The organism is Paenibacillus jamilae, assembly GCF_050482105.1.
GTDB lineage: Bacteria > Bacillota > Bacilli > Paenibacillales > Paenibacillaceae > Paenibacillus > Paenibacillus jamilae_B.
In genome coordinates this window covers 1-57,671 of record NZ_JBCNHI010000005.1, presented here as the reverse complement: position 1 = coordinate 57,671, position 57,671 = coordinate 1, and the positions used below count along the sequence as shown (strand labels likewise).

Genomic DNA, 57,671 nt, shown 5'->3' with positions numbered 1-57,671 from the left:
ATGTCTTCCACAGTCAGTATATCTGGACCCGACACCCCGATGAACACGTCAGCTCCCACAATCACCTCGGATAAACTTCCACTTAGATTGTGCGGGTTAGTCATATTCGCATACTCTGTCCAATGCGGATTACTGTATTCCACATCACGGTGAATGGCTCCTTGCCGATCCACCCCAATCAGATTGCGTACCCCTGCCTTGAGCAGCATGCGGGAGCAGGCCATACCTGCTGCACCGATACCGGCAAATACTACTTTGACATCTTCCATTTTTTTGCCGCACACCTTTAGGGCATTAACCAAACCCGCTAATACCACAACTGCCGTACCATGCTGATCATCATGAAATACTGGAATGTCGAGTTCTTGCTTCAACCGTCTCTCGATCTCAAAACAGCGCGGTGAGGAAATGTCCTCCAAGTTAATGCCGCCAAATGCAGGGGCGATCATTTTGACAATTTGAACAATCTCATCTGGGTCCTTCGTATTGAGACAAATCGGGAATGCATCGACACCTGCAAATTGTTTAAACAGCACTGCTTTACCTTCCATGACAGGCATAGCAGCCTCCGGTCCGATATCCCCTAATCCAAGTACCGCTGTCCCATCTGATACGACCGCTACTGTATTTTTTTTGATCGTTAATTGGAACGCTTTGGCTGGGTCATTGGCAATTTCCATGCAAATTTGGGCCACACCCGGCGTATAAACTTTGGACAGCCCCTCCATCGTTTCAATTCGCTGCTTGGGTAAGGTCTCCATTTTGCCGCCTTCGTGTAATTCTCGAATTTCATCTATTAAACTGCTCATATTTTTCTCCATCCTTTCAGGACTGTATTTAAATATGGATTTTATAGCTTGGTTTGAAAATCGTTAGCTCCATAATTGCAGTAACAAGGTTGCTAAAATGACCGTGCCTGCTCCACCAATCCGTGTTGCAATTTGGGCGAAAGGCATTAGCTCCATCCGATTGGATGCAGACAGAATGGCTACATCACCCGTGCCCCCCAATCCGCCGCGACAACTGGTCACCAAAGCAGCCTCTACAGGATACATATGAATCCATTTTCCAGTGAAATATCCAGTAACAATTAACGCAACCACTACAGATGCACAGGTGAGCGCATACGGAACCGTTAGAATCCCAACTACACTATCTAATGGCACATACAAAATACCTAACCCCACCATCAAGGGCCACGTTAGACTAGCCGTTATACATTTGTACAAATGAAAAGCTCCCTGTTCCAATGTGTTCGGCATGATCTGAATACACTTTATTAATGCCGCCGCCAGAATCATGAGAATCGGCCCTGGAATATGAAGATACGGCTCCAGCAGCTTACCTACAATAAAGAAAGTACAGGCCAACAGCAGACCTCCTCCCATTAATGGAAAAGAAACAGATGGTCCTAAGTCTACCGGTGCTGATTTGCCTTCGTCTTTTTCGAGTTTTAACAACTTACCGTTACCAGAAGTTTTTGGTTTTTTCTCCGCTAATCTCTTCAAGACGCCTGCACCTATAATTGCAACAATGTTACCGATAATTGCAGCCGGGATAAACTGAGATACGAATACCGTGGAATCCTTGCCCAGTACCATTCCATACGAAATGGACAACGGTAAAATTCCTTCTCCAATTCCACCGGAAATAATCGGAATGATGATGAAAAAAAATGTATGATAAGCACTATAGCCAAAAGCCATGCCTACCACCATACCGACGGCAACAGCAGCAATAGATCCTATGATAATGGGAGCAAAAATTTTGACAATTCCATTCATCAGCATTTTTCGATCCATGCCAAGAATGCTTCCCGTTACTAGACATGCGATGTAGAAATAAAGAAAATTCGAGGTTTTCATCAGTGTGTGCACAGCCCCCATTGCAGATGGACTGAACATATTCCAAAATACCATTAACGATGGGACCATAAGGGATAGAATGGCTGGCCCGCCTATATGTTTGAGTAATGGAAGCTTGGCGCCCAGATCACTGAGCAGTATACCTAAAATCATGATAACGGCAAACCCGCCCAACAGATCGTTCGGAAGTCTTTGTGTAATTGCAGCCGCATAAACAATCAGCGCGATCACTACATACAGCGGAAGCGGAATAACTCCCACCTTTACCCTGCCCAGCATCCTAAACCCATCTACAGTATTTTTACTCCATCTTTGCACCTTCTGCATGACAGGCTGGTTCGTAGCATTTTCCATAAATCTCCCTCCATAAAGTGAAGAATGATGATCATGTTCCCATTCTACACCTTAGAAAACGCTTTATTTGGTTTTAAAACTAAGAACTAACTTTTGTAACTAAAGTAATCAGAAGCAAGGTTAAATATAACTATTCATGATACCTTCCGCCTGCGGCAAAACCTGGTATTGGTAAACAGGACGTCCAATAGTACCATAAATGGTTTCCATAGAAAGCACTTCAATCTCCGTCATAAAAGCCAGATACTTGCGCATAGACACCCTGGAGATTCCTGCACTTTCTGCAATATCCTCGGTGGAAAATAGAGCCTTATGATGCTGCTGGATACAATTCCATATCATAGCCAGCGTGGACTTCGTTATCCCCTTGGGCAACCGCGTCAAGTCTTTAGTCAAGCTTTTGTGGTAAATCAGTCGGTCCAGCTCCTCCTGCGACAGCAGGCTGCACTCACGCACAATACTAATGTGCTCTCGATACCCGTTAAGGGCCTCTAGAAAACGGTTAAAGTGGAAAGGCTTGATCAAATAATCCACCGCGCCGAAATTCATCGCTTTTTTGACACTATTCATGTCACTTGCAGCTGAGATGACAATCACATCCACATTCACTCCAGCCTCCCGTATGAATGACAGTAAATCAAGGCCATTGCTTTCTTGCATATACACATCCAGCAATATCAGATCAATGGCTTGTTCAGCTAAATATTTCTTAGCCTCTTCCACCGAAGAAGCCCAACCACCACATTGGAACCCCTCTACCTGCTCCATATATTTGCGATTGAATTCCGCAACCATCGGATCATCTTCTACAATTAGGACATTAATCATATTTATCATTCCCCGTTATATTGTATGGAATTGTAATCTGAAAGCAGCACCCTTGCTCGGCCGGGATTAACTTTACGCTGCCTTGTAGCCTCTTTACGCTTTGCGCCACCAGGTAAAGTCCCATCCCTCGTGACTCTCCCTTGGTCGAAAACCCTTTTTCAAAAATAGCCTCACCAAGGCCTTCCGGTATACCCGGACCATTGTCGCACATCATACAGGTCAGACAGCCATTCTGTTCGTTTTCTTCATAATGAAGCGAAAGGGTAATCCGTTTGTGCTCCAGAGATTCCATCGCCTCCACTGCATTATCAAACAGATTGCCAAGAATAGTAATCAATTCGTGAGTCGTTTGAGTTTGACTGGATTCGGGCAAGTGACTCCCCGGTGTCAGTTCAAAATTCACCCCTGCCTCTCTGGCCCGGCTTAATTTTCCTAACACAAATCCCGCCATAACCGGGTCCTTGAGCTGCCGTGTGATGGAACCAATCTCTACTTGATGATGCTCGACGGCATCCATAATATAGTGTTCCAGTTTATCATACATTCGCAAATGTACCATCCCCATAATGACATGCAGCTTGTTCATAAATTCATGGGCCTGTGCGCGTAGTGCTTCCGTGTACAGAGAAACTCCTGTCAAACGTTCCGCAAGCTGGTTCATCTCTGTCTTATCCCGAAAGGTTACAATGGCTCCGACAATCTCCCCTTTGACCCGTATCGGAACACTGGTGGTCAGCAAGGTGATCCCACCCAGCTCCATTTCCTCATCCATCAGAGGAGTGCTCACTTCCAAAACCTCTTGCAATCGGAAAGCAGATAAATATACAGTAATTTCCTGTCCAGTGAATGAAAAATCTTCAATTCCCGCTTGCCTGAGTAGACGGATCGCTTCTGCATTCATCAGCATAATATGACCGCATTCATCCACCGCAATAACTCCTTCCTTGATGGACTGCAGCATTGCGCTGCGTTCCTCCAGCAAACGTGCGATTTCCGGCGGTTCCAGACCGACCAGCATATTTTTGATTTTGCGAGCCAGCACAACAGCTCCTCCTGTGCCAATCAACATTCCGATACCAAGGGCAATAGCTATAAGACGAGTGTTGCCTTCCTGGGCCCTCTGTACATCTTGCATGGATATACCGACTACAATCGCCCCTACCTGTGTTCCCGTTACACTGAATATGGGGGAAAAAGCCCGCATGGACATGCCCAATGTCCCCTTAGCAACGGATACGCTCTCCTGACCATGCAGTGATGTATACTCATCTCCTCCAACAAAGGCTTTGCCTATCTTCCTAACATCCGGGTGCGTTTTTCGAATTCCCTTCATATCCATAACCACGACAAATTGGATATGATTCGCCGTTGAGACCTTCTTCACATATTCCTGCATGGAAGGAGAATAATCTGTCTGTTGCAATTGCTCAATAATAAGCGGTGTATGGGCGAGTGTACGTGCAATGGACATTGCTTTGTCCTCAAGTCCCTTCTCCGTTTCTTGCTCAACTCTCTCCGCAAATAATAAGGTTACTGGTAGAAGCACAAGTGCCATAACGAGGCAGACTAACAGTGTTATTAGGCCTCTGAGTTTTAATAGCGGCTTTCCCCGATGCAATCTTGTCCGTATTTTTGTGATGGAACTCACCCCTTTTCTACTTGCTCAAAGCTCATAGTTCAACTTGCTTATACAGAAATGGTTATGTATGTGTTTACGTGAATATAAAAAAGGGAACTATCCCGCACTGCGGAATAGTTCCCTCGGATTCATGAATGAAGCTCCGCGCTTTCGACCTTGGCTTAGTCGCCTCGGAAGGCGCGCTTCACACGGTCAAAAAAGGACTGCTCATTCTCATGTGTCTGCTCTCCACTAAGCGAAGAGAACTGACGCAGCAAATCCTTCTGTTCCTCACTCAGCTTGCTAGGCGTTACCACAACTACCTTAATATGCTGGTCACCTTGCCCTACGCCACGCAGTTTTGGCACACCTTTTCCTTTAAGACGGAAATAAGTGCCTGTTTGTGTGCCTGCTGGAACTTTCAGCTTCACTTTCTCGGTCAACGTTGGGATCTCAACTTCATCTCCCAAGGCTGCCTGTGAGAACGTCAGCGGAATTTCACAGTAGATATCGTCTCCCTCGCGCTCAAAGAAGTCGTGCGACTTCACACGGAACACGACGTACAAGTCACCTGCCGGTCCGCCGTTGACACCGCCTTCGCCTTCACCGTTGATACGCATTTGTGCGCCGTCGTCCACACCCGCCGGAATACGGATATGAATTTTACGTTTCTTGCGGACACGACCTGATCCGCTACAAGTCGTACATTTTTCTTTGATGATTTTACCGGAACCGCCGCAGTTGGAGCAGGCGCGTCGGTTAACCATGCGACCAAACGGTGTATTCTGTACCACTTCTTCCTGTCCACTACCGTGGCAGACGGAACAGGTTTGTGGTTGAGTACCCGCTTTGGCCCCCGTACCATGACACGTATCGCATGTTTCCGTACGTTCAATTTGAATGTCAGTCTCTTTACCGAACACTGCTTCTTTGAATTCAATTGTCATCGTATACTGAAGATCGTTCCCTCGTTGCGGCGCATTCGGATCACGGCGACCGTTGCCGCCGCCACCAAAGAACATATCAAAGATATCACCAAAGCCACCACCGAAGCCGCCTCCCATGCCCTGATTCGGATCTACATGACCGTACTGATCATATCTTGCCCGCTTCTGGCCATCGCTGAGAACATCGTAAGCTTCTTTAACTTCTTTAAATTTTGCTTCAGCGTCCGCAGCCTTGTTCACATCCGGATGATACTGACGCGCAAGCTTACGGTAAGCCTTTTTGACTTCTTCATCCGAAGCGCCTTTTGCGACACCCAGCACCTCATAATAATCACGCTTATCAGCCAATGTTCCACCCCCATGCCTACAACGTGTCTGCACTACATATAAAAGGAAAGCCAAAGGCACGGGATGACCCGGCTTTGACCTTCCCATCTTTCAAGGCAGTACAACCCGCAATATGCTTATTTATCTTGGAAATAACGGTTACCCTTGGGCTAATTGTTATTTATCAAGGCAGCTACGCTGCTAATTACTATTCAGTATATCATAACGCACCGGTATACCGTAAAGTTGCCACTACCCGATCCGTTGCTTAGTCTTTCTTCTGATCTTCGTCAACAACTTCGTAGTCCGCATCAACTACATTGTCACGGCCTTTGTTGTCTGCTGCTCCTTCTTGAGCTTGTGCTGCTTGAGCAGCTTGCTCATACAATTTCACAGACAATTGCTGAACGATTTCAGTCAGCTCTTCAGTAGCTTTTTTGATGTCTTCCAGGTTGTCAGTTTCCAGTGCTTTTTGCAGATTTTCTTTAGCTGCATTTGCTTTTTCGACTTCACCTGCATCTGCTTTTTCGCCCAGATCTTTAATCGTTTTGTCTACGGAGTAGATCAGTTGGTCTGCAGCGTTTTTCGCTTCTACCAGCTCTTTACGTTTCTTATCTTCTTCTGCATGCAACTCGGCATCCTTCATCATACGTTCTACTTCCTCGTCACTCAAGCCGCTGGAAGAAGTGATCGTAATTTTTTGGCTTTTGCCTGTGCCTTTATCTGTAGCAGATACGTTTACGATACCGTTCGCATCCAGATCGAAGGTAACTTCGATTTGCGGCACACCACGTGGTGCTGGAGGGATGTCTCCCAGTTGGAAACGGCCCAGTGTTTTGTTGCCTGCTGCCATTTCGCGCTCACCTTGCAGCACATGAATTTCCACGCTTGGCTGATTGTCGGCATATGTCGAGAAAACCTGCGATTTGCTCGTAGGGATTGTCGTGTTGCGTTCAATCATTTTAGTGAATACGCCACCTGCAGTTTCAATACCGAGGGACAGTGGAGTTACGTCGAGAAGAACGACGTCTTTCACATCACCTGTCAGTACACCTGCTTGAACTGCCGCACCCAAAGCTACTACTTCATCAGGGTTTACGCCTTTGTGAGGCTCTTTACCTGTCAGTTTTTTGATTGCTTCTTGTACAGCTGGAATACGTGTGGAGCCGCCGACCAGAACGATTTTATCGATATCGCTAGCACTCATGCCTGCATCTTTCATCGCTTGACGAGTAGGTCCCAGAGTACGTTCTACCAGGCCTGCGGACAATTCTTCAAATTTCGCACGAGTCAGATTCAACTCCAAGTGCTGTGGAACGCCGTCAGCTACTGTGATGAACGGCAAGGAAATTGTCGTTGTCAGTACGCCGGACAGTTCTTTTTTCGCTTTTTCTGCTGCGTCTTTCAGACGTTGTACAGCTGCTTTATCTTTGCTCAGATCAATACCTTGATCTTTTTTGAACTCATTTACGAGGTAATCAATAATCACTTGGTCAAAGTCATCGCCACCCAGCTTGTTGTCGCCGCTTGTTGCTTTAACTTCGAAGAAACCATCGCCCAGTTCCAAAATGGATACGTCGAATGTACCGCCACCCAAGTCATATACGAGGATGGTTTGGTCTTCGGATTTTTCCATACCATATGCCAATGCAGCTGCTGTTGGCTCATTGACAATCCGCAGAACTTCCAGACCAGCAATTTTACCTGCGTCCTTAGTTGCTTGACGTTGACCGTCATTGAAGTAAGCAGGCACAGTGATAACCGCTTGAGAAACCGTTTGGCCCAGGTAAGCTTCAGCATCGGCTTTCAGCTTTTGCAAAATCATAGCAGAGATTTCCGGTGCGGAATATTCCTTACCGTCAATGTTTTCTTTATGACTTGTACCCATGTGGCGCTTGATGGACATGATTGTACGATCCGGGTTCGTGATTGCTTGGCGTTTTGCCGTTTCCCCTACAGTACGCTCTCCATCTTTTTTGAAACCAACAACGGAAGGGGTTGTGCGCGCGCCTTCCGGATTTGGAATAACGACAGCTTCGCCGCCCTCCATAACAGCCACACAAGAGTTGGTTGTACCTAAGTCAATACCGATTACTTTGCTCATCGAACAATTCCTCCTTCTGTATATACGAGGCCCTCAGGCCAGAATGTTTGAATTCAAAATGAAGCAATTCTAATGTATATAGAAAAAGCTACATGCTAACTTTTACCATCGCAGGACGAAGTACCTTGTCCTTCAGCATGTATCCTTTTTGTACCTCTTCAACGACGATGCCTTCTTCATGCTCTTCGCTCTCTACCTGCATAATAGCCTGATGGAAATCAGGGTTAAACGGTTGTCCCACTGCATTCATGGCCGTTACTCCCTCTGCCTGAAGCACACTCTCAAACTGACGGAAAATCATTTCCACCCCTTTGGTGAATGACTCAGACTCCGCTCCTTGCGATGCTGTTGCCAGCGCACGCTCGAAGTTATCCAGAACAGGCACCAACTCGGTAACAAGCTTCATAGACGCATATTTAGCAAGGTCTTCCTTTTCTTTCAGCGTACGGCGGCGAAAATTATCAAAATCCGCCTGTGCGCGCAAAAACCGCTGCTGATGCTCCTCAGCCTCTGCACGGAGTTTTGCCACCTCTGTGTCTTCCTCGGCTTCCAGGGCTGCCGATTCATTCACCGGCTCTTCCTGCTGGCTCGTTTCAGCGGCTTCCTCTGTGCTTACATTTTGTTGTTTTTCATCTTGGAACGCTTGTTCTTCCTTCAAAATGTTTCACCTCCTTCAAGTTGTAACTCCCCTTACAAAAGCACGCAACAATGACCCGCACAGGATACAAACCGTATCCCTGCGCGGAGCATGTAGGACCGCAACCTATGCGATCTTATTTTATTTAAACCGTTGCGTTAGCATTGCGGTCAAATCCTTAGACAGGATACCCAAAATATTAATAACTCTCGCATATTCCATCCGCGTCGGACCCAATATACCTATCGTTCCCAACGCTTCTCCGTCTACTGCATATGTAGCAGTAATCAAGCTACAATTAGCAAACGCCTCATGATCATTTTCTGTGCCGATGCGGACTTGAATTTCAGGTGCTCCAGCTACAGGGGTCATCAGTTTAAGCAGCGTCGGTGTTTCCTCCAACAGATCAAGAATATGTTTAACCTTTTCAACATCTTTAAATTCAGGCTGATTCAGCATGTTCGTCGCACCGCTTAAATACAGGCGCTGATCTGATTCATTATCGAGTGCTTTATCCAGCACCTTCATAGCGTCCTCAAAATGAGATACATGCTTCTCCATTTCCTGACCAAGCGCAGTGTATAGGCGTGATTTAAGCTGATATATCGGTACACCGACCAGCTTGCTGTTCAGTAAATTCACAACCTTTTCCATTTCGGAAATTGAAATTCCTGGTGGAATATCGACTGTTTTATTTTCCACCTGACCGGTATTGGTCACAATAATCGCTACTGCCGTCGTATCGTTGAGCGGCAACAGCTGAAAATGACGCAACGAAGTATGAAAAACCTCCGGCCCAAGCAGGATGGAAGTATAATTGGTCATATGGGACAAAATGCCTGATGCATGCTGGATCACTTGTTCCATCACATTCAGCTTTTCGGCGTAAAAGGCTTTTAATTCCCGCATTTCCACAGGCTTCAGTGTATTAAGCGGCACCAAATGATCCACATAATAACGGTAGCCTTTATGAGACGGGATGCGTCCCGCAGAAGTATGGGGTTGCTCCAGATAGCCCTGTTCCTCCAAATCCGACATTTCATTACGGATCGTGGCTGGGCTGAATCCGACATCCTGCCTTTTGGATATGCTGCGGGAACCCACTGGCTCAGCCGAACGAATGTAGTCATCAATAATCGCGTTCAAAATGAGTCTCTGACGTTCGGTTAACAAGCGAATCCCCCCTTATCGTTTATCCATAATAGCATGATTGTTAAATGGAATCATTAGCACTCGTTCGCGATGAGTGCTAACTGATAATACAAAAATACCAAACCGACCTGATCATTGTCAAGTCAGATCAGTATTTTCAATAAACGATATTTATTATATCCATTTTAATTACTACGGCAAAACAGAGGGTTTGCACTTTTTCACGGAAAACCTCATGATTTACCATATCCAAACCGTATTTATGTATAGGATGCAGAAACAGAAATGAGACTGTGTCTCCAAGCTGCTGTAAATTCATTGCCCTGAAGGAGGAATAAAAATCTGAGAAGTCAGCAACGCAACCTTTTATACGCATTAATCTCACTTTTGCCTACAATTTGCATGTTTTACATTTTAATCGAATTGTTTCCGTACACAGGACTAGGCAGAATCGTTGCTTTGCCACTAACTTTTATTCTGAACGCTGCCCTTATTATTTCCGTAATCCATCTAATTCGTAAATTAAGAACTCTATGGTGTGTCTTTATCCTGGTCCCTACCATTCTGTTAAGCATGTGGAATACCATTTTATTTTACCCGCAAGAATTTAGTCCAAGTATTCCCAAGCAAATCAAATATAGTGTGACAGCGATATTACATTATGATGATATAACACCAGCCAATTGGGAAGGGTACACATATCATCCAAGCCGAGCCGGAGAGTCTGAGAAATATGTTATCGCCTTGTATAAATACAGGCATCAAGTTCCGTTAGACGGCACTACATACTTCTATAATGACACAGATTATCATAAGGACCATCCGATAAGAAGCCTGAGTGAAATACCTTCGGAGTTGGAGCCTCATCATCAATTCATTTGGTGGTTACTCCAAACATTTGAGAAATGAACAGGGGCACAATCACGAAAGCTATAACACATACACATGGCTATATCCTAATAAAAAACTGAACTGACCTTATTAACAAGGTCAGTTCAGTTTTTTCAACACTGCGATTTCATCACAATTATTTTGCTTACTACAGTGAATGCAGTCGGTCCACACCTTTTCAGGAAAAATCTCTTTGCTAACTACATCAAAACCGTTTTTTATAAAAAAGGATACCTCGTAGGTCAATGCCATAATTTTAGGAATACGTTGCCGCCGTGCTTCTATAATAAGGCCCTCTACAAGCTTGGAGCCAATTCCCAATCCTTTATGCCCCTCAGATATGCCAAGGGAGCGAATCTCTACTAAGTCAGCCCCCAACTTGCATAAAGAACCACAACCAACGACCTGACCGTCCACCTCTGCAACAATAAACAGCTCCAGTTGGCGCGTAAGCACTTCCCTTGAACGTGGCAGCATAATCCCCCGCTCTGCATAGCCGCTAATCATTTGATATAAAGGCTCCACATCTTCAGGAACCGCACTTCTGCACAATACATCTTTACACACTGAAGCCATCTTGCTCTCCTCCTGCCGCTTGCCGCATATAATGAATAAATATACAACATCACGCATAGAATCGCAATACTCCATTTACCCTGCTGTGGCAGAATAGTGTAAAAAATGCTAGCCCAGCTTACGAGATCACAACGTGTTGTATGCCAGCTACAACTTATGAATTTACCGTGATCGAACCGATAAACTCTGCAAATACATCGTTTCCGAATAAAATCCCGCGTTCGCTCAAACGATATCCGTCCTCGATCGATTCGATTAATCCTGCATTCAGCATTTTTCCAAGAGGAACTGTAAACGTGTCTTCCAACGCCTGACCGAATTGAGCTTTAAAACGGGATTTGGATACACCCTCCAGCATTCTCAAACCGACCATGAGGAAATCCTCCATCGCTTCCGCTGCGGGCACTTCAAAGCTATCTAGACGCGGTAGACCATTCCGAGTAGCCTCCACATAAGGGTTAATGCCCTTAATGTTCATATGACGTTCTCTGCCAACATAACCATGTGCTCCAGCGCCGAGGCCGTAATAGTCCTCATTGCGCCAATAAGTCATATTATGCTTACTTCCCAAACCTGGTTTGGCGAAATTGCTAATTTCATACTGCTCATAACCGGCTTCTTTCATGCGACGCATGAGCAGTAAATACATTTCCAGTTCATCATCTTCATGTGGAAGCGGCAACTGATTTTTCTGATACAACGTGTGGAAGAGCGTGTTTTCTTCAACCTTCAAACTGTAGATAGAGTAATGTGGAAGCTCCAGCTCCAGCGCTCTACTGACGCTTTCATCCAGCATGTCGACCGTTTGGTTCGGCAAACCGAACATCAGGTCAATCGACAGATTGTCCAAGCCAACCTTGCGCGCGTTCTCCAAACTACGATAGACGTCATCTGTACTATGAATACGACCTATGCCTGTAAGTAACTCATTCTGGAAAGCCTGCACACCAAAGCTGAGGCGATTGACGCCGCCTTCTTTCATTACGGAAAGTTTTTCAAAATCAGTTGTGCCCGGATTGGCTTCCATGGAAAACTCAATATCTTCCGCCCAGTTTGGAAAATAGGTACGAACACTTTTGAGGAAATATTCCATTTCCTTCGGATTGAGGGTTGTTGGTGTTCCGCCCCCGACAAAAATGGTTTTTATCTGTCCTGGCGGGTGAAGTTTGACCGTATGTTCCATCTCCCGTTCCAAGGCATACAGATATTCCATAACAGGCTGATCCTTGAGCACATAAGAGTTAAAGTCACAGTAAAAGCATTTATTCGTGCAAAAAGGTATATGCAGATAAACCGCTTGAGGCGCGGATGAATGTTCATGTTTCTGTATGGATGCGGTCATACCGATCCTCCTTGTCGATTCAGGGTGTGGTGACGAAAAATGGGCTGATGAGGGGGAGCTCGCTCCATGGATGGATCATTCCTCCGATCGCTTCTTCTGAACGATTCCATCCACTCCGCTGCTGCCCACCACGAGTCGGCCATTTTTGTGGTGTAGGTATTGCAGTAAACGAAAAACATTTTAGACATACTCTAAAAATTTAAAGATATAGGTGCCATATTACTCTAAAATCAGAATTTTGCACGAGCGCTCTGTCCTGAATAGCTTGCTCAAATAAAGAACGTCCATTCTCCACGCATGGCAAATGCCTCATGGAAGAATGGACGAATACTTCAAACAGCCTTACTCATTTATCTTCAGTACCGCCATAAATGCTTCCTGTGGTACTTCTACGTTACCGACCTGCTTCATACGCTTCTTGCCCTCTTTTTGCTTCTCAAGCAGCTTCCGTTTACGGGAAATATCGCCGCCGTAACATTTGGCCAAGACGTTTTTACGCATAGCCTTAACGGTTTCACGCGCAACAACCTTTGTTCCTACAGATGCCTGGATTGGCACCTCAAACATTTGACGCGGGATCAGCTCGCGCAGCTTCTCACAAATAATACGTCCGCGATGGTAAGCTCGATCTCTATGCACGATGAATGACAAAGCATCGACCTGCTCTCCATTCAACAGAATATCCATTTTCACCAGATTAGACTGGCGATAGCCTGAAATCTCATAGTCAAAGGAAGCATAGCCTTTGGTACTGGATTTAAGCTGATCAAAGAAATCATACACGATTTCAGACAAAGGAATCTGGTACGTAATCGTTACCCGTGTTGTATCCAGGTACTCCATGTTCACGTACTCACCACGCTTGTTTTGACAAAGCTCCATAACCGTACCCACATAATCATTTGGCACGATGATGCCCGCCTTAACATATGGCTCTTGTACATGTTCAATACGCCCTACTTCCGGGTAGTTGGACGGGTTATCGATTTCAATCGTTTCCCCATTAGTCAATTGTACACGGTAAATTACGCTTGGTGCCGTTGTAATCAACGGAATGTTGAATTCACGTTCAATACGTTCCTGAATAACGTCCATATGCAGCAGACCAAGGAAACCGCAACGGAAACCGAAGCCCAGCGCGCTGGATGTTTCCGGTTCAAAGCTGAGCGAAGCATCGTTCAGCTGCAGCTTTTCAAGCGCCTCACGTAGATCGTTGTATTCCGAGGTTTCAATCGGATACAGACCGCAGTACACCATCGGATTAATTTTCCGATAGCCTGGCATCGGTTCTGGTGTTGGATTTTTGGCATCCGTCACCGTATCCCCGACACGCGTGTCACCCACATGCTTGATTCCGGCCACGATAAAACCAACATCACCGACATTAAGCTCATCCACAATCGTCATACGTGGCATGAATGCTCCGACCTCGATAACCTCAAACGTTTTATCAGTCGCCATCATTTTAATTTTCGAGCCCGCACGGATACTGCCATCCACAACACGTACATATACGATTACGCCTTTATAAGGATCATAATGCGAATCGAAAATAAGCGCCTTAAGCGGATTATCCGGATTTCCTTCCGGAGCAGGCACACTTCTGACCACCTGTTCCAAAATTTCTTTGATACCGATTCCAGCTTTGGCTGAAGCATGTACAGTTTCGCTCGTGTCCAACCCGATAACATCTTCGATTTCCTGCTTTACCCGTTCCGGATCAGCACTCGGCAAATCAATTTTGTTAAGCACTGGCAAAATCTCCAGATTGTTGTCGAGCGCCAAATAAACGTTAGCCAAGGTCTGCGCTTCAATCCCCTGCGCTGCATCTACTACCAGTAGAGCACCTTCGCAGGCTGCCAAGCTACGAGATACCTCATAGGTAAAATCGACGTGTCCTGGTGTATCAATCAAATTTAAAATGTACTCTTCGCCGTCATCGGCCTTATAAGTGAGTCGCACTGCCTGGAGCTTAATCGTAATCCCGCGCTCCCGCTCCAGTTCCATCTGGTCAAGTACTTGCTCCTGCATTTCACGGGAGGTAAGTGCACCGGTATACTCCAAAATCCGGTCAGCCAGCGTAGATTTACCATGGTCTATATGTGCAATGATACTAAAGTTCCGAATTTTACGTTGTCTTGCCAAAATATCAGTCATGCCTAACCCCCACACAATGCCTAGTATCAATCAGCTTATTATAGCAGTTGTAAGGGGGGTCAGCAATATTTCTATTCTGTTACTCCGTCAAATACAGATACAACCCAGCGAATGCCCTTTCTTGACAGGTTTTGAAGTAGTCCAGCCGTTTTGTCCGCCATAGTATCCACTGATGCCTGCTGCCCCTTGGCAGCTAGCAGTTCACGAGGTGTCTCTAGGTCCTGCTGAGTATTGTCATCCTGTGGAGTCTTCGTATCCCATTCATGTGTCCAATTTGCAGTCTGCTCCTCGCTTCGTTCGTTTGTATTCCCTTCTTTCATGTCCGTTTGTGGCCGAAACTCGACCTTTCCACCTGTATTATACGTATGATTATACGCTCGGGTATTAGCTGCCGGGGTATCCTCAATCACTGTCTGCTCGTATTCAACTTTCTGTTGCTTCACCGAAGAAACTGGATTATCATCCCATTCCGGGCCATAGACCGAGCGCAGGCCAGAGCCTGCCAGCTGCATGCCAAGTAACACGCCTGCCCCGATCAGAAGCACAAATCCAAGCGCTTTTTTACGAAAATATCCAGACATTATATTTCCCCCTTTCTGCTATTCATTTAATTGCCGCTCTTTTGGGTGTCAGTTACGTTAGTACCTGCTTTCTGTGCTTTCTGATCCTCCCAGTACACTTCACTGATCATGTCCGCCAAAATATCAGAAGTTCGTTTTAGCTCCTCCTCGGTGTTGTCAATTCCTCCGATTTCGATCAAAATGCTATGGGAAGACAAGCTTTGATTGTATTCACCATTGTTTCCTTTACCGCCATCTTTTCCCCATACACCACGCGAAACCCCGTGATATGATTTTTCCAGCTTTTCATGGATACGAGCAGCAAAAGCTTCATTTTTGCGCCAATTTTTGTTGTCATGCCCGATAATAAAATACACTTTGGCATAAGAAAGTCCATTAATGGTGGCTGTTGTTTTTTCATGACGTTGAGAATCACGATGAATATCAAGCAGATAAGTTAAGCCTTTATTTTGAGCCAATGCTTCCTTGACTGTTTGGCGTGAATATTTATAAGAGTAGTTCCAATTGTAATTTTGAACGGTGGTGGCATAATCCTTGTTTACATGCAGCGTAGATACTCCTTGTTTTTCCAGTCTCTTTTTTACAAAGTCCCCTACCCTAGATACATTGGCTGATTTAGAACCTGAATTGGGGTTAGAGCTGGTTTTGCTTAGTAGTGGGTTATAGGCTTCTCTAGGATGAGAGTGGTAGATTAATATACGCTTCTCCCCTTTGACGGCATCACCTGGATTATCCTCATGCGCCGGGTCTGTTTCCGGTGTTGTCGGAATATCCGGCGTAGTAGATGGCGGATTCTCGGCTGTATCCGAGCCTCCAGGGGTATCCGCTGTTCCCTGATCGGGCTGATAATCCGTAGGACCCTCCACTTTGATGTTACCCGAACCCTTACGCAGCAAGACAGGCGCTCCCGCAGCCATGCCAGGAATTTCACGAGAAATGAGACTTTTGGGATCTTGCGGATTAATACCTGTAAGCATCTGAAAAACAAATGGCGACCATTGTTCACCCGACAACGAAGAATGCTGTTTCTTTTGTGCCAAATGAGGTACCTCCATCCCTAGCATATCCGCGAAAAAACCGCTGGACACCGAGCCTGCTAATCCTTTCATCGAAGAAACAGGAGAGGTTTGCAAACGATTTTCTGCCAGCCCTCCTAGTCCCAAAACGACAAATAAAAGCGCCGAGCCCATGATGAGCAGCACAAGCGTATGTCCCATTGCTAAAATTTCGATACCTTTTCTTCTCCATCTTCCGACGTTCCAGGTCTGAATTTTTTTCATGTGAGCCTTGTCCTCCTTCGTCCCGTCGAAACCCGCTTTTTACATTTAGAACACAGGGTTCCTATCAGTTGCGGAAATCTCTTATACTTCAACTCTATGAACGGAGAACGATTACTAGAACACAAAAATCTCTATCAACAGGTCAATCCCATCCCTTTTCGAAAGAGATAGGCTACCTGTTAAATAGAGATTTTTGTGTCTTTGTATTATTGTTTTGCTAACCGTTCATTAGTGCGTATAAGCGGCGACATTGTCGGGATCAACAGCTTCATGCAGAGCAGCGTTCAAGCCGGTCGCAATGATATTTGCGATATCTTCAATAAACTCATCGATCTCTTTGGGAGTCACAATCAAATCATGCCCCAACGGTTGAAGTACCTCTCTCACTAGCCCAAGTCTCTCAGGTTCTGAAATATCGTCCAACATTCCCAGAATTACTTTGGTAGAAGCCTTTTCTTTGGTAAAATGCGTTTTCATCAGTTCGATTACATTATTAACGATAGTCGAAGCGTAGCATACCGTGGGAACGCCGATAGCAATACACGGAACCCCCATAATATCCTTGGTGATACCGCGCCGCTTGTTGCCAATACCTGAACCTGGATGTATTCCGATGTCCGCCACCTGGATGGTCGTATTAACACGCTCCAGTGAACGTGACGCCAGGGCATCAATGGCAATAATCAGTTCTGGTTTTGTGCGATCCACAATCCCTTGAACAATCTCACTGGATTCGATTCCCGTGATACCCAGAACCCCCGGCGCAATCGCACTCACATCCCGATATCCCGGGTTAATCTGATCAGGTGTCAGTTCAAAATATTGACGGGTCACCATTAAATTTTCAACGACAAGCGGACCCAGCGAATCAGGAGTAACGTTCCAATTTCCCAGCCCTACCACCAGCACTCTTGCCGTCTTGGAAATCCCTATCTTTTGTATAAAATGCTCCATTTCTTTTGCAAAGGTAATAGCGACCCGCTGCTGGAGTCCAGTGTCACCTTCGCGCAAGCCAGGTACTTCGAGCGTAACGTAATGCCCTTGTACCCGGCCAATGCGGTTGGCTCCTTCTTCATTTAATACATCCAACCGTGTAATTTTAATACCGTTATCTTCCTCCACATTCTCATTTATACCCGCCAGCGGTACAGGCTGACTCCGTTCTGCCAGTTCTCTTGCCTCTAATGCCAAATCCGTGCGTACTGCATACTTCTGCAAATCCAGATCCATCTCTTACCCCTCCTTATATACCATCACTGGCTATAGTGTGCGAGCCACCCAACAGGTTTATACACATCCATTTTCATCCTGTAAAATGCATCGTCTCATAATGTTTTGTTATTGCAATTTGAGGTACGGCATGCTAAAATATTTTAAGTTGTGAAACGTTTGTGTTCATAAGTAATGCCTTTACAGGAGGTGAATGTAATGCCAAACATCAAATCCGCTATTAAACGCGTTAAAACTAGCGACAAACGCCGTGCGTTGAACGCTTCCCAAAAATCCGCGCTTCGTACAGCAGTTAAAGCTGCCGATACAGCGTTGGTAAATAACGAAGCTGAAACTGCTGCTGCTGCTTTCAAAGTGGCTTCCCAAAAGCTGGACAAGGCTGTAACTAAAGGCTTGATCCACAAAAATGCAGCTGCTCGCAAGAAATCCCGCTTGGCGAAAAAACTTAACGCTCTTACAGCTCAAGCGTAAGCAAGAGCTACTTTCATACGTTAATGAAAAAATCCTGACCAGCCTTGGCTGATCAGGATTTTTTAGTTTATAACTTTATGGGATTAGATTGAAGCACCCGCTCCCATTTTCATCAAAAATAGTTCCAGCCCCAATACCTTGTCAACGACACCTGTCTTCATATGATAGTCCAGCTCGCCCAGTTCATAGAGAAGCTGGCGCAGTTGCTCAGGACGGAAACGCCTTGCTTGCTCTCCTGCAACTTTCACCCCAAAAGGATGCAAGCTGAGCTGACTCGCAATTTGTTGCTGTGAGTAGCTTTGACCTGCCAGCTCTTTGACCTGCAGCATAATGCGAAACTGCCGTGTGATTAAAGCTGCAATCTTGATGGGCTCCTCTTTTTGCTTAAGCAATTCATAAAAAATACTGAGTGCCTTGTCCAGTCGCAAATTAGCCAGATCCTCAACCATCGCAAATACATTCTGCTCTGTATTACGAGGCACGAGGGATTCAATATCAGCGGAAGAGATCGTTCCCTGTGCTCCTGCGTACAAGCATAGCTTATCGATCTCAGCAGCCAAAGATTGAAGCCCAGTACCCGTGTATTGAATGAGTCTCTCAGCCGCTCCTGCTGCCAACTGCACTTCTGTTTCTGCTGCACGCTTGTGCACCCAAGCCACTAGATCATCTCCACTCATAGGAGCGAAGACAATCACTGATGCATCACTTTTTAGTTTTTTGACGATCTTTTTCCGTTCGTCCAACTTTTCGGCCTGAACGGTAAAAACAATGACGCTATAGTCAGTTGGGTTGTCCATATAAGTCAACAGCGTCTCAAGACGGTGCTCTACCTTGCCACTATCTTTGCCCGCTGCAAATACACTGGTATCCCGTACAATAATTAGCTTCTTTGGCACCAGAAAAGGCGCTGTTTCCGCCTCCTCCACCACCATCTCAATTGGCGTTTCGGCTAAATCATAAGGAATAATGGCGAAGTCACGATGCTCTTCCTCCACCACCTTTTCTTTTAGCATCTCAACAAACTGCTTCATTTGATACTTTTCACTGCCATATAGCAGATATACTGGCGAGATATCGCCTTTACGAATAGCCTTAGAGGCTGTTTTTACATCCATTTTCCGTTCCCCCCACCCACTGATCGTACCTGACATCCGACCGGAAGGCAAGTCATGACACAAACAAAGGGACCCCGCCTATAGGCAGAATCCCTTCACCACCATCTATATCAACACGGCAGCAGAAAGCTCTAGAAACTTTCGGCCGTCGGGATACGACGTCGGTTCATATAGTTTATTCTCTGTTTCTAAAAGTGTGCCAACTTACGGAAACTATTTTCCAGTGCTGCGCGGGACGGTGTACGTATATTTACTTGCAGTCCCATCCTGCTCTGTCTCGTACATAAAGGTCTGGCTGTCATCCGACCAGCTTCCTTTGACCCAGGCCCCCTTCAGAGTACGGACTTCCAGTGTTGTTCGGTCTACACCGTTATCGGAGAGCTTATATACTTTCAGCTTTTTGCCCTCAATAGCCACCGCATAACTCCCATCAGGCGAGTTGAGCTGATCTGTAGATGCGGACTGGGAACTATAGGTGGAAGCATTATTGCTGTCTGGAGAGACCAGCGAATTGGATACAAAGCCTTCTCTTCGAACCGGGTCTTGTGACACGGATGATTGCTGATCTTTAGAAGCTGTATCGCTACTATCCGCTTTTAAGGAGTCCCCTGCATCCTTGGTGACACTTTGGGAAGTCGTGTCTTGCGATGTTTCATTTGAAGCAATCCGACTTTGTACCTTCAATTCCTGACTAAGCGATGAAGATGCATCATTTGTACTTGTATTATTGCTATTATCGCCCTGATCGGAACCCGTACCCGCTAGAGGCGCCTTTTCCATTTTCGGTTCCAACTGTTCATCAGGAGCCATCGTGGATTGAGCAGATTTTTCTGGAGCTAACTGTTGATCATCTGATTTAGAAGCATCTTTAGACGATTTTTCCTTTGTCATCTGACGATCGGCGCTTGGTTGTCCCTGCTTCTCATCCTGACGTGAAGAATGTTTAGTTGGCGCAGACTTTGTTGAAGGTTCCTCGCCGGCTTGCTGATCGTCAAGCTTCCCAGCATCCTGTTTGGAAGGATTCTTCTCGTCTGCGCTGTTTGCTCCCGGTTTGCCCAAGCCAGGTTCTTGGTCCGCAGGTGTCTGATACGAATCCACGCCTTGTCCCTGTTCAGACGGTTGATTAGTCGAATCTGGTCCAATAGCTGCATCACGCCCTACACTCCCATTGGTCGTACCCGGAATTTCCGTCTGCTCCTGCTGGTTCATCACCTCGGGCGATTGGGATGTAAGTATGCCTTCCGCATCCTGTACTGTTTTAGGCTCAAAATTAAATACTACGATTCCCAGTACAACGGCAGCGGCAGCCACGCCCATGGCAGCACGTCCTCCCATCCGGTTCCACCAAGGCACAGGCTGTGTACGTTGTCTAGGCCCTGTTCCAGACTCAGGCTCAACAGTTACAGGTTGCATTTCCTGAAGCGCGCTTCCCTGCTCTTCACGTGCGCGGTCAATGGCATCAAGCTGAGGCATGATGGAATCCACCAGGCTGAACGCCGGGGAAACCGCAGGCAATTCCTCCAGCTCGCGAGAGAGTGTCTGAAGAATATGAAATTTTTCCGCACAGTCCGGGCAAGTCGCAATATGGTTCATTAATTGGGATGTCTCTTCTTCGCCCAGTTCATGATCCACATAACGCTGCATCCAATCCATCACCTCTTCTCCACACTTCATCCTGATACACCACCTTTCTGATATTCCTGAAGTAGCCCTTGCAATTGCTGTCTTGCACGATACAAATATGACTTGACCGTATTTAGCGGCAAATCCAGAGAATCGGCAATCTCGTTGTAAGAGAAATCCTGCAAATATCTCAAAACAATTACCGTCCGATGGTGTTCCGGAAGCCGTTGTATAGCCTCACGAACATCCTGTGCCATGTAAGAGGTTAACACCTCGACCTCCACGTTTTGGGGGTCGTTAAATACCATGTCATGCTCGTCAATGGAAACCGAAGGCTTTGTTCTTCTGAATTTGTCGATGCATATGTTCGTTACAATGCGTTGGACCCAGGTTTTAAACTGCGCTTTTTCCTCATAAGAATTAATTTTGGAATATATTCGTATGAGGGCTTCTTGTGAAGCATCCATGGCGTCCTGCTCATTATTTAGAATGTAATATGCTGTACGGTACACATGTTGTTCTATCTCTCTTAATAGGGTAATGAGAGCGTCGCGATCGCCCGATTGAGCGGCTCGGATGAGTCCCTGCTCTACCACAAAGGATCCCCCTCTCCCTGCAATATTACAGACGTATCCCTTTTGCAAATTGTTGCAGGATAGACGTCTGACGCTAATTTTATTTTTTTAATTAAAAAATTTACAACAAAATGCCCAGAATCCCCATTGTATCCTCCCTTAGAATAACAGAAAAAGGGAAGGTAGTCACCTTCCCTCAGCCCCATACATCTCAATACTTTACCTATTGATTTGTATTAAGCTTTTCATTCCTTCTTGTTCAAAAAAATATGATTTGAATTCTAACTGATAAGAACAGAACAATCGGAAATTGAAAATAACAATCGTCGGTTGAGGATTGATATGCCTTATCTGTTCATCAGCAGGGAGATTCTTGACTGTTATAATGCCTGCTTTTTCTGTGTTTGAAGATGATTTTATACAAAATCATTGTCAATCCGTCTATTCACGTCTGCGTTGGTACCGCACACTCAGTTTCCCTTGCTGCGCACGAATCTGTACCTCCCCCATTGTGTCTGTTCGATATATGGCAGAACCAACTTCCGCCAAACGTTCCAATACCGCTTTGTTTGGATGTCCATAAGTGTTGCTTGCTCCAACTGAAATGACGGATATTTTCGGTTGCCAGTAGGACAACCACTCTTCCGAGGTGGAATACTTGCTGCCATGATGCGCCACCTTCATAACATCTACAGCTTTCCTTGCAGACCCTGTTCCCCCCTGAGCTTTCACACGGGATGAAGAAAGGGTTAATTCAGAAAGCAACAGCGACTCTGCGGCATCATCCATATCTCCTGTGAACAAAAATGAGGCCCCCTCCATCTCCAAAATCATAGCAACGGAATAATGATTCTGCTCCTTTATAACAGGCAACTGCTCAGATGCGTTCTTCTGTAGCTTAAATGGATAGAGAAAGCGAATTTTCGTATCCCGGTCTGGTTCCCACTCCATGCTATGATGTGCACCGTACAGCTTAATCTTCTTGGCCAAAGCCGTGTTCAACAACTTCCGGAACGGGTCTTTATCTGTCAGGGTACCGTTAAAAAACAAGGTGGATACGGGAATCTGGTCAAGTACGGCCTGTAGTCCTCCGGCATGATCATGATCTCCATGCGTTAAAATGACAGCGTCCAGCCGATGCACCCCACGTTGCTTTAGCAAGGGCACAATCGTATCCTCACCTACCTCGTAGGGATCTGTACGCTTGCGCCAAGCGTTTTTCCCTGTTGCAAAGTCCATTGTACCCCCGCCATCCACCAAAATATGCTTCCCTCCCGGCGTTGTAATTAAAATGCTATCGCCTTGGCCCACATCCAGATATTGAACTACTCCCGTGTTTCTTTCACTGGGAGATTGGTATCCTATACCTAGTATGCCGAGCCAAGCAATGCCACTTAAAGCCAGTGCCAGATAGCGATATCCGTTCCACTGTCGACGCGCAAATTTCCCTGCCCCCCCAGGCTCATGAGCTGTTTGCAAAACAGCAGCCCACTCAGCAGAGGCCGCTAGTCCTGTTTGTATGGGTGATGTTGTAGGGTTAGAGCTTACAACGGAAATGTCGTCCGTCTGCCTTCGGGACGTGAACCATGTTTTGAGCCAGTACAGAACACTGTACAGAGCTGCATAATAAGCCATAACCCACAGGATAGAAGAAGACGGCCAAATACTCACATAAGCATCATCCACATTCAGCCATTTCACAAGCGAAAAGGTTAGATCATTCAATTGCTCTGCTGGCCACGCAAGGATACGAGCTCCATCTTCCCATACAAAAGCTATTCCCATTGCCACCGTACCTATCGGAAGCACGATATATGTAATTAGAGGTACAAGTACAAAATTAGCTGCAAATGATAATAACGAAAATTGATTAAAGTAGAACACCGTCATTGGAAATGAAACAAGCTGCGCCGTGATTGTAATCGCAACTTCACCACCAATCAGGAGGGGCCATTTGGCGAAAAACGGCTTCATAAGCGGCATATAAATGAGCAATCCACCTGTCACCAAAAAGGAAAGCTGAAAACTGACGCTAAGCAGATAGTAAGGGTTCCATAGCAGCATAAGCAACGCAGATATACTCAAAATATTAAGTCCGTCTTTGAGCAATCCTCGTCGGGCTGCAAACAAGCCGATCATCGCCATAATTCCCGCTCTTACAACAGAGGGAGAAGCACCTGTCAGCAGGACATAAGCCGGAATGAGCACCATCACAACCGTAAGGGAGGTTTCGCGGCTAACTCGCAACAGCTTGAGCAAATATAATAATGTGGCTGCATATACCGCCACATGCATACCTGATATCGCCAAGATATGCGTTAAACCAAGCTGCGTAAATTCGTTATACGTTGCTGGGTCCAGCTCATCTGTAACCCCAAGTACCAGACCTTTCATATATCCTGCGTGAAGAAGTGATGTAAATGCAGATTCCATTTTTTGACCTAGCTGCTCTCTAAGCTGATCATTCCATCTCAATAAAGTGTAGCGATTCCACAAGGAAGACTCCTGCCTTTGTAAGGAGGCGGCTCCAGACCCTTTGAAAATCCAGTGAATTTCCTGTGTATGCAGGTACTCACTAAAATCAAAGCTACCAAAATTCCCCGCTTTGACTGGTGCCTTCAAGCTTCCACGCAACAGGATTGCATCTCCACGCTGCCATACTGCTGCAAGTTGCTGTTCCTGCTTTACCGCCAGCTTGATATGAACAATGACCTGTTCAGAAATAGATCCACGATTTTCGCCCTTGCTCAAATGGCTTCCAAAATGATGGATTGAAGTAACTCTCATCTCAAACTGCGCACGATCCCCATCAATTTCGACTTTTGAAGCAATAAATCCGGCTGCTTGAACAGGCATGTCTTCTATGACAGAGGATGATACATGAAGAGCATCAGGAATCCTGCTCACATTATGTGTATCATGCCAAAACCAATGAAATCCACCACTGCTTAATGCAATCCATAACAATACCGTTTGTCGGATAGGGATTTTCATCACTATGGCTATAAACGGAAAGATCAGGGTAACTCCCGCCCAAAGCAACAAAAGCATACGGCCCGAATACAGGCAAGCACCTGCACTGCCTATAATCCAACAAACTGTGAGGCTTAATATAGGCCTAGTAGATACAAGTTGAGCTTGAATACAATCACCTTCCATTAGCAAACATTGCTTTCTATCCAAAACACAAAACAAAAGAAGAACCCCTGACAATAGCGTTGTCAGAGGTTCTTCCTCGTTTATTATTTAATTCTTTACATCCATCAGCGTTTCCTGCGGTGGATGATAAGTCTCCAGCATGCGAAAGGCGATTCCCTTTTCCTCCATCATAGCACGAACCTTATCGGCATCTTTTGGATAAGGTCGGTGATATACAATCTCCACAATGCCGCTGTTCGCCAACATATTAGCACACGTCCAGCATGGCTGATCGGTGACATATACTGAAGAGCCTTCACGGTCAATCCGGTCAGTAAACAGCAACAGGTTCTGTTCCGCATGAATAGTGCGAATACAACGCTGCTTCTTAACCATCTCCTCCCGTCCGTCACGGTGAACGACCTCATATTCCTCCGAGATCATACAGCCTGCCTCAGAACAGTCAGGCACCCCCGATGGTGCGCCGTTATATGCCGTCCCCAGTAGCTTTTTACCTTGTACAAGTACGGCTCCAACATGACGCCGCGCGCAGCGCGAACGGGTAGATACCATATAAGCGATATCCATGAAATAGGTGTCCCAGTCTTTGCGCACCTCTGCACTCATTTCCATCTCTCCCGTATAAAGAAGTTAAACGTACAACATATCCGTTACAGCCACTCTCAAAGCCTGTACCGTAAACTTATATAGTTATAAGCTGACATACGGCTTCATTTTCGCTAACATTTTAGCTCCGATTCCCTTTACATGATCCAGATCGTTCACACGCTTAAACAGCCCGTGCTGATTACGGTAGTTCAAAATAGCCTCAGCCTTTTTAGCCCCAACCCCCGGCAGCTCCATTAACTCGGCAGCATTCGCCGTGTTAATGTTTATCTTTTTTTCACCAGAGACGGATGGAATAACTGAATCACTACTCCCCGTATTAGTCCTACTTGTTGTTGCAACATTCGAACTGGCAACAGCTGTGTCTGGTTTCGAATCCACAACATCTGACTGCTTCACGGTACTCGAGTCTCCTGCCATGGAGCTTTCGCTCCCAGCAGTAGATACACCAGTAGGATTCTGCTTAGCATCAAGCTTCACATTGTCAACAGCTCCGACATTTGTATTGCGTTCAGCTTGGTCTGAAATCTCTTTTACAGCCTGTATTCCTCGGTCACGCTCACTGTTGCGCTGCGATTCTATTGGCTCCGACTTTATCGCTAAGGACTGCTCCGCCTTATGGTTTAGCAAACTCCATTCTTCTTGCGGCTCTGAGCGCTGTCCTCCGGCAAATAAAATAAGTCCACTCCCGATTACAGCAAGCGTTATTGCCGTTCCTGTCCATACGCGTTTCATTTTCCGTATCGTCCCCTACTCCACATGAATTTCGGGAATTAGAGTCGATGAACACACCGTCTCCATCAAACAGAGTAAATCTGTTCAATTCCCGTCAAATCGGAGGTTGTAGATATTGTAAATACCTCCACACGGTCTCGCTGGGAGCATTTATAGAAAAAGTGGTACGACCCCCGGCAAGATCTAACATGCTCAGACATAAAATTCGTCATGTCGGCCAAGACCAAGTGCATACACTTAGAAGAATGACAGCACAGCGTCTATACCGCAAAGTATGAAAGGAGGACGTTGAACAATGAAAGTTGGATTTATCGGGACTGGCAGCATGGGAAGTCTGCTAATTGAATCCTTTATTCATTCGGACGCACTCAAACCCCAGCAAATCTTAGCAAGCAACCGAACGTATTCCAAGGTAGCCGAGCTAGCCCGTCGTTATCCAGGTTTGCATGCAGCCCAAAGCAACCGTGAGACGGCAGCGGAAAGCGACATCCTGTTTATCTGCGTAAAGCCGCTGGAATCAAAAACCGTAACGGATGAAATACGCAACGTCATTACAGAAGAGCACATTGTCGTTTCTATCACAAGTCCAGTGCAGATCCGTATATTGGAGCATGCACTGAAAGCCAAAGTGTCCAAAATTATTCCGAGTGTCACTCACCAGATCGGAAGCGGAGCCTCACTATGCATCCATGGAAGCCGGATTACAGAGGAGGATCGCTCCCTTCTGGAAGAGCTTATGTCTCACATCAGTAGGCCGATTCGAGTTAAAGAGTCTCATACACGAATCACATCGGATTTTTCAAGTTGTGGTCCTGCATTCTTGGCCTTTTTTATGGACCAGTGGATCCAAGCCGCAGTTCAAGCTACGGGCATAGACCGCACGGAACTATGTGCTCTGGCCGGTGAAATGATCATTGGCACTGGAAAGTTGCTTACGGAAGGCGGGATGACACCAGCCGAGTTACAAGCAAGAGTAGCGGTACCCGGAGGGATAACCGCCGAAGCCCTTGCATTATTGGACATCAGTCTGCATAGTGTCTTCCCTGAGCTAATAAGGGCCACGCACAATAAGTACGAAGAGGACATGCAAAAGATAGATGTCTCTTTTGGCCTAAAGCCGATTAACCGGCAACAATATTAACCAGCTTGGCTGGAACAGCGATTACCTTGCGGACTGTTTTACCAGCCAGCGACTCCTGAACGCTGTCCAGCGACAGAGCAAAGTTTTCCATTGCTTTGGCATCAAGATCTTTGGCAATCGTTGCACGTTGTACAATTTTTCCATTCACCTGGATGACAATTTCCACTTCCGCATCCACCGTCCATGCTTCATCATAGGCAGGCCAAGCCGCGTAGGTAATGCTCTCGTCGTGCCCCAGCAGCTGCCACAGTTCCTCGGCCAGATGCGGCGCAAGTGGCGACAGCATTTGCACGAAGTTTTCCATCGCTGCACGCGGCAGAAGATCTACTTTGTATGCATCATTGGTGAAGATCATCAGCTGGCTGATCGCTGTATTAAAGCGCAATGCGTCCAGGTCCTCGGTTACTTTTTTCAGCGTTTTATGCCAGGTCCGCTTGAACTCGTCGCTACCGCCGTCATTTTTAATTTTTTCGTTCAGGCTACCATCCTCGGAAACAAACAGGCGCCATACGCGGGACAGAAAACGATGCGCTCCCTCTACCCCATTCTCATTCCATGGCTTGGTCGCTTCCAGCGGCCCCATAAACATCTCATAAATACGCAGCGTATCGGCGCCAAACGTATTAACAATATCATCTGGATTGATGACATTACCGCGTGATTTACTCATTTTTTCATTGTTATTGCCCAAAATCATACCCTGGTTGACCAGCTTATAAAAAGGCTCTTTCGTTTCCACTACGCCGATATCATACAGTACCTTGTGCCAGAAACGGGCATACAGCAAGTGAAGAACCGCATGTTCTGCTCCGCCAATATACAGATCAACAGGCATCCATTCGCGCTGTTTCTCTTTGGACACGAGCTCTTTATCATTTTTCGGATCAATAAAGCGCAGGTAGTACCAGCAGCTTCCTGCCCATTGCGGCATCGTATTTGTCTCGCGACGTGCTTTCATACCTGTCTCAGGATCAATGGTTTCTACCCAGTCTGTCGCATTCGCCAGCGGGGATTCACCTGTTCCTGAAGGCTTGATATTGTCCATCTCCGGCAGTACGAGCGGCAGTTGATCCTCAGGAACCGTTTTGATCGTTCCATCTTCTAGATGAATTACTGGAATCGGCTCGCCCCAATAGCGTTGGCGGCTGAACAGCCAGTCACGCAGACGGTAGGTTACTTTCCCCTGTCCTTTACCCTCAGCTTCGAGCCATTCGATCATTTTTGGAATAGCTTGCTCATTAGTAAGTCCATTCAGCAGGCCTGAATTGACATGCGGACCATCCTCGGTGTATGGCTCTTTGTCCACGTCTCCACCTTGAACGACCTCAGTGATTTTCAATCCGAACTTCTTGGCAAATTCCCAGTCACGTGTATCATGACCTGGTACTGCCATAATTGCACCTGTTCCGTAGCCTGCCAGTACATAGTCTGCAATCCAAATCGGCAACTTTTCGCCATTCACCGGATTCACTGCATAAGCTCCTGTGAATACGCCTGTTTTATCTTTGGCCAGATCTGTACGTTCCAGGTCGCTTTTACGAGCAGCTTGTTCACGATACTGTTGTACAGCGTCCTTTTGCTCAGGTGTAGTGATCATATCCACCAATTCCTGCTCTGGGGCCAGCACACAGTAGCTTGCGCCGAACAGCGTATCTGGACGGGTTGTAAATACTGTGAGTTGTTCGTCATAGCCTTCAATTGGGAAATGAACCTCTGCCCCGGTAGACTTACCAATCCAGTTCCGTTGCATATCCTTAATGCTTTCGGACCAGTCCAGTTCCTCCAGATCGTCAAGCAGACGATCTGCGTATTCCGTAATTTTCAGCATCCATTGACGCATCGGTTTGCGGATAACTGGATGACCGCCACGCTCACTCTTACCATCAATTACTTCTTCATTCGCCAGCACTGTGCCCAGTGCTGGACACCAGTTCACAGGCACTTCAGCTACATAAGCGAGACCGCGCTTGTACAGCTGGATGAAAATCCACTGTGTCCACTTGTAATAATCAGGATCAGTTGTGCTAATCTCACGATCCCAGTCATATGAAAAACCAAGTGATTTGATTTGACGGCGGAAGTTGTTTACGTTCTTCACCGTAATTTCGCGTGGGTGCTCACCTGTATCCAGCGCATGCTGCTCGGCAGGCAGACCGAAGGCGTCCCAACCCATCGGATGCAGTACGTTGTAGCCGCGCATTCTTTTATAACGTGAAACAATATCTGTAGCTGTGTATCCTTCCGGGTGCCCTACATGCAGACCAGCTCCAGATGGGTACGGAAACATATCCAAAGCATAAAACTTCGGTTTGCCCGGCTCTTCCCCAGTGCGGAACGTCTTGTTCTCATCCCAATATTTTTGCCATTTTGGTTCAATACTTTGCGGTTGATAGCCGTGCTTCGGCTGTGTGTCTGTCATTGTCTTTTCCTCCTCAAACGGTATGCAACAAAAAAACCTCTGCATCCCGTAGCGTGTCAGCGCTAGGGACGAGAGGTTATATTCCCGTGGTACCACCCTAGTTAGCAGAAAGCGTTCTTCGCGTTCTACTCCCTTTACACCTGATAACGGAGGTGATCCGATGCGTGTTAATAACAGGGTACGACACCTATATAGTGCTTTCCTGCGTTGGACGCATATCTCCGAGGCGAGTTCGCTTTGCACTGTCAACCGGCTTGCACCACCCGCCGGCTCTCTACATGTCCAGACAAAACTACTATTCCTCATCAGCGATTGTTTAACCGTTAATAATGGCACTATTATATTGAAAAGCGCGAAAAAAGTCAAATAAGGACTACACTTGATACTAAACGCCATCTTTATACCTAGTTGTGTCCATGACACATGAATACGAATGTTTTATAATAACTCCAAGTTGCAATGGTTCAAGTTGAGATGAGATAAGAAAGGTGAGTGGAGACATGGCACAGATTAAAATTTTTGGGATAAAAGAAAAACTAAATCCGATCAAAAAGCAACTTTCAGAGGTGATTCACTCTGCCGTAGTGGATGCGTTCAGCTATCCTCCAGACAAGAGGTTTCATCGTTTTTTTCCTATGAATCATGAAGACTTTATCTATACAGATGATCGCTCCGACGCATACACCATTATTGAAATCAGTATCTTCGAAGGCCGAACGACAACAGCCAAGAAGCAGCTCATTCAGCTGTTATTCCAAAGAATTGCGAATCATTTTGCCATTGCTCCACAGGATCTTGAAATTACTATATTTGAAACACCGAAACAGAATTGGGGCATTCGGGGTGTGCCGGGTGATGAACTTCAGCTAAACTATAAAGTGAATATATGAGTGCAAAAAGACGCCCTTCATGACTTCATGAAAAGCGTCTTTCTTTTTCTATATTAGCTTAATGAATTCTCATTAACTTAATGAATCCTCGCTATTTTACAGCGACATAAAACAGTCTCGCCGCGTCATCTTCTGCTTCTACCCATTCAAAATCCGCATATACCTTTACATCACGAAAACCTGCTTTGGACAATTCTGCCTTCATCCATTCTGGATCATAAGCACGCTGTACATGAATTTCCTCAAAACGCTGGTACAGATCGCGTCCTTCATGTTCTGCTTTCGCGAAGATACTGAGATGATGCTCAATTTCACAACGGGGAGTATCCAATGCGCATGTCCAGATATACGAGATGGAGCGTTCATCCAGTACAAATGGTTGTTCTTCATCATAACGCAAAAATGTCTGGGGATGGTGTACATCAAACAGAAAGGTTCCACCAGGCTTCAGACCAGCATATGTTCTGCGAAAAGTAGAAATGATATCTTCTTCCTCAAGTAAATAATTCAGGCAATCGCAAAAAGAAATGACAGAGTCCACGGGCTCCGGTAAAACCCATTCCCGCATATCCTGTTGTATCCAGCGAACGCTTCCCTCACGAAACAATCGTTGCCCCCGAGGAGTGTCTTCCATTTTGCGACGAGCTACTGCCAGCATGTCAGAAGATAAATCGATGCCAGCTACCTCGAAGCCCGAGTTAACCAGTGGAATCGTTATTGAGCCCGTTCCGCAGCCCAGCTCGGCGACTGTATGTGGCATCCCGTGTTGGTCCCAAGCCTGCCGCGCAAAACGCAACCAGTCCGGGTACGGCATGTCCTGCATTAGCTCATCATACACATAGGCAAACTTGCGGTAAGAAGCCATTTTTTATTCCCCATTCCCATCCTTCGGTTTAGGCATTTTCTCCACCAGGTAGGTCCAATTTTCTTTTTGTGTAACCAGTCCTTCCTTCATCAGCTTGCCCATTGCACGCTTGAAGGCAGATTTACTGATACCGAACCGTTGCTTGATAATATCTGGCGGCGTTGCGTCAGAATACGGCATACCCCCACCTGGACGTTCCTTCAGAAAGGCAATCAACCGATCCGCATCCTCATCGCGGCCTACTTCCTTGCGTGGCGACATCGCCAGATTGACCCGGCCGTCTTCGCGAACAAGCGTGACCCGTACCTTAACCTCCTCGCCCAAGCGAAGCATGCGGTTACGTTCCGAGGAATGAATCATCCCTATTGCGCCAAAACCAAGCACACCACCGTCCACCAGGACGAAGGTGCCCATTTGAAGCGGCTTGTATACCGTAGCTTGGACCCACGTATTTAGCCACGAACTAGGAGCATGGAAGCACAATGGAGCCAGTTCCTGCTCCCCTGCCAGCTTAGCTCGCAGTCTGCCTTGTTTGTCATGCTCCATAATGGCATACACGTAGTCACCTACACGAGGATGCAGATCCCGGTTTTCTGGCAACTCACGAATCGGCAGCAAAAGTTGACGCCCCAATCCCATCTCCAGGAAGCATCCCAAACGAGGATGGACATCGGCCACCTCAAGCTTGGCCATTTCTCCCAGAGACAAGAACGGTTTTTTCATAGTTGCAGCCAAACGGTCCTCTGTATCGTGGAAGATAAAAACCTCCAGCCGTTCACCTACTTCGATTTCACGAGTCAACTCCGTATAATGCAGCAGCACATCCTGCTCACCGACGGTAAGAAAGTAGCCGAAAGGAGATACCTCACGATCCACCATAATGGTGACATAAGTACCAGCGATCAAACTCATACCTTCTCCACAACCTTAGCATCCGACCAAAGCCGTTCAATGTTATAATATTCGCGTTCGTCGCGGTGGAAGACATGCACTACAACATCTCCCAAATCCATCAGAACCCAGCGGGCGGAATCCATTCCTTCGATTCCTTTGACGACGACACCTTCATCATGGGCGCGTTTGCGAATTTCAGTTACAATCGCTTGTACTTGTGTATCCGAATTACCATGGCAGATTACAAAATAATCCGCAACTAGCGATACTCCACGCAAATCCAGTGCGACAATATTCATTGCCTTTTTATCATTAGCGGCCTCAACCGCTGTTTGCATTAATTTCTCATTCGTTAGGGTCATTCATGAACCTCCGTTTTTTTCTGTTTTAGCTGCCGAATCAAGTCATTGCGCGACAAGACCGTCAGCGGAAAAATAACCTTTTGCTTTTCCAGCAACAATGAAATTGTAGAATCAAAACCAGCTATAAGGCCCTGCTCCAAACTTTTCTTTGCCTGTTTGCGGATATGTTCAACCCCGGGAAAGTCCCGCCCCGGTTCAATGTAATCAGCCAGACACACGACTTTATCCAGCAGGCTCATACCTACGCGCCCTGACGTATGCCAGCGGATCGCATTCCTTATTTCCGGATCATCCACTCCGTAATCTCTTGCTGCAACGCAGTACCCTACCTCTGAATGCCAGAGCTGCTTGTCATGCTCCAATAACTCCTGATCACATTCGGGATAGTTACGAATCACTTCCTCCATCTGTTGAACAGGCCAATATTTCGCTACATCATGCAAAATAGCCGCCAGTTCTGCCTTAGCCGGGTCTGCCCCATAACGCTTCGCAAGCTCCACAGAGGTATGCATCACACCCAGCGTGTGTTTCCAGCGTTTTTCAGGCATCTGACCCGATACGGCCTCCATTAGCTGCTCACGGCTGTACTTCATACAAACCGCCCCTTGTAATATAGTCATGAACACGGTCAGGCACAAGATAACGAATGGTGCGCCCTTCTGCAGCACGCTCACGAATATCCGTCGAAGAAATGTCCACCACTGGCATATCCGCCAGCAGTACCTTGTCCTGCAAATAATGAGGCAACTCATCCAGCGCAAGCTGGAAGCCCGGTCGCCGCACCCCAATAAAACAAATCCGCTGCGCCAATTCCTCAATCCCCTGCCAATGAGGCAAGTAGTTCACCATATCCGCACCAATAATAAAATAAAAATCTACAGCAGGATGCAGCTCCTGAAGCTTCTTGATCGTGTCAATGGTATAGGATACCCCCCCGCGAAGCACTTCAATATCCAGCACTTCAAAAGCAGGATGACCCGCTACCGCTTCACTCGTCATCTCCAGACGCTCCTTGCCGCTTGCCCCCGCTTGATGCTTGTGCGGAGGAATATGAGAAGGCATAAACCATACTTGATCCAGCCCATAGGCATCTCTTGCCGATTCTCCAGCCAGCAGATGTCCAATATGAATCGGGTCAAATGTACCACCCATAATACCGATTTTCATAGTTTTCTCCCCGCGTATTATCCTCTAGGCAACTCGATTTGCTTATGATCACGAGATTCCTTGTACAAAATAATGGTGCTTCCAATAAGCTGTACAAGCTCGGAACCCGTCTCTGCTGCCAGTTCTTCCGCAATTTCATGCTTGTCGTCTAAACAGTTATTCAAAATTTGTACTTTCATCAGCTCACGCTTTTCAATCGCATCGTTGATGTGACGCATAAGATGCTCATTCGTACCATTTTTACCTACTTGAAAAACTGGGTCCAAATGATGCGCCATCGAGCGCAGATATCTTTTTTGTTTACCTGTTAACATGTATATTTAACCCCTTCGTCGCCACATATACAATGCGGCATTTCCATAATTTTAATGTATAATCCGACTTACGACAGGCTTCTCAGCACAGCCGCTCTCATTTGGTCTACTGCAGGAGCAACCCCCGTAAAATATTCAAAAGCCACTGCCCCTTGGTACACAAACATGCCCAAACCTCCATGCACAGTGCAGCCGCGCTGTTCACGGCTTTCGCGTAAAAGCCTCGTTTCCAGCGGGTTGTAGATCAAATCACTCACAATAATTCCCTCTGGAATCAAACTCGTTTCCAGTGGAAGCTCATCCGATAAAGGAGACATTCCCACCGAGGTTGTATTAATCAACACATCCACCGCTGTGAGCACACTCTTGGCATCCTCATTGGAATAGCCCGTTACTGGAATTGCCTCTGTCGTCCACTCCAATGCCAGTTGTTCAGCTTTGTCACGTGTCCGGTTCAGAATGATAACCGATTCCGGCTGTTCCTCCAACAGAGCATGGATTACGCCACGGGCAGCTCCACCGGCTCCAAGAACGGCAATTCTTGCGCCTTTTAACTTAACAGAAGTCTCTTCCTTAAGGGAACGCACGTAGCCAATTCCGTCTGTGTTATAGCCCTTGAGCCGTCCATTGTCATTCACTATCGTATTGACAGCACCGACGAGCCGAGCTCCTTCGTCAATCTCATCCAGATATTTCATAATCTCAACTTTATGGGGAATCGTCACATTGACTCCGCGGAAACGCAAAGCACGAATTCCCTTGACGGCATCTTCCAGCTGATCCGGTGTGACATGAAGAGGCACAAAATCTCCTTCAATCCCCGCTGCCTGTAAAGCTATTTTATGCATCAGAGGCGATTTGGAGTGCTTGATCGGATCACCCAATACGCCCAATAGTACAAGATCTCGTTCGATCGCTCCAGACTCCCCGCTGTTCATCGTTGCTCTCCCCCATATTGCAAAATATTAGGCCGCTCAAATACATGAATGGCGGCAGGAACCAGGTTGTGTTCCTTGCCGCCCTATAACTTGGTTACAGCATTGTTAAATCAACGCAGGCCGCAAAAGCACACGGACTCCCCGAGGAGCATGAACCGCTACCAGTGCTCCGTTCTCGCTATTCACTCTAATCCATCCCAAACCGGATATATAGATGTCCGATGGAGATTTGCGTGGAACGCGGAACTCATGTCTGGTCCATTCCGGCATCTCTGCCAATTGATCGCGTGTTGGCGGAGACAATAACTCCCCAGCGTGATCAGCGAACAACTGATCAGCTCGCTCCAGCTTCGTGCGATGTATTTTAAGACCACCGTTAATGTAGCAGGTAAAAGATTGGTGCTGACCGTCTACAAAATCAAATCGGGCCATACCGCCGAAAAACAATGTTTGTCCGGCATCAAGCTGATATGCAGCAGGCTTCAGCGGCTTGTCTGGCATAATAGCACTCAAGTCCTGACGAGAGACGATTTCACTGAACCGCCAAGGGTACACAATACCCGGAGTATCAATAATGTGCTTGCCATCGTCGAGCGGAATATTCACCATATCGAGTGTAGTTCCCGGGTAACGGGACGTTGTGAGTTCCTGCTCCATATCGCTGTAATCACGAATCAAGCGGTTAATCAGCGTAGATTTGCCTACATTTGTGGCACCAACCACATATACATCGCGGTTACCACGCAGTTCGGATACCACATCCAGCAGACGGTCAAAGCCCTGATTTTTTTTAGCTGAGCACAATACGATTTCTTCCGTGCGTAGCCCTTGCTCCTTCGCCTGCTTTTGTACCCAGTTACGTACCTTGTTCCAATTTGTCACCTTGGGCAACAAATCGGTCTTATTGACTGCCAGTACAACCGGATTGGAACCTACAAAACGCTGTAAGCCGGAAATCAAGCTGCCTTCAAAGTCAAAAATATCTACAATGTGGATAACAAGCGCATCCTTGTCCCCAATCTGACTAAGCAGCTTCAAGAATTCATCCTGATCTACCGTTACGGACGACGTTTCATTATAGTTTTTGATCCGGAAGCAACGCTGACAAATAATCGGTTCGCGAGTTAATAATTTTTCCGGAATATATCCCGGAAGGTCCGGGCTAGTGGTCTGCATGACGATACCGCAACCACTACATTTGACGGCAGTTCCGCCGTCAGGTCTTTCAGTCATTCTTCTTTTCCTCCTCAAGCCATAAGCCTTTCTTACGTAACCTTGTGAGCGCGATTCGCTCCAATCGTCGATTAAATCGGGTCATGACTCCTTCATCATGAATGGAAATCGGCAGTACCAGAACGGTATGCAATCCCATTCGGTTGCCTCCCAATACGTCCGTCAACATTTGGTCCCCGACCATAATAGTCTCTTCCGGAGTAAGTCCCATCATACGGATAGCTCTCCGAAAGGACGAGTTGGATGGCTTCCGGGCGGCATGTATAAATTCAATGTCCAGAGGCGTAGCAAACACGGATACACGGTCCATATTGTTATTAGACACGATGACAAGCTTAAAACCCGCCTGTTTGACCTTTTCAAACCAGGCCACCAGCTCGGGAGTCGCATTCGGCGCTTTTGCGCCGACCAGCGTGTTATCCAAATCCGTAATTATGCCGCGATATCCTTGAGCATACAAGCCTTCAAGATCAATATCAAAGACAGTATTCACCCGTAATTTGGGCATCAACATTTCAAACAACGTCGGTCACCTCAGTTTCATACGACAAACTATACCATATTACTATGGCTTAGTAAAAAGCTATCCGCAACAAACGGACAGCTTTTTACTAAACTTATAGATTAAAATAAACATTGGCGTCACTCGAAACTAGTAAAAATAGATCATCCTTCATCCTTCTGATCAGACTTTGCTCTTCGTTCAGCCCGTCGTTTTGTCCATGATTGCTTCTGCAACAGGGAGGCTTGCTGGCGAACACGGCGCCAATCCTCCGTGGTTACCGACGAAGGACTATAACGCGCTTGTTCAAAGCATCCTAGCAACTGATGTAAAATCGCAGCACGTTCTGGTGCTTCTTGTGACCATCTGTTGACTGATTCCCTCAATGTCTCATGGCTGGCACGGACAAAGCCCTTTCTTCGCATGTACCGTATCCAGTGTTCAGTTTCAACGACCACCTTTTCATCTGGAGTCAGTGGCTTACCCGTCCGCAAGCGCAGCAGGTAAAAGTGAATGTCTGCCCGATTACGCCAGAGGATATAAGCAGCCCACAGCAAAAGAACGGCAACAGCAGAGCCTATAATTATAGGATGAATCTTTAAGCTTTCCCCTGAGTTCATCTGCGGGGTCTGCTCAGGCTGCTCTGGTTCTGGTTGATCTTTGACCTCTGGGGTTTCCGGAGTCTTTGAATCCTCCTGCTCTGTAAGCAGTGGCATATCAAAACCAGGCGTAGCTTCTACAGGAACCCAGCCGTATTCGCCTAAATATACTTCAGCCCAGGAATGAGCGTCCGCGTTTGTCACAGAGTATGAGGACATGCTTTCGTCACCATCGCCCGTAGTTGTATCATCTGAAAACGTCTGCTGGCCAGGTGCATACCCTTTGACCCAACGGGCTGGAATCCCAACAGAGCGAGCCATCATAACTAATGAAGTGGAATAATAATCGCAGTAGCCTTCCCGAATCTCGAACAGAAAGGCATCCACAAAATCCTTGCTTCTTTTCCGTGAGAGATCCGGATTGTTCGTATATGCATAATTTTGCTGTAAATACTGCTGTAGTAATCCGACTTTTTCATACGGCGTTTTGGCCGGTGACGTTACGTTTCGAGCCAAATCACGAACCCGCTGCGGCAACTCCTTGGGAATTTGCAGGTAGGCTTCTTGTTTGTTTTTACCATACAACTCATTAAAACTTTTTGTGCGCAGCTCTTTCTCAGGAATGACCGGAACATGCGATACTAAGGTATACGTTTTAGGATAAGCAGTTCTTCGAGAGGAAGGGTTCCAAAGAAGTTCTGCCTGTTCCGGGTTCCAATGTAACCCATTGGCCCGTGAATCCCTATCCACCGATTGAACACGATGCACTGAGTAGGCGCCAAACAGAACCGGGTAGCTCTGATCATTTTGCATTGTGACGGTCTGCACGACCTGCTCAGTAGAATGCCGCGTTTCTTGTGTATTTTTAAGCTCTGCGGTCATCGACACCTCATTGGGTGTTGGATCATCGTTGCCTCCGTCACTCCAGCCTGTACCGGAATAGGTTCGTTTCGTTTCCCCTCGCCAATAGCTTCGCTGATTAGTTGTGATGGTCATGACGGGTGAATAATCAAAATTAAAGCCTCCACCCAACCGATTATCCTGCCGACTATAACCCGATGCGGTGTTCATCCGCTGATTCAACACCCCAGATCCATTAGTGGTTCCGGCAGTGGTTGAGCTAATCCGCTGGGTCCACGCTGTATAGGGGTCCGTCAAAGCCGGTTGTACCTCGGGCATATTCACACCCGCCATAATAATAAGCGCAAAAATGACAGCGATATTGGCCGCAATTTTATACGGATAACGCCGAATATGCTTCCATCCTTGAGGATAATTCTGACGAAAATACTGCAAATGCTGTGTCACTAGCCATCCCATGCCAGCAAAGACGATCCAGGCAACCTCCTCCCACAGCACAGTTGGTGTGAAGGAATCGAGCACCGCCAGAGCTGCAATATTGATGCCCACAAAAACTAGAATTCGTTGCTTCGTGGTAACGATGAGCGGCACCATTTCAATAACTAGCCAAGCAATGAGGGAAAACCAAACATAAGGAGACATATTAGATATAAATTGATCCAGACGATTGGCTACCCCGCCGAAAGGGATAATGATGGAGTAAGATACTAATGTCCGATACAAAATAAAAAACAGCGTTATCGCCTTAACGACAAATTCAATCCATGGACGAAATGGCAGTAAAATCTTCACAAGCGCCAGCATTGTAATCGTCGTTAACACAAGTGCCCTTGTCTCTTCTAGCCATAATTCAGAAGCAAAAGACACCCATTGCATAGCGATAATAATAATCCATAAGAATGTGAAGGCGGGGGCCCAGGAGCTCTTTAACGATTGTATCCAGCTTTTCATTGTGTCCCTCCCCCCATTACAGCCGGGAGCTCTTCGAGGCTTTCTACATCGTAGCCTTTCATTCCCCTTGCACGAAGCATGCTCATCCATTTTTCAACTTCTCCCTCGGCCGAGCCTTCCCCGATATAGACGTGACACGGGGTCATTCCCCGGATATCGGCCCAGCGAAGAAGTTCCAGCGCCTGCTGATCCTTCAGCGGACTAATCAGTATAAAATAACAGCCTTGCGGGAACTGGCGCACACAGCTCTCTATAGCGCCCATCAAGCTGCCTTGCACGGTTGTGTGAATGTCTACCAAGTGATGCATCATCCGTTGTCGTTCCAGCGTCTGCTCACTTGGCGGAAAAACAGTTCCCTTCTCTCCAGTCGTACAGAGTCCGACTCCCATCCGCTCCCGCCCACCATATTCCAGCAATGAAGCGGTAGAAGATACAGCCAGTTCAAACTGATCAGCGTTTATATAATGCTTTGTTTGTACATCCAGTACAAGCATCGTTTTGGGAACCGTCTCATGCTCAAATTCCTTGGATTTCCAGCTACCTGTACGAGCCGTCGCATTCCAATGGATACGTGAAAACCGATCTCCATATACATAATCCCGAACACCGTTAATTTGTGTCGTTTCACGACGTGTTCGAGTTTGGACGGTCTGAGGTCCAGACATCCTTGATCGGCGATCATTGATCTGCCAATATGGAATAAATACCGTTCGGGGGAGCACCCGAAATTCACCGCGTGCATTCAACCTGCCCTTGTGCTCCAACAGGCCAAAGATGTCCTCACTTACACATTCGGTTTCTTCAAAATAGTAACTTCCTCGTTCCAAAGGAGGGGTTTGAAATGTAAGCTGGCCGCCCCCTTTCATACTGGGAATGACACTGTCTTCAAACGACCAGGATTCCCCTGTATGCCGCTTAAGTACCTCACGAACAATGACATATGGTAGCGGAAGAAAGCCCGGAATGCTCAGACTAAGCTTTACATGCACCTGATCCCCCGCCTGCAGCAGTTCCCCAAACTCCGAGCCTTGCGAAAGCTGCCGATAGCCCTGAACGCGGCGAACTCCACTCAGACCAACCAGCCATAAATAAACGATTAACAACGTAACCATAGAAAACAGCATGACCGATGTCTTTCCGCCCTGAAACAACAAATAAAGCAGGCACACCACCCATATAAGCAGCATAAGCCAGACGCGGCCTGATAGCCGTGGAAGCCTGCGCTTCCTTTTGACCATGTTCATTCCCTAAGAACGCTCCATTCGTACGGGTACATGCACTTGTCGGAGCACGGACTGCAGCACGGACTGGGCGTTGGAACTATCCAAGCGCGCTTCGGGACGAAGCAGCAAACGATGCGTTAGCACATAAGGTGCCAGCGCCTTCACATCATCAGGCAGCACATAGTCACGGTTATCCTGAAAAGCGTAAGCCTTGGCAGCCATGACAAAAGCAAGTGCAGCCCGTGGACTCGCTCCCAGCAGCACAGATGGATGTTCTCTAGTCGCACGCACAATCTCGAGTAAATAGGACGTCACCGCTTCATCCATATAGATATCTCTAATTTCCTTCTGGATGTCAGCAATCTGTTCCATATGCGCTACAGCCTCCAGACGGTCAGCTGGCTGGCCCGTCTGATGATGAAGCAGCATGTTTCGCTCCGTCTCCAAATCAGGATAACCTAGGCTGATTTTGAGCATAAAGCGATCTAATTGTGCTTCAGGCAGCATATAAGTGCCTTCAAAATCAATCGGATTTTGAGTGGCACATAGCATAAAAGGATGCGGCAACATATGAGTGTCCCCATCCACCGTCACACTTCGTTCCTCCATAACCTCCAGCAGAGCCGACTGTGTTTTCGTCGTCGCTCGGTTAATTTCGTCTGCCAGCAAAATGTTAGTCATCACAGGGCCCGGACGGAAATAAAAACGCTCGTCCCGTGGATGAAATATAGATACCCCTGTAATATCACTCGGTAGAATATCAGGATTACATTGAACACGGCGATAATCACCACGCATGGATTTAGCAAGAGCCTTGATCATTTGCGTTTTCCCCGTACCCGGAACGTCCTCGATCAGAATGTGTCCACCCGCCAGCATAGCCGTAAGCAGTAATTTTATTTCAAAGGATTTACCTAATATGCATGATTCCAAATTAGAACGGATTGCAGATACAATCTGCACAGATTCTTGACGCACGGGCATAACTTTTGTAAACCTCCTAGATAGCAACATGTTTCCTATTATTGTACATGAAGGCGGACATAGAGTACACTTAACTCCCCCGCCCATATTATTCAAGCTCCTGCTTCTCTCGCACGTACTGTTTTTTCGGAACTTTCAGAAACTCAAAAACCCTTCGGTTATCAAATCCGAAGGGTTCGCATATACAATTATTTTAATTTTGTCATTTTCAAACAAACTGTTATATACTTCCTTTTGGACGAACGAACAAACATGCCAGAAAAGAGAAAATAATCGCTGAGGAAATCCCTGCACTTGTCACACTAAAGATCCCTGTAATAACACCAAGCCATCCGTCCTTTTCCAATTCGGTTAGTGCACCATGTACGAGTGAGTTACCAAAGCTGGTAATTGGAATCGTCGCACCCGCTCCGGCAAATTTGATGAGCGGATCATATATTCCGACAGCGTCCGCAATTGCACCTGCTACCACCAACGTGCTCATTGTGTGTGCCGGAGTCAGTTTAATGACATCCATCATCAACTGACCCACGACACAAATGGCACCGCCTACTAAAAAAGCCCATAAGTATATCATACTTTTCCTCCCGCTTCAAAAGCTACAGCATGTGCAACACAAGGAATGCTTTCACCTTGCTGTGTAGTCAAAGGAGATAATAATGCCCCGGTCGCCACGACCAGCACCTTTTGCAGTTCTCCTTTTTCGAGTCGCTTTAACAGATGCCCATAGGTTACAACAGCCGAGCATCCGCAACCACTTCCACCTGCAATGACCTTTTTTTGCTTATTGATGTCATAAATCAGTAAGCCACAATCATTAAATTCCGTCTGACTCATATCGAATCCATCTTTTTTGAGCAGCTCCTTGGCAATTGGCAGCCCTACAGAGGCTAAATCCCCTGTTACAATAAGGTCATAGTAGCCAGGGTCTCTGCCTGTATCCCGAAAATGGGACAAGAGCGTATCCGCCGCTGCTGGAGCCATGGCTCCCCCCATATTAAAGGGGTCTTTAATGCCCATATCCATTACACGCCCAATGGTAGCACAATCCACCACTGTCCCTGACTGAGCATGTCCTACAACGGCCGCCCCAGATCCGGTTACAGTATACTGAGCCGTGGGGGGCTTCTGTGCTCCATACTCATTAGGATAGCGGAATTGTTTTTCTACAGTACAGTTATGGCTGGCTGTCCCCGCCATGACGTAGTCGCCGGCCTCCGAATCCACAATAAGTGCGGCTAAAGCCAAACTTTCCATCGACGTTGAGCAGGCTCCGAAAACACCTAAATAGGGAATAGCAAGCTTGCTAGCCGTAAATGAGCTGCTGATAATCTGATTCATCAGATCACCACTTATGAAAAATTGAACTTCCTCTTTGTTTAAATTGGAATTAATTAGCGCCAACTCAGTAGAATGCTCAATTAATCTTCGTTCCGCTTTTTCCCATGTTTTCTCGTTTATTTCGATATTGTCATAAATATAATCGAAATCTGTAGACAGTGGCCCCTCTCCTTCATCCGGGCCTACGACAGTTGCACTACCAATGATGCGCGGTCTTGACTCAAACTTCCAGGTTTGTCCTCCCTGTCTTCTCATAAGTGATTGCCCCCCACACCGAGGATCGCGTAGATCACGCCCACGATAAATGCGGCTACAACACCGAATACGATAACTGAGCCTGCCAGCTTAAACATATTTGCACCCACTCCGAGTACCAATCCCTCAGAACGATACTCCAATGCAGCTGAGCACATCGAGTTAGCAAAACCCGTAATAGGTACCGCGGTTCCCGCTCCTGCCCATTGGGCAATCTTATCGTAGACCCCGATGCAGGTTAAAATAACAGACAACAAGATCATCATGGATGCAGTTGGTGCCGCAGCCTCTTTAGCGGGAATATGCATCCCTGCCATAAAAGCTTCCTGAATCGCCTGCCCAATCACACAGATGACGCCTCCAACCAGAAAAGCACGCACACAATTGGCAAATACTTTTCTGGAGGGTTCATGCTTTTGGGAAACACTTTGATAGTCTTTCTCATTTATGGACAACGGCGACGAATTGGTACGAAAACCGCGCTGTCCTGACTTAGCTGGCATCATTCACCACCCCTTATTCAAAAGTTCCGCGCTTGGCGGTTCAGTTGCTTGGCTCCTTAACATTATGAGCTTTTTGGGGAAATGTTATGTCAGGAAAATGATATCGTGGACATTCCGTACAAATCCATTCATACTGAATACAAGACGACCACTGGTTAATTAATAAGGAGTGAGGTATACATCATGGAAGCAAAAACATTGGAATTGTTTAAAACCTTAACAGAGTTCCCTTCCATCCCTGGACATGAGCGAGAGCTGCGGGCATGGGTTAAAGAACGAATATCCGGTTATACGGATGAAATCGTGCAGGATCGTTTGGGCAGTCTTTTTGGTGTGCTGCGCGGACAAGAAAGTGGACCACGTGTAATGGTGGCAGGCCATCTGGATGAAGTTGGTTTTATTGTGAATGGCATTACAGAAACTGGAATGATTCGCTTTCAGCCGGTTGGAGGCTGGTGGAGCCAAGCTATCATGTCACAACGTCTTCAAGTATTGACTCCCAATGGCCCCATTATCGGTGTAGTTGGCTCTATCTCACCGCACTTGCTCGATGAAGCACAACGGAGTAAGCCGATGGACATCAAGCATATGTACCTGGATATCGGCGTAGACAGCAGACAGGAAGCGCAAGATCTGGGAATTGTACCCGGAACGGCTATCGCCCCGATCTGTGAGTTCACTCCACTTGCAAATCCCAAAAAAATTATGGCTAAAGCATGGGACAATCGATATGGTGTAGGCCTGGCCATTGAGCTGCTGGAGGCATTACATAAAGAAAAGGATCAGCTTCCAAATACATTGTATGCAGGAGCTACGGTACAGGAGGAAGTGGGACTGCGCGGTGCGCGCACAGCTGCCAATCTGATTCAGCCGGATATTTTCTTTGCACTGGATTGCAGTGCTGCCAACGATATGGGTGGAGATCCGAATGCATACGGACAGCTTGGCAAAGGCGCACTGTTGCGTGTATTTGATCCAGGTATGATTACACACCGCGGAATTGTGGAGTACGTGCAAGACATGGCGGAAACTCACAAAATCAAGTACCAATATTTCATCTCCACTGGGGGAACGGACGCTGGTCAAGTGCACTTAAGCGGAATTGGTGTGCCATCCACCGTTATCGGCATATGTGGACGATACATTCATACTTCCTCGTCCATTATTCACACCGATGATTATGACGCGGCCAAAGAGCTGATCATTAAGCTCGTTCAAAACCTGGATCGTACAACACTGAATACCATTGTTGAACGAGCTTAGAAATGAACCGAAAATAGGAATCTACAAAAAACAGTCAAGACACATACAACGTGCACTTGACTGTTTTTTTAGATTAATAGCACCAAAAATATAGGAACTCAAAATAAATGCTTGTACCGAAGCAAAGCAATCACTACGAGAACGGCTGTTAAGGTAATACATACATTTTCTACCTTTGTTCCTTTCCGAGTTCCGGTGCTCATCAATTTAAACCGTAGCTTCCATTTGAAGGGTGGCAAAGGCTTAATTCCGTTATTTGTCAAGGAATCTGCCAATAAATGCAGCAAGTACGCCATACCTCCAGCCATCCATATGCTGTCGCCATGCAAACGTGTCGTGCCGTAAAGCAGCGCAGTCCATGCTGCTGTTCCATACACCGTATGCGTCAATCCTCGGTGCGGAACAAGCGTACATATGATCAACAGACACCCGGCGATATAATTCCATGGTGCATATGATTCCCCATACCAGGCTAGGCCGATACCAATTAGAAAAATGATACCTTTACGCATGGTTCGTGAAGGCATAAAAGAAGCGCTGACCATCAGCAAAGCCAAAACAAGATTCCAGGGCGGTGGAGCCAATTGGGTAAAAAACACCCACACCGCAGCACCAATCATTAGAAGCTGTATGAGTCTGAGCATTTTGTTCGGTAACGCACGGCTCACAAGCATGGAGTTAGGCTCATCAATATCCGGCAGCAATGAACCGACCACGGCGGCTGCCACAGCAGCTGGTGTCACTTCGTATCCACTTAAAGCTAATACCGACAGGGAGACCCCGGTTCCAATAATTAAATGGGCTCTTCCCATCATGATGCATAACATCCTTTCGTTGCAGCATACACAGAGTCGACATCACTCTATTTAAATCAGCATGATTCGATTGTATACGACATTCAAAAGGAGAACAATAGTTCGCTTATTCTATTTAAAAGACTTCATCCAAAAGTCCTAGTTTGTCCTCATTACTTATTCCTCCCTTTCTTACAGCCATTTCTTAAAAACACACCCTATGGCCTATGGGTAGATCAACGAAAATTTCCAATTGTTTATTTTGCCTCAAAGTCCTATTGTACAATTTGGAATATTAGGTAATATAGTGTTTATATTTACTATATAAATCTATTAAATGAACAAGGAGGAAATAATTGTGCGAGAAAAATCTATGTTCCGAAAGTTCAAAACGATCGGTCTGACGTCATTGCTAAGTATCGTATTGTTCGCCCTTCCCGCTTCAGCTGCTTGGAATGATACATACACGGGATATGCCACATATACAGGATCAGGTTACTCTGGAGGAGCATTACTGCTTGATCCTATCCCTTCTGATGCCAAAATTACAGCGCTTAACCCCACACAACTTAATTATAATGGAATCAAAGCCGCATTAGCTGGCGCCTATTTGGAAGTTCAAGGCCCTAAAGGAAAAACAACCGTATATGTAACAGATTTATACCCTGAGGGTCCAAGCGGCGCGCTCGATCTGTCACCGAATGCCTTCAATCTGATTGGTGATCAAAAGGATGGAAAAATCAATATTTCATGGAAAGTTGTCAAAGCTCCGGTGAGCGGCAATGTCTCCTATCGCATTAAAGAAGGCAGCAGCCAGTGGTGGGCAGCCATTCAAGTGCGCAATCATAAGTATCCGGTCTTAAAAATGGAAGTTCAACAAAACGGGCAATGGCTCAATCTCGAAAAACAGGATTACAATCACTTTTTGGGTACTAACTTAGGAAAACAGCCTCTGAAAATACGGATTACGGACATTCGCGGTGTTGTGCTCAACGATACTATCCCGGCTCTAGCGGAAAATGGCACAGGCCAAGCCTATATCGTTAAAGGTAACGTTCAATTTCCTGACTGATTGAAGATCAAAAAGCGCTGATCCAGGCGAGGCTCAGCGCTTTTTCGTCATTTCGAATTACCAACTTTCATCAGATGAAGGAGGCCGGGTCGGCGACTTATTTCCTTAAAAGACATATCCCCGTATGTTCGCCTCTATTCTTACTGGGCCGTTAAAATCAGCGGTCCGTCCGCCGTGACTGCGATCGTATGCTCATATTGCGCCGACAGCTTGCCGTCGGCCGTCCTCGCCGTCCACTGATCGTCGTCGATCGTGATACGAAACGTACCTTCGTTCAACATCGGTTCAATCGTAAATACCATGCCTTCCTTTAACCGAATGCCTTTGCCGGCTACGCCGATGTGCTCGTAGCTCGGCTCCTCGTGCAGGCTCCGCCCGATCCCGTGGGCCAACAGATCGCGTACGACCGAGAACCCGTTCGCTTCCGCATGCTGTTGAATCGCTGACGTTATGTCGCCGAGTCGGCCCCCGGGAAGCGCTCGGGCGATCCCCAGATCCAAGCATTCCTTTGTCACCTTCATTAATTTTTGCGCCTCCGGCCGGATATTGCCCACCGCATAGCACCAGCACGAATCGCCGAACCATCCGCCGTATTCCACCACGATGTCGAGCTTTAGCAAGTCACCGTCCATAAGCGTCTGGTTCGAAGGAATGCCGTGAGCCACCACATCGTTGACTGAAATGCAGGTTTCGGCAGGGAAACCGTTGTACCCTTTCGTAAACTGCTTGCCGCCCAGCTTGGTGATGTGTCTGGCAACAAAGTCATTGATTTCCTGGGTGGTGATCCCGGGCTCGATCAGTCTAGCCACCTCGCGGTAGCAGTCCGCAATGATTTGGCTCGCCGGTTTCATCTCTTCGATTTCCCTAGGTGATTTTAAAATAATCATCTTCCTTTATTCGCTCCTCATCCATTCTATAATTTTAAAAACTTGACGATATCCCTGGCCTCCTCGTGCAGCTTTCCGCGGCGCAGCGAAAGCGAGGCGCAGCCGACCAAGGCGGCCAGCAGCATCTCCGCGCGCTGTAGCCGATACGACAGCTCCGCTGCCTTTTCGCCGGAAGCTGTGGCTCCGTCCGCTACACGTCCGGTTTCCAGCAGCGCAGCAAGCGGCGCGAGCACCTCCCGGCGAAAGGCGACCGAGAGCGGGGCCGAGCGCCCTTCAGGCAGCGAGGCAAAGTCCTCACCGGCCAGCTTATGTAGCAGGTATAGGGCGTGGTCCTCCGCCCAGAGCTGCAGTAGCCGGACGCTGGCGGCAGCGACGGGGCCAAGCCCTGCGGCAGCAGCCGTTTCGCGGCTTGCCCTTCGGGAATCCGCGGCAGCCGAGTCCCCGGTGTCCGCTGCAGCAGCCAAGCCAAAATGCCCGCCCGCCGGCGCCTTCTCCGAGGCCAAAGCGCTCGGAGCTTCCATCCATCCTCCGGCTCGCTCCAACGCGTCCCATAGCAGATCGTGGAGCAAATTGCCCTTATTGCTGTAATAATGGTATACCGTGCCATAGCCGAGTCCCGCCTGCGCGGCCACATCGCGGATTTCCATTAAAGGCCCTTTATTTAAAAATACATCGGCAGCGGCTTTCCGGATTTGCTCCAGACGCCGCAGCCGGATCTCTTCGTTTTGTTCCTTCGTACGTGGACTCATCTCGTTCAATCACCTCTTTTATTTTTGACCTACTCTTATGTCAATATAAAACATCGGCTTACAAATAACAAGAGATTAGCTGGAGGATTGCCGGCTCAACCTAGAAATCTGTGCTTGATCAACGGATAGCAGGTTTCAGCACGTTATTTCAGATATGTGGACCTGTTTGCGCATGTACGCTCCCGCCCTTTTTACGAATAAATCATTATTTTTCACAAGGAATTGGTTTGTTCACTGTCCTGTTCATAAGATCATACGTATAATGAATACATAAATAGGGTGTACTTTACAGCTATGTGCACACAGACAGGAGGCCTGTTCAGATGAGCAATTTCAAAAAGCATCACAAGCTACACAGCAAATTGCTGGTCAGCATTACGTTATGCATAACACTAACGTTGCTGGTATCCACCACTGTATATTATTTTTACTATATTCGCGTGGAAAAGGAGCAGGCATTCGAAGCCAATCACAATAGCTTGACGTTGAGAAGCAAAGAGGTCATTAACATGACATCTATTGCTCAATCATTGGCATTCCAAATGTATCGCAGCAGTACCCTATCCAAGCTGTTGTATTACCCCAAGCCCAATGTATATGATGTAACCGCTGCCATGACCGAATTAAATAATTATCTTAACTCCATGCCTTATATTGAATCCATCTACGTGTATAACCCTAAAAGTGACACCTTCTACATTGCGTCCTCACAAGGCCAAAACGGGTTATTCAGCAAGCATGAACTGGCTGATACAGACATCATTCGCGTGCTGGATCATTATCAGGACTACAAACCCTTTACGCCTATTCCACGCACGTATCCGTTGCTGTCTGCCTCAGACTCCGAAGCTGGCGTAGAGCAAGCAAGCCCAAATATCGCAGCCTATACGTATTTATGCTATGACGCAATTAACTCGAACGAAACGATAAATTCGGCTGTGATTGTGAACGTGTCAGCGGCCTGGATGAACAAGGAAATGGCGTCGAATCCTATCTCAGGCGGGACTGCTTATATTTTAGACGATCAAGGCAGATTGTTGTCTGGTACAACGTTGACAGACGAAGCTTTGAACGAAAAAGAACAGCTATGGCTGCACACCAGGGTCAAAAAACAGGAAACAGGCTATTTTGTAGAAGACTTTTATGGTAAAAGATCACTGATTTCCTATACTTCCCCGGATGGATTAGGTTGGCAATATATTAGTGTCACACCATATGAAAGCGTTATCAAAATGGCGAGTGTTATTCGTAATGCCATGCTACTGATCGCAGCCATCATTGGAATGGCAGGATTTGTAGCTTCCTGGCTACTGTCCAAAATGCTGTATACACCTATTGGTCAAATTGTTGTGCATATGAATTCACTGGAATCGGAGAAACGCAACAGTATGTACACGATCCGGCAAAACATTTTACGGAATGTGATTCGCGGCATCCGAAATCTTCCTGCCGGCGAAGAACCGGAACGACTGCGTGAGCTTGGGATTACATTCCAGTTCGACAAAGATTATCGGCTTGTCCTCCTGCGCATAGATGAATATGCTCGATGGCAAAACGAACGCGGACCTGATCTGCTCCCCTACAAGTTTGCCATCATGAATATCGCTTCCGAAATATGCGGGCAAACATATCGGGTGGAGACCGTTGATATGGATGAGGATAGCGTCCTGTTGATGCTCAACATTTTAGACCCTGCAGAACATACAGACACGGTACTACTGGAGACCCTATTACGCCAAATACGCGAAGCTTGTCTCGAATATTTGAAGCTAAGTGTATCACTAACCTACAGTGTAATTACAAGTCAACCAGAACAGTTGCATCTGCTATACCGCCAGGTAGACAACGCATCTATGCATCGTTTTTTTCAGGGACATGGCTGTATTATTAATGCGCGAAGCACTACAGATGAAGATGTCCAAAATACTTATGTATTTCCATCAGATAAAGAAAAAAAATTATTAGATACATTGCTATCTGGTCATACGGAGGATGCACACCAGATGTTCAAAGACCTGTTGATGCATATGGAGCAATATCCGTTTTCCTCTGTTCGGGTGGCAATATCCCGGCTTATCATGAGTGTGAATAATGCCGTTCGGCACATAAGTGAGCTCAATGGATTGGCTATCGAATCTAAACCTGACTTACCATCCGCAGATCGATTAGAGACCGCCGAGGACCTTATTGATCATTACCAATTGGTCTTTGATCAGGTTCGCTCCAGTCTAGCGGAAAAACGAAATACGAAGCAAGAACGCTTGGTGCAACAGATCAATGAGCGAATGGAACAGGCCTATACAGATCCTAATTTCTGTCTCAATCAGATTGCGGAAGAACTCGATTTGTCTCCAATTTATGTAAGTAGGCTTTATAAGCAACAAACCATGTCCACCATTGTGGACGTCATCCAGCAGCTCCGTATTCGCAAGGCCTGTGAGCTGCTGGAACAGACCGACTGGTCGGTGGCTGACGTGGCAGAACAAACCGGATTTGCGAGTAGCTCTTATTTCCACCGTATGTTCAAACGCAGCCTGGGCGTGACACCCACAGATTTTCGCCGTTCTAAAGCAAATGCGCAATAGGCGACATCAAAAAAGCAAGCCTCCAACTTTCTGGAGACTTGCTTTTCTGCTTAGATCACAGCTGTTTACGTTTTATTTGATCCCCTTCTCCTTCACATAAGCTTCCCATTGTTTTGTATATTCGGTTTGAATTTTTTCCAAACCCGCTTGGTTCGCCTTTTGCATGAAAGTCTCAAGACCTTGATCAACGTTGTCGATCAGTCCAGCTTGGAGCGGGTACAGGTATTGCTTCTCAACCTGTTCCAACGCCGCTTTTTCTGCTTGGTAGGTCGTATAGTCCTCTGCAAAACCGGTAAACAGGTCAGGCTTCTGGATTTTATCCAGCTCCGCAAAAATCTTCTTCACACGGTCGAAACCTGAATCAAACAGCATGTATTCCGGGTTACGCCAAGCCCAGCTGTTCATGCCTTCCCGTGAAAATCCATTCGTACTGCCGCTACCTATCATATGATAGTAACCATCTTTGACTTCGTAGTTTTTGCCTTCGATACCATATTGCGTAAGCAAATTATAGCGTTTGTCTGTTACCAGCTTTTCATAAAAGGCCAATGCACGGGCTGGGTTCGGGCTACTTTTTGGAATTGCAAAGCCATTATGAATCGGATGCACCGGCGTTGCATAGCCTGTTGTCAGCGGGAATGGATAGTACTCAAGCTTCCAGTCGGGATGAGATGCTTTGAGCTTAATGACCATATCATTAAACCGGGTTGGATTGTCGCCGAAAATACTCGCAGCTTTACCAGAAGTGACCTGATCCTGAAGTGTATCTTTTACGTTTAATACGTTTTTAGGAATGAATCCTTTATCAGCCCAGCGTTTGTAGGTGTTCAGCTCTTCTTTTTGTTCATCTGAGCCCCAATATTTGTATACCTCTGTTGGTTTTTCATATTTGATGCCAATGCCATAAGGCAAAGCACCTATACTCTTCGTGACTAATTCGGTATAGCGATCATGCAGATTTCCCTTGATATCGCTGTTCAAAGATACCGTTTTCATACTAGGCTCATGCTGACGTATCCCGTCCATGTAAGCCTCGTAACTTTTGATGTCTGTCGGTTTAGGCAAATTGTACTTTTCGCGTAAATCTTCACGCCATACAAAACCGTTTGTGACATATTCTTTGTACGTGCCAGGCACGGTATAAATTTTGCCTCCGATTTTAACCCCATCCCACATGTCCTGAGGCACGAATTTTTGTAAGGCAGGTGCGGCCTTAGGCAGTAGATCGTCTAGCGGAAGGAATGCACCCTTCTTGGCATAGGCCTGATACTGCGTCCAATCTGCAGTGAAGATCAGGTCGATAGGCTGACCCGAAGACAGTAACAGCTTATATTTTTGATCCCAGTCTGTCCACGTTGTATAGTTAAATTTGACGGTGGCATTCAGATCTTTTTCTGCCAACTTATTAATCTCTGCCTCAATGCTAGACAGGTCCTTAGGAGCATCACCCAGCATATAAAATTGCAGCTGTACTTTTTGGGCTTTATCATCCTCTCCATTTGCTTTTTGTGCGCTGTTTCCGCTACCGCCCCCACATCCGGCCAAGAGCGCCATGATAACCATTACTGCAATCAGGATGGACATGCGTTGTTTTCTTTTCTTTGTGATTGTCATGTGAATCCTCCCTTTGAAATGGTAGTCCGTTTAAATAAAACGCTTACAAAAAGTGCTGCTTGGATGGCACAATGTCAGCACATCATGCCATCTCAGCCTTTAGTGCTGCTTATCCTTTTACCGCACCAATCGTCAGCCCCTTGACAAAGTAACGCTGAATGAACGGGTACAGTAGTAAAATGGGACCCGTAACCACGATCGCCATTGCCATTTTGGTCGACTCTGTCGGCATATCGTTGGACAGGGACACGCCGGTACCTGCACCCATTTGAGCAATAAATTGCATGGAGTTAATGACATTATACAGATAGTATTGCAACTGGTATTTATGCGGGTCATTAATAAAGAGTGAGGATGAGAACCAGTCATTCCAGTAAGCCAAAGCCAGAAACAGCCCCACAGTAGCAATACCCGGTGTAGATAAAGGCAGTACAATTCGGTAGTAAATTTTAAAATCACCCGCACCGTCTATTTTAGCAGACTCGAACAGTTCTTCCGGCATCGAGGAACGAATGAAGTTTTTCATCAAAATGATCAGAAATGGAGTCATTAATCCCGGGAAAATAAGCACTGTATACGTATCTAGCAGCCCCAAATACTTCGTGAGCATAATGTACCAAGGTACTAAGCCGCCTCCGAACAACGTCGTAAAGTAAATATAGAATGAAAACGCGTTGCGGTATTTAAAATCTTTACGTGCCAGCACATACCCAGCCATCGTCATCAGGAACAGGCCCAGCGTCGTACCTACAACCGTAGTAAAAATCGTCACCCCGTACGCCCTTAACACCTCTTCAGGAAAGGTGAACACCGTCCGGTATCCTTCCAGCGAGAATTGCTGTGGAATAAAGTGATAGCCATCCCTGATAATCGATTCATTACTGGTTAGTGAAGCTGAAATAATAAGTAGGAACGGGAGTAAACAGGCAATGGATGCCACAATGATAATCACATAAGAGATGATTTTAAATAGTCGAGTGTATACATCTTCTTTGATCGCCATCCGTTTGGGTCCTCCTTTCTAGAATAAGGCATATTCGTCGTTCAGCTTGCGGATGATGTAGTTCACAGTCATGATCAGTACAAATCCGAACAGGGATTGATACACACCTGCGGCTGAAGCCATCCCCACATCAAAAGTTACTTTCAAGGAACGATACACATAAGTGTCCAAAATATCCGTCGTATTGTACAACACACCGTTGTTACCGATTAACTGATAGAACAGATCGAATTGTCCTTTCATAATGCTACCCAGCGCAAATAACAGTAGCACAACGAATGTCGACTTGAGCATAGGAACGGTAATGTACCAGATTCGTTGGAAAATGTTAGCTCCGTCTATTTTAGCTGCCTCATAATATTCGTCACTGATCCCTGTGATCGCTGCCAGGTAGATTACCATACTGTAGCCGAGATTTTTCCACAAATAGAACAGGATAATCAGGAAAATCCACACCCATGGTTTGTTATACACATCCACGCGTTCACCACCGAGTTGCACCAGCAACGTGTTCAGAAAACCATTATCATAATTAAATATGTTGTACACGATGACACTTAGAATAACGAAGGAAACAAAATACGGCAGAAACATCACAGATTGAGTGATCTTTTTAAAGTAGCGGCCTTGCAACTCATTCAGCAAAATAGCGAGGACAATCGCTAACACGTTGCCGAGTAAGATAAATGCCGCGTTGTATCCAACTGTATTCAATGTCAATTTGGTCAGCGTGCCGGATTGCCATAGAAAGCGAAAATTCTGGAGTCCGACAAACTGGGCCTCAAAAAGGCTGGTATTGAAGTCGAACTGTGTAAATGCATAATAGATGCCGACCATAGGAATGTACGAATTTATGAAGAAAAAGATTAAAGTAGGTAACAACATCAGAAATAATACTCGATTGCGAATCAGTTCATAGAAAAAACCGTGTTTCCTGCCTGTTCCCAGCCTATCGTTCAAGCGGGAATCCGTCGTAAGCATTGCAGAATTTTTGGGCATAGGCTGATTCAATGTGAGTCACTCCCCCTCTATATACATTACCGACCGCAAGGTTTGTAGCATCGCCGCCGTATGACTATATATTATGTAAGCGCATTCAAAATGAAAAGTGAAACCTCTCATGCTTCATGAACAAAGGAGTGTCCAGAGGAGTGAACAATTCGGATATTTGTGAAGTTTTATGTAATATGAGGCGCCTGATCGACGCCTTAAGCCTATTATAAAGCACATTTGGACGATCTGCTCTATTCCTTTTGCCCACCCTGAAAAGTGGTTTCATCCTGTTTCACCCGAACTCCAGTTTTCTTGGCCTGCTCCAACAACTCAGCGGCATTATCCTGCGGCTTATATCCAATTAGTTCTTCCAAGTAACCAATGTCATAATAATTATCCGTATTGGCTGACGTACCGTACAAATTAAGATAACTCATCTCCGAAGGGGCCTCGATACAGCAGACGGTCAGATGAATCATATCGCGCTCGGAGATCCATATATGAGCAGCACGCTCCGAATGCGGCCGATCGTCCCCAGGAAAATTACCGATGCGGATATTCATTGAAGATATTTTGCCCTGATCGGCATACAGCCGTCCCAACAGTTCAATATAGCACTTACTCAATCCATAAAAGCTATCAGGTCGGTAAGGATCCTCTACATCTATCGCTTCGCCTACTTTATAAAACCCTGTGGCATGATTGGAACTGGCAAAAATAATGCGCTTCACCCCATTTTTGACCGCAGCTTCATACAGCTTATACGCTCCGCTTACATTGCCAGACAGCACTTTACCGAGGAAATCCCCCTCATCCTTAATCCATGCAAAATGAAGTACCGTATCCACTCCATGTGTAAGCTCAGCCAACCTTACAGTATCATGTATATCCAGTTCGACAATCCCTGCTTCTTCATCCCTCATTACATCGGCAGCGGTTATTTCATATTTTCCTTCCGCTTTTAGTCCTTCATAGAGTACTTTCCCAATTGTGCCCGCTGCCCCTGTTATCAATAATTTCCGTGCCATCGTCCGCATCTCCCTTCTTTATGTGTCAGTGTGCTGTCATCCATAGCTTAACCAACTCCCTAAAGAGGGAACCTTGATACCATCATTCGCTGCATTCTGTCAGCTATAAAAAAGGACTCTGCTACCTGAGCAAAGTCCTTACTTATTACTTTTTTAAGATATTAATTTCAAGCTTGCTGTACTACCCTCACTCTGCGATTAACCAGATAAATGCTAAAACCGATCAATACCAGACCAATCAACAGAAAAGCCGTAATCGATTCGTGAAGCAGCATAGAACTGACAAATACCGAAATCACCGGCACCAAAAACGTATAGGAAGCGACCTTACTGGCATCTCCCGAATTGACCAGCGTGAAATACAGCAGCCAGGACAGTGAAATTCCCAGCACAGTCCCGAACACCAGTCCTGACACATATGGAACATTCCATACGATGTCTGACCAGCTTTCCGCTACCGATCCAGCTCCTGTCAACACGATGCCTCCAAGTGTACATTGAAATGCGACCAGCCACAACGAATCCACACGCTTGTTAACCTTTTTCACATACACGGTTCCCAACGCCCAGCTCACCGCTGTAACAATGGCAATAATTACACCTGCAATAGCCACATGTCCTGAAAAGCCTCCGACACTGACAGCTGCCACGCCCAGAAATCCAATGATCAATCCAATCACTTTGAGCTTGGACATTGCTTCCCCCAGCCACATCCATGCAAAAATGCCAACCAGCACAGGCTGAAGATATACCAGCACAGAGAACAGGCCAGATGGAACATACATGAGCCCCACGGTTTGCAAGCCATAAAACAGTACTACGTTAAAAATACCTGAAATAGCATACACCCGCCAATTTTCTTTCCAGCAAATGCGATTCCATCTCGGTGCTAAAATCGCTCCCAATAGCAGACCACCCAACAGTGTGCGTAGTCCTGCAAACAAAAGGGGAGGCGTGAATTCCAGTGCAACTTTATAGATGGGCCAAGAAATGCCCCACAATACAACCAGTAGCGCGATCATCATTATCCGCTTGGCTGTCGTTAACTCTCCCATGATGCTCTCGCTCCTCTATGAAAAAAATCACTAGACTTTATATATTACGCCTACGGGACAACTTTATCAAACAAAAATATATAGGGAAAAGCTCCGCTTCTCCAGTGCGCTTGTTCATGGGATAGGGTTCCGAACAGAGGAATCCAGTCTTTGGCCTATGTTACAATGTACCCAATAGATAAAGCTTATAAGGATAGGAGGGTGTCTGCACTTGATTTATTTCATCAAATTTTTATACAGCTTCGTGCTTCCTCCCGGTTTGTTCATCCTCGTGATGGCAGGGCTTGTAATCTGGCTATGGAAACGGGCGCGTAAACCTGCTGTGGTACTGCTCTTTGTTACATTGCTGCTGTATGTTTCATCGACCAATTTGGCTGGAGATTTGTTAATCCGTAGTCTGGAAAAGCAGTATCCACAGCCCAATACCGTTCAAGGCGATGTTATTGTCGTACTTGGGGGCGGAGCTACAGAGGGAACTCCCGACATCAATGGACAAGGTAATCTGTTAGGGTCTGCGGCCAACCGACTGCTCACTGCGGCTAGACTTCATGAAGCAACAGGTCTACCTATTCTTTTTTCCGGTGGACAAGTGTTTGGAGACAGTGGTAACGAAGCGAATATTGCGCAGAGACAGCTAGTAGGACTCGGTATTCCTGCAAAGGACATCTTCATTGAAAACCGTTCCTTGAATACACGGCAAAATGCCGAATATACCTCCCAAATTTTAAAACAGCACCAGCTCACAAAACCTATTCTGGTGACCTCCGCATTCCATATGCCCCGTGCTGCACTGGAATTTCAGCGTGCAGGTATGCAAGCCACAGCTTATCCAACCGACTATCTGGCAAGTGGAACATTGTCACTGTATGCTGCCAAGCTCTCACCGTCGGCTGGGGCTATCTCTACAACCGGGACAGCCCTCAAGGAGTATTTAGGAATTTTAGCATTAAAGCTTAAATAATGGGATACGCAGGTGTAAAACAAACACAGCACAAACAAGCGTCCTGATCGCT

51 protein-coding genes and 1 other annotated feature (1 of these 52 running past the window's edge) are annotated in these 57,671 nt (G+C 46.5%); of the genes, 7 read left to right on the top strand and 44 right to left on the bottom strand.

Annotated features, from left to right (window positions below; genetic code table 11):
- The 14 genes from ABEW32_RS04035 to gpr form a co-directional block, all read right to left on the bottom strand.
- Positions 1 to 809, bottom strand: partial view of an NAD(P)-dependent malic enzyme gene (locus ABEW32_RS04035; protein ID WP_430184928.1) — the 5' portion only. The gene continues 388 nt to the left of window position 1, outside the view; only the first 809 of its 1,197 coding nucleotides appear in the window; the start codon lies at positions 807 to 809; the stop codon falls past the left edge of the window.
- A gap of 63 nt (positions 810 to 872) precedes the next feature.
- Entirely contained in the window at positions 873 to 2,192 is a 1,320-nt protein-coding gene (locus ABEW32_RS04030) for a 2-hydroxycarboxylate transporter family protein (RefSeq protein WP_488168817.1), read from the bottom strand.
- Between the two features lie 147 nt (positions 2,193 to 2,339).
- Entirely contained in the window at positions 2,340 to 3,047 is a 708-nt protein-coding gene (gene dcuR / locus ABEW32_RS04025; protein ID WP_430184924.1) for a two-component system response regulator DcuR, read from the bottom strand.
- Entirely contained in the window at positions 3,040 to 4,695 is a 1,656-nt protein-coding gene (dcuS, locus tag ABEW32_RS04020) for a DcuS/MalK family sensor histidine kinase (protein WP_430184922.1), read from the bottom strand. The genes dcuR and dcuS overlap by 8 nt, the downstream gene beginning before the upstream one ends.
- A 152-nt stretch (positions 4,696 to 4,847) precedes the next feature.
- The gene (dnaJ, locus tag ABEW32_RS04015) at positions 4,848 to 5,960 is read right to left on the bottom strand and encodes a molecular chaperone DnaJ (protein WP_430184920.1); all 1,113 of its coding nucleotides are present in this window, start codon (positions 5,958 to 5,960) and stop codon (positions 4,848 to 4,850) included.
- 247 nt (positions 5,961 to 6,207) lie between these two features.
- Positions 6,208 to 8,043 (bottom strand): molecular chaperone DnaK, encoded by a 1,836-nt coding sequence (gene dnaK, locus ABEW32_RS04010; protein ID WP_430184918.1) that lies wholly within the window; start codon positions 8,041 to 8,043, stop codon positions 6,208 to 6,210.
- Between the two features lie 88 nt (positions 8,044 to 8,131).
- Complete coding sequence (gene grpE / locus ABEW32_RS04005) at positions 8,132 to 8,701, bottom strand: nucleotide exchange factor GrpE (RefSeq protein WP_430184916.1); 570 nt, start codon at positions 8,699 to 8,701, stop codon at positions 8,132 to 8,134.
- Positions 8,702 to 8,821: 120 nt separating this feature from the next.
- A complete protein-coding gene (gene hrcA / locus ABEW32_RS04000) occupies positions 8,822 to 9,853 on the bottom strand; it encodes a heat-inducible transcriptional repressor HrcA (RefSeq protein ID WP_430184914.1) in 1,032 nt (343 codons plus the stop codon).
- 969 nt (positions 9,854 to 10,822) lie between these two features.
- Positions 10,823 to 11,299: an N-acetyltransferase gene (locus ABEW32_RS03995; RefSeq protein ID WP_430184912.1), complete on the bottom strand. Its 477-nt coding sequence runs from the start codon at positions 11,297 to 11,299 to the stop codon at positions 10,823 to 10,825.
- Positions 11,300 to 11,453: 154 nt separating this feature from the next.
- On the bottom strand, positions 11,454 to 12,641 hold the full coding sequence (hemW, locus tag ABEW32_RS03990) for a radical SAM family heme chaperone HemW (RefSeq protein ID WP_430184910.1): 1,188 nt from the start codon (positions 12,639 to 12,641) through the stop codon (positions 11,454 to 11,456).
- Positions 12,642 to 12,983: 342 nt separating this feature from the next.
- Positions 12,984 to 14,798, bottom strand: a complete 1,815-nt coding sequence (gene lepA / locus ABEW32_RS03985) for a translation elongation factor 4 (RefSeq protein WP_430184908.1) — start codon at positions 14,796 to 14,798, stop codon at positions 12,984 to 12,986.
- A 71-nt stretch (positions 14,799 to 14,869) separates the two neighbouring features.
- A complete protein-coding gene (locus ABEW32_RS03980; protein WP_430184906.1) occupies positions 14,870 to 15,379 on the bottom strand; it encodes a hypothetical protein in 510 nt (169 codons plus the stop codon).
- 26 nt (positions 15,380 to 15,405) lie between these two features.
- On the bottom strand, positions 15,406 to 16,659 hold the full coding sequence (locus tag ABEW32_RS03975; RefSeq protein ID WP_430184904.1) for a stage II sporulation protein P: 1,254 nt from the start codon (positions 16,657 to 16,659) through the stop codon (positions 15,406 to 15,408).
- Positions 16,660 to 16,887: 228 nt separating this feature from the next.
- Positions 16,888 to 17,889, bottom strand: coding sequence for a GPR endopeptidase (gene gpr / locus ABEW32_RS03970; protein ID WP_430184902.1), 1,002 nt, complete (start codon positions 17,887 to 17,889; stop codon positions 16,888 to 16,890).
- Positions 17,890 to 18,087: 198 nt separating this feature from the next.
- Here gpr and rpsT point away from each other — a divergent pair, with 198 nt between their 5' ends.
- A complete protein-coding gene (gene rpsT, locus ABEW32_RS03965; protein WP_014282531.1) occupies positions 18,088 to 18,360 on the top strand; it encodes a 30S ribosomal protein S20 in 273 nt (90 codons plus the stop codon).
- 83 nt (positions 18,361 to 18,443) lie between these two features.
- On the opposite strand, the gene holA is transcribed toward rpsT, so the two are convergent.
- The 6 genes from holA to ABEW32_RS03935 all read right to left on the bottom strand — a co-directional run bounded on the left by holA (position 18,444) and on the right by ABEW32_RS03935 (position 26,173).
- Positions 18,444 to 19,475, bottom strand: a complete 1,032-nt coding sequence (holA, locus tag ABEW32_RS03960; protein WP_430184900.1) for a DNA polymerase III subunit delta — start codon at positions 19,473 to 19,475, stop codon at positions 18,444 to 18,446.
- A gap of 213 nt (positions 19,476 to 19,688) precedes the next feature.
- A complete protein-coding gene (locus ABEW32_RS03955) occupies positions 19,689 to 21,149 on the bottom strand; it encodes an anti-sigma factor family protein (RefSeq protein ID WP_430184898.1) in 1,461 nt (486 codons plus the stop codon).
- Positions 21,146 to 21,694: an RNA polymerase sigma factor gene (locus ABEW32_RS03950; protein ID WP_063210057.1), complete on the bottom strand. Its 549-nt coding sequence runs from the start codon at positions 21,692 to 21,694 to the stop codon at positions 21,146 to 21,148. The genes ABEW32_RS03955 and ABEW32_RS03950 overlap by 4 nt, the downstream gene beginning before the upstream one ends.
- 420 nt (positions 21,695 to 22,114) lie before the next feature.
- On the bottom strand, positions 22,115 to 24,718 hold the full coding sequence (locus ABEW32_RS03945) for a ComEC/Rec2 family competence protein (RefSeq protein WP_430185343.1): 2,604 nt from the start codon (positions 24,716 to 24,718) through the stop codon (positions 22,115 to 22,117).
- Between the two features lie 201 nt (positions 24,719 to 24,919).
- On the bottom strand, positions 24,920 to 25,438 hold the full coding sequence (locus ABEW32_RS03940; protein WP_430184896.1) for a deoxycytidylate deaminase: 519 nt from the start codon (positions 25,436 to 25,438) through the stop codon (positions 24,920 to 24,922).
- Between the two features lie 84 nt (positions 25,439 to 25,522).
- Positions 25,523 to 26,173, bottom strand: coding sequence for a ComEA family DNA-binding protein (locus ABEW32_RS03935; RefSeq protein WP_430184894.1), 651 nt, complete (start codon positions 26,171 to 26,173; stop codon positions 25,523 to 25,525).
- Between the two features lie 295 nt (positions 26,174 to 26,468).
- Between ABEW32_RS03935 and comER the strand changes: the two genes are divergently transcribed.
- Positions 26,469 to 27,314: a late competence protein ComER gene (comER, locus tag ABEW32_RS03930; protein WP_430184892.1), complete on the top strand. Its 846-nt coding sequence runs from the start codon at positions 26,469 to 26,471 to the stop codon at positions 27,312 to 27,314.
- Here the strand turns inward: comER and leuS are convergent.
- Positions 27,295 to 29,733, bottom strand: coding sequence for a leucine--tRNA ligase (gene leuS, locus ABEW32_RS03925; RefSeq protein WP_430184890.1), 2,439 nt, complete (start codon positions 29,731 to 29,733; stop codon positions 27,295 to 27,297). The two genes, comER and leuS, sit on opposite strands and share 20 nt — an antisense overlap.
- Positions 29,734 to 29,794: 61 nt before the next feature.
- Positions 29,795 to 30,051: a binding site (T-box leader), on the bottom strand.
- Positions 30,052 to 30,233: 182 nt separating this feature from the next.
- Between leuS and ABEW32_RS03920 the strand changes: the two genes are divergently transcribed.
- Positions 30,234 to 30,623: a tautomerase family protein gene (locus tag ABEW32_RS03920; protein WP_430184888.1), complete on the top strand. Its 390-nt coding sequence runs from the start codon at positions 30,234 to 30,236 to the stop codon at positions 30,621 to 30,623.
- A gap of 91 nt (positions 30,624 to 30,714) precedes the next feature.
- On the opposite strand, the gene ABEW32_RS03915 is transcribed toward ABEW32_RS03920, so the two are convergent.
- From ABEW32_RS03915 to spoVAC, 15 genes are all read right to left on the bottom strand, one after another.
- Positions 30,715 to 31,488 carry a class I SAM-dependent DNA methyltransferase gene (locus ABEW32_RS03915; protein WP_430184886.1) on the bottom strand — a complete coding sequence of 258 codons (774 nt, stop codon included), beginning with the start codon at positions 31,486 to 31,488 and terminating at the stop codon, positions 30,715 to 30,717.
- A 3-nt stretch (positions 31,489 to 31,491) separates the two neighbouring features.
- Positions 31,492 to 32,400 carry a CvfB family protein gene (locus ABEW32_RS03910; protein ID WP_016821635.1) on the bottom strand — a complete coding sequence of 303 codons (909 nt, stop codon included), beginning with the start codon at positions 32,398 to 32,400 and terminating at the stop codon, positions 31,492 to 31,494.
- A complete protein-coding gene (gene rsfS, locus ABEW32_RS03905; RefSeq protein ID WP_430184884.1) occupies positions 32,397 to 32,744 on the bottom strand; it encodes a ribosome silencing factor in 348 nt (115 codons plus the stop codon). Before rsfS ends, ABEW32_RS03910 begins: the two co-directional genes overlap by 4 nt.
- Positions 32,741 to 33,337 carry a bis(5'-nucleosyl)-tetraphosphatase (symmetrical) YqeK gene (gene yqeK / locus ABEW32_RS03900; RefSeq protein ID WP_430184882.1) on the bottom strand — a complete coding sequence of 199 codons (597 nt, stop codon included), beginning with the start codon at positions 33,335 to 33,337 and terminating at the stop codon, positions 32,741 to 32,743. Before yqeK ends, rsfS begins: the two co-directional genes overlap by 4 nt.
- The gene (nadD, locus tag ABEW32_RS03895; RefSeq protein ID WP_430184880.1) at positions 33,321 to 33,911 is read right to left on the bottom strand and encodes a nicotinate-nucleotide adenylyltransferase; all 591 of its coding nucleotides are present in this window, start codon (positions 33,909 to 33,911) and stop codon (positions 33,321 to 33,323) included. Before nadD ends, yqeK begins: the two co-directional genes overlap by 17 nt.
- 17 nt (positions 33,912 to 33,928) lie before the next feature.
- On the bottom strand, positions 33,929 to 34,225 hold the full coding sequence (yhbY, locus tag ABEW32_RS03890; protein WP_013372202.1) for a ribosome assembly RNA-binding protein YhbY: 297 nt from the start codon (positions 34,223 to 34,225) through the stop codon (positions 33,929 to 33,931).
- Between the two features lie 68 nt (positions 34,226 to 34,293).
- Complete coding sequence (aroE, locus tag ABEW32_RS03885; RefSeq protein ID WP_430184878.1) at positions 34,294 to 35,163, bottom strand: shikimate dehydrogenase; 870 nt, start codon at positions 35,161 to 35,163, stop codon at positions 34,294 to 34,296.
- 105 nt (positions 35,164 to 35,268) lie between these two features.
- Positions 35,269 to 36,396, bottom strand: coding sequence for a ribosome biogenesis GTPase YqeH (gene yqeH / locus ABEW32_RS03880; RefSeq protein ID WP_430184876.1), 1,128 nt, complete (start codon positions 36,394 to 36,396; stop codon positions 35,269 to 35,271).
- Positions 36,389 to 36,919 (bottom strand): YqeG family HAD IIIA-type phosphatase, encoded by a 531-nt coding sequence (locus ABEW32_RS03875; protein WP_013372205.1) that lies wholly within the window; start codon positions 36,917 to 36,919, stop codon positions 36,389 to 36,391. Before ABEW32_RS03875 ends, yqeH begins: the two co-directional genes overlap by 8 nt.
- A 143-nt stretch (positions 36,920 to 37,062) precedes the next feature.
- Complete coding sequence (locus ABEW32_RS03870; RefSeq protein ID WP_430184874.1) at positions 37,063 to 39,309, bottom strand: transglutaminase TgpA family protein; 2,247 nt, start codon at positions 39,307 to 39,309, stop codon at positions 37,063 to 37,065.
- Complete coding sequence (locus ABEW32_RS03865; RefSeq protein ID WP_430184872.1) at positions 39,306 to 40,553, bottom strand: DUF58 domain-containing protein; 1,248 nt, start codon at positions 40,551 to 40,553, stop codon at positions 39,306 to 39,308. Before ABEW32_RS03865 ends, ABEW32_RS03870 begins: the two co-directional genes overlap by 4 nt.
- Positions 40,554 to 40,556: 3 nt before the next feature.
- Entirely contained in the window at positions 40,557 to 41,516 is a 960-nt protein-coding gene (locus tag ABEW32_RS03860) for an AAA family ATPase (RefSeq protein WP_430184870.1), read from the bottom strand.
- Between the two features lie 220 nt (positions 41,517 to 41,736).
- Entirely contained in the window at positions 41,737 to 42,093 is a 357-nt protein-coding gene (gene spoVAE / locus ABEW32_RS03855; RefSeq protein ID WP_430184868.1) for a stage V sporulation protein AE, read from the bottom strand.
- Positions 42,090 to 43,112 carry a stage V sporulation protein AD gene (gene spoVAD, locus ABEW32_RS03850; protein WP_430184866.1) on the bottom strand — a complete coding sequence of 341 codons (1,023 nt, stop codon included), beginning with the start codon at positions 43,110 to 43,112 and terminating at the stop codon, positions 42,090 to 42,092. The genes spoVAE and spoVAD overlap by 4 nt, the downstream gene beginning before the upstream one ends.
- A complete protein-coding gene (gene spoVAC / locus ABEW32_RS03845; RefSeq protein WP_430185341.1) occupies positions 43,109 to 43,615 on the bottom strand; it encodes a stage V sporulation protein AC in 507 nt (168 codons plus the stop codon). Before spoVAC ends, spoVAD begins: the two co-directional genes overlap by 4 nt.
- 183 nt (positions 43,616 to 43,798) lie before the next feature.
- Here spoVAC and ABEW32_RS03840 point away from each other — a divergent pair, with 183 nt between their 5' ends.
- On the top strand, positions 43,799 to 44,878 hold the full coding sequence (locus ABEW32_RS03840) for a M42 family metallopeptidase (protein WP_430184864.1): 1,080 nt from the start codon (positions 43,799 to 43,801) through the stop codon (positions 44,876 to 44,878).
- Between the two features lie 98 nt (positions 44,879 to 44,976).
- On the opposite strand, the gene ABEW32_RS03835 is transcribed toward ABEW32_RS03840, so the two are convergent.
- Positions 44,977 to 45,693 (bottom strand): metal-dependent hydrolase, encoded by a 717-nt coding sequence (locus ABEW32_RS03835; protein WP_430184862.1) that lies wholly within the window; start codon positions 45,691 to 45,693, stop codon positions 44,977 to 44,979.
- Between the two features lie 337 nt (positions 45,694 to 46,030).
- On the opposite strand from ABEW32_RS03835, the gene exlX reads away from it, so the two are divergent.
- Positions 46,031 to 46,744 (top strand): expansin ExlX, encoded by a 714-nt coding sequence (gene exlX / locus ABEW32_RS03830; protein WP_430184860.1) that lies wholly within the window; start codon positions 46,031 to 46,033, stop codon positions 46,742 to 46,744.
- A gap of 140 nt (positions 46,745 to 46,884) precedes the next feature.
- Here exlX and map read toward each other — a convergent pair whose 3' ends face one another.
- Both map and ABEW32_RS03820 read right to left on the bottom strand, forming a co-directional pair.
- Complete coding sequence (gene map, locus ABEW32_RS03825) at positions 46,885 to 47,631, bottom strand: type I methionyl aminopeptidase (RefSeq protein ID WP_430184858.1); 747 nt, start codon at positions 47,629 to 47,631, stop codon at positions 46,885 to 46,887.
- A gap of 26 nt (positions 47,632 to 47,657) precedes the next feature.
- On the bottom strand, positions 47,658 to 48,380 hold the full coding sequence (locus ABEW32_RS03820; protein ID WP_430184856.1) for a TetR/AcrR family transcriptional regulator: 723 nt from the start codon (positions 48,378 to 48,380) through the stop codon (positions 47,658 to 47,660).
- Between the two features lie 323 nt (positions 48,381 to 48,703).
- On the opposite strand from ABEW32_RS03820, the gene ABEW32_RS03815 reads away from it, so the two are divergent.
- Positions 48,704 to 50,965, top strand: a complete 2,262-nt coding sequence (locus ABEW32_RS03815) for an AraC family transcriptional regulator (RefSeq protein ID WP_430184854.1) — start codon at positions 48,704 to 48,706, stop codon at positions 50,963 to 50,965.
- A 72-nt stretch (positions 50,966 to 51,037) separates the two neighbouring features.
- Here ABEW32_RS03815 and ABEW32_RS03810 read toward each other — a convergent pair whose 3' ends face one another.
- The 5 genes from ABEW32_RS03810 to ABEW32_RS03790 all read right to left on the bottom strand — a co-directional run bounded on the left by ABEW32_RS03810 (position 51,038) and on the right by ABEW32_RS03790 (position 56,658).
- Positions 51,038 to 52,579: an extracellular solute-binding protein gene (locus ABEW32_RS03810; RefSeq protein ID WP_430184852.1), complete on the bottom strand. Its 1,542-nt coding sequence runs from the start codon at positions 52,577 to 52,579 to the stop codon at positions 51,038 to 51,040.
- Positions 52,580 to 52,688: 109 nt separating this feature from the next.
- Complete coding sequence (locus ABEW32_RS03805; protein ID WP_016821652.1) at positions 52,689 to 53,582, bottom strand: carbohydrate ABC transporter permease; 894 nt, start codon at positions 53,580 to 53,582, stop codon at positions 52,689 to 52,691.
- Positions 53,583 to 53,600: 18 nt separating this feature from the next.
- Positions 53,601 to 54,593: an ABC transporter permease gene (locus ABEW32_RS03800; RefSeq protein WP_430184849.1), complete on the bottom strand. Its 993-nt coding sequence runs from the start codon at positions 54,591 to 54,593 to the stop codon at positions 53,601 to 53,603.
- Between the two features lie 233 nt (positions 54,594 to 54,826).
- Positions 54,827 to 55,603 (bottom strand): NAD-dependent epimerase/dehydratase family protein, encoded by a 777-nt coding sequence (locus ABEW32_RS03795; protein WP_430184847.1) that lies wholly within the window; start codon positions 55,601 to 55,603, stop codon positions 54,827 to 54,829.
- 167 nt (positions 55,604 to 55,770) lie between these two features.
- Positions 55,771 to 56,658, bottom strand: coding sequence for a DMT family transporter (locus tag ABEW32_RS03790; protein ID WP_430184845.1), 888 nt, complete (start codon positions 56,656 to 56,658; stop codon positions 55,771 to 55,773).
- A gap of 211 nt (positions 56,659 to 56,869) precedes the next feature.
- Between ABEW32_RS03790 and ABEW32_RS03785 the strand changes: the two genes are divergently transcribed.
- Positions 56,870 to 57,619: a YdcF family protein gene (locus ABEW32_RS03785; RefSeq protein WP_430184844.1), complete on the top strand. Its 750-nt coding sequence runs from the start codon at positions 56,870 to 56,872 to the stop codon at positions 57,617 to 57,619.
- Positions 57,620 to 57,671: the final 52 nt, after the last annotated feature.

What these genes read in the sequence shown, in the direction of transcription:
- ABEW32_RS04030 (WP_488168817.1), bottom strand. Translation starts at nt 2,192, where the DNA reads ATGCAGAAGGTGCAAAGATGGAGTAAAAATACTGTAGATGGGTTTAGG.
- dcuR (WP_430184924.1), bottom strand. Translation starts at nt 3,047, where the DNA reads ATGATTAATGTCCTAATTGTAGAAGATGATCCGATGGTTGCGGAATTC.
- dnaK (WP_430184918.1), bottom strand. Translation starts at nt 8,043, where the DNA reads ATGAGCAAAGTAATCGGTATTGACTTAGGTACAACCAACTCTTGTGTG.
- ABEW32_RS03995 (WP_430184912.1), bottom strand. Translation starts at nt 11,299, where the DNA reads ATGGCTTCAGTGTGTAAAGATGTATTGTGCAGAAGTGCGGTTCCTGAA.
- hemW (WP_430184910.1), bottom strand. Translation starts at nt 12,641, where the DNA reads ATGACCGCATCCATACAGAAACATGAACATTCATCCGCGCCTCAAGCG.
- lepA (WP_430184908.1), bottom strand. Translation starts at nt 14,798, where the DNA reads ATGACTGATATTTTGGCAAGACAACGTAAAATTCGGAACTTTAGTATC.
- ABEW32_RS03980 (WP_430184906.1), bottom strand. Translation starts at nt 15,379, where the DNA reads ATGTCTGGATATTTTCGTAAAAAAGCGCTTGGATTTGTGCTTCTGATC.
- ABEW32_RS03975 (WP_430184904.1), bottom strand. Translation starts at nt 16,659, where the DNA reads ATGAAAAAAATTCAGACCTGGAACGTCGGAAGATGGAGAAGAAAAGGT.
- gpr (WP_430184902.1), bottom strand. Translation starts at nt 17,889, where the DNA reads ATGGATCTGGATTTGCAGAAGTATGCAGTACGCACGGATTTGGCATTA.
- rpsT (WP_014282531.1), top strand. Translation starts at nt 18,088, where the DNA reads ATGCCAAACATCAAATCCGCTATTAAACGCGTTAAAACTAGCGACAAA.
- holA (WP_430184900.1), bottom strand. Translation starts at nt 19,475, where the DNA reads ATGGATGTAAAAACAGCCTCTAAGGCTATTCGTAAAGGCGATATCTCG.
- ABEW32_RS03955 (WP_430184898.1), bottom strand. Translation starts at nt 21,149, where the DNA reads ATGAAGTGTGGAGAAGAGGTGATGGATTGGATGCAGCGTTATGTGGAT.
- ABEW32_RS03940 (WP_430184896.1), bottom strand. Translation starts at nt 25,438, where the DNA reads ATGAGTGCAGAGGTGCGCAAAGACTGGGACACCTATTTCATGGATATC.
- ABEW32_RS03935 (WP_430184894.1), bottom strand. Translation starts at nt 26,173, where the DNA reads ATGAAACGCGTATGGACAGGAACGGCAATAACGCTTGCTGTAATCGGG.
- comER (WP_430184892.1), top strand. Translation starts at nt 26,469, where the DNA reads ATGAAAGTTGGATTTATCGGGACTGGCAGCATGGGAAGTCTGCTAATT.
- leuS (WP_430184890.1), bottom strand. Translation starts at nt 29,733, where the DNA reads ATGACAGACACACAGCCGAAGCACGGCTATCAACCGCAAAGTATTGAA.
- ABEW32_RS03920 (WP_430184888.1), top strand. Translation starts at nt 30,234, where the DNA reads ATGGCACAGATTAAAATTTTTGGGATAAAAGAAAAACTAAATCCGATC.
- ABEW32_RS03915 (WP_430184886.1), bottom strand. Translation starts at nt 31,488, where the DNA reads ATGGCTTCTTACCGCAAGTTTGCCTATGTGTATGATGAGCTAATGCAG.
- ABEW32_RS03910 (WP_016821635.1), bottom strand. Translation starts at nt 32,400, where the DNA reads ATGAGTTTGATCGCTGGTACTTATGTCACCATTATGGTGGATCGTGAG.
- rsfS (WP_430184884.1), bottom strand. Translation starts at nt 32,744, where the DNA reads ATGACCCTAACGAATGAGAAATTAATGCAAACAGCGGTTGAGGCCGCT.
- yqeK (WP_430184882.1), bottom strand. Translation starts at nt 33,337, where the DNA reads ATGAAGTACAGCCGTGAGCAGCTAATGGAGGCCGTATCGGGTCAGATG.
- nadD (WP_430184880.1), bottom strand. Translation starts at nt 33,911, where the DNA reads ATGAAAATCGGTATTATGGGTGGTACATTTGACCCGATTCATATTGGA.
- yhbY (WP_013372202.1), bottom strand. Translation starts at nt 34,225, where the DNA reads ATGTTAACAGGTAAACAAAAAAGATATCTGCGCTCGATGGCGCATCAT.
- aroE (WP_430184878.1), bottom strand. Translation starts at nt 35,163, where the DNA reads ATGAACAGCGGGGAGTCTGGAGCGATCGAACGAGATCTTGTACTATTG.
- yqeH (WP_430184876.1), bottom strand. Translation starts at nt 36,396, where the DNA reads ATGACTGAAAGACCTGACGGCGGAACTGCCGTCAAATGTAGTGGTTGC.
- ABEW32_RS03870 (WP_430184874.1), bottom strand. Translation starts at nt 39,309, where the DNA reads ATGAAAAGCTGGATACAATCGTTAAAGAGCTCCTGGGCCCCCGCCTTC.
- ABEW32_RS03865 (WP_430184872.1), bottom strand. Translation starts at nt 40,553, where the DNA reads ATGAACATGGTCAAAAGGAAGCGCAGGCTTCCACGGCTATCAGGCCGC.
- ABEW32_RS03860 (WP_430184870.1), bottom strand. Translation starts at nt 41,516, where the DNA reads ATGCCCGTGCGTCAAGAATCTGTGCAGATTGTATCTGCAATCCGTTCT.
- spoVAE (WP_430184868.1), bottom strand. Translation starts at nt 42,093, where the DNA reads ATGATATACTTATGGGCTTTTTTAGTAGGCGGTGCCATTTGTGTCGTG.
- spoVAD (WP_430184866.1), bottom strand. Translation starts at nt 43,112, where the DNA reads ATGAGAAGACAGGGAGGACAAACCTGGAAGTTTGAGTCAAGACCGCGC.
- spoVAC (WP_430185341.1), bottom strand. Translation starts at nt 43,615, where the DNA reads ATGCCAGCTAAGTCAGGACAGCGCGGTTTTCGTACCAATTCGTCGCCG.
- ABEW32_RS03840 (WP_430184864.1), top strand. Translation starts at nt 43,799, where the DNA reads ATGGAAGCAAAAACATTGGAATTGTTTAAAACCTTAACAGAGTTCCCT.
- ABEW32_RS03835 (WP_430184862.1), bottom strand. Translation starts at nt 45,693, where the DNA reads ATGATGGGAAGAGCCCATTTAATTATTGGAACCGGGGTCTCCCTGTCG.
- map (WP_430184858.1), bottom strand. Translation starts at nt 47,631, where the DNA reads ATGATTATTTTAAAATCACCTAGGGAAATCGAAGAGATGAAACCGGCG.
- ABEW32_RS03820 (WP_430184856.1), bottom strand. Translation starts at nt 48,380, where the DNA reads ATGAGTCCACGTACGAAGGAACAAAACGAAGAGATCCGGCTGCGGCGT.
- ABEW32_RS03815 (WP_430184854.1), top strand. Translation starts at nt 48,704, where the DNA reads ATGAGCAATTTCAAAAAGCATCACAAGCTACACAGCAAATTGCTGGTC.
- ABEW32_RS03810 (WP_430184852.1), bottom strand. Translation starts at nt 52,579, where the DNA reads ATGACAATCACAAAGAAAAGAAAACAACGCATGTCCATCCTGATTGCA.
- ABEW32_RS03805 (WP_016821652.1), bottom strand. Translation starts at nt 53,582, where the DNA reads ATGGCGATCAAAGAAGATGTATACACTCGACTATTTAAAATCATCTCT.
- ABEW32_RS03795 (WP_430184847.1), bottom strand. Translation starts at nt 55,603, where the DNA reads ATGGCACGGAAATTATTGATAACAGGGGCAGCGGGCACAATTGGGAAA.
- ABEW32_RS03790 (WP_430184845.1), bottom strand. Translation starts at nt 56,658, where the DNA reads ATGGGAGAGTTAACGACAGCCAAGCGGATAATGATGATCGCGCTACTG.